The 57,671-nt window shown below is 47.5% G+C and carries 52 protein-coding genes and 1 pseudogene (2 of these 53 running past the window's edge); 31 read left to right on the top strand and 22 right to left on the bottom strand.

Annotated features, from left to right (window positions below; genetic code table 11):
- The 28 genes from DWY63_RS02860 to rsmH form a co-directional block, all read left to right on the top strand.
- A protein-coding gene (locus DWY63_RS02860) for a tyrosine-type recombinase/integrase (RefSeq protein WP_117801165.1) crosses the window boundary here: on the top strand, positions 1-348 show its 3' end. Its footprint begins 960 nt before the window's first position; 348 of the gene's 1,308 nt are visible here — the last part of the coding sequence; its start codon lies beyond the left edge, outside the window; its stop codon occupies positions 346-348.
- A gap of 134 nt (positions 349-482) precedes the next feature.
- Entirely contained in the window at positions 483-3,119 is a 2,637-nt protein-coding gene (gene mutS, locus DWY63_RS02855) for a DNA mismatch repair protein MutS (RefSeq protein WP_117801163.1), read from the top strand.
- Positions 3,120-3,174: 55 nt separating this feature from the next.
- Complete coding sequence (gene mutL, locus DWY63_RS02850) at positions 3,175-5,205, top strand: DNA mismatch repair endonuclease MutL (RefSeq protein ID WP_117801161.1); 2,031 nt, start codon at positions 3,175-3,177, stop codon at positions 5,203-5,205.
- 9 nt (positions 5,206-5,214) lie between these two features.
- Complete coding sequence (miaA, locus tag DWY63_RS02845; protein WP_117801240.1) at positions 5,215-6,192, top strand: tRNA (adenosine(37)-N6)-dimethylallyltransferase MiaA; 978 nt, start codon at positions 5,215-5,217, stop codon at positions 6,190-6,192.
- Positions 6,186-7,472 carry a methionine gamma-lyase family protein gene (locus DWY63_RS02840; protein ID WP_055228136.1) on the top strand — a complete coding sequence of 429 codons (1,287 nt, stop codon included), beginning with the start codon at positions 6,186-6,188 and terminating at the stop codon, positions 7,470-7,472. Before miaA ends, DWY63_RS02840 begins: the two co-directional genes overlap by 7 nt.
- A complete protein-coding gene (locus DWY63_RS02835; RefSeq protein WP_199607166.1) occupies positions 7,472-8,659 on the top strand; it encodes an NAD(P)/FAD-dependent oxidoreductase in 1,188 nt (395 codons plus the stop codon). The genes DWY63_RS02840 and DWY63_RS02835 overlap by 1 nt, the downstream gene beginning before the upstream one ends.
- A complete protein-coding gene (locus DWY63_RS02830) occupies positions 8,656-10,269 on the top strand; it encodes an NAD(P)/FAD-dependent oxidoreductase (protein ID WP_055228138.1) in 1,614 nt (537 codons plus the stop codon). Before DWY63_RS02835 ends, DWY63_RS02830 begins: the two co-directional genes overlap by 4 nt.
- 94 nt (positions 10,270-10,363) lie before the next feature.
- The gene (gene radC / locus DWY63_RS02825; protein ID WP_022462847.1) at positions 10,364-11,053 is read left to right on the top strand and encodes a RadC family protein; all 690 of its coding nucleotides are present in this window, start codon (positions 10,364-10,366) and stop codon (positions 11,051-11,053) included.
- Positions 11,054-11,109: 56 nt separating this feature from the next.
- Positions 11,110-12,123, top strand: coding sequence for a rod shape-determining protein (locus DWY63_RS02820; RefSeq protein ID WP_117801159.1), 1,014 nt, complete (start codon positions 11,110-11,112; stop codon positions 12,121-12,123).
- Positions 12,124-12,144: 21 nt separating this feature from the next.
- Positions 12,145-12,996, top strand: a complete 852-nt coding sequence (gene mreC, locus DWY63_RS02815) for a rod shape-determining protein MreC (RefSeq protein WP_117801156.1) — start codon at positions 12,145-12,147, stop codon at positions 12,994-12,996.
- Positions 12,997-13,524: a rod shape-determining protein MreD gene (gene mreD, locus DWY63_RS02810; RefSeq protein ID WP_022462850.1), complete on the top strand. Its 528-nt coding sequence runs from the start codon at positions 12,997-12,999 to the stop codon at positions 13,522-13,524.
- The gene (locus DWY63_RS02805; RefSeq protein WP_117801154.1) at positions 13,509-16,493 is read left to right on the top strand and encodes a penicillin-binding transpeptidase domain-containing protein; all 2,985 of its coding nucleotides are present in this window, start codon (positions 13,509-13,511) and stop codon (positions 16,491-16,493) included. Before mreD ends, DWY63_RS02805 begins: the two co-directional genes overlap by 16 nt.
- Positions 16,494-16,622: 129 nt before the next feature.
- The gene (gene minD, locus DWY63_RS02800; RefSeq protein ID WP_022462852.1) at positions 16,623-17,402 is read left to right on the top strand and encodes a septum site-determining protein MinD; all 780 of its coding nucleotides are present in this window, start codon (positions 16,623-16,625) and stop codon (positions 17,400-17,402) included.
- A 12-nt stretch (positions 17,403-17,414) separates the two neighbouring features.
- Complete coding sequence (locus DWY63_RS02795; RefSeq protein WP_022462853.1) at positions 17,415-17,675, top strand: cell division topological specificity factor MinE; 261 nt, start codon at positions 17,415-17,417, stop codon at positions 17,673-17,675.
- Positions 17,659-18,855: an FtsW/RodA/SpoVE family cell cycle protein gene (locus tag DWY63_RS02790; protein WP_022462854.1), complete on the top strand. Its 1,197-nt coding sequence runs from the start codon at positions 17,659-17,661 to the stop codon at positions 18,853-18,855. The genes DWY63_RS02795 and DWY63_RS02790 overlap by 17 nt, the downstream gene beginning before the upstream one ends.
- A complete protein-coding gene (gene mgsA, locus DWY63_RS02785; protein WP_022462855.1) occupies positions 18,830-19,234 on the top strand; it encodes a methylglyoxal synthase in 405 nt (134 codons plus the stop codon). Before DWY63_RS02790 ends, mgsA begins: the two co-directional genes overlap by 26 nt.
- Positions 19,209-20,294 carry a D-alanyl-D-alanine carboxypeptidase family protein gene (locus DWY63_RS02780; RefSeq protein WP_226906396.1) on the top strand — a complete coding sequence of 362 codons (1,086 nt, stop codon included), beginning with the start codon at positions 19,209-19,211 and terminating at the stop codon, positions 20,292-20,294. Before mgsA ends, DWY63_RS02780 begins: the two co-directional genes overlap by 26 nt.
- Before the next feature lie 221 nt (positions 20,295-20,515).
- Complete coding sequence (locus DWY63_RS02775; protein ID WP_022462857.1) at positions 20,516-20,935, top strand: hypothetical protein; 420 nt, start codon at positions 20,516-20,518, stop codon at positions 20,933-20,935.
- A 205-nt stretch (positions 20,936-21,140) separates the two neighbouring features.
- Positions 21,141-22,424: an HlyD family efflux transporter periplasmic adaptor subunit gene (locus tag DWY63_RS02770; RefSeq protein WP_147343051.1), complete on the top strand. Its 1,284-nt coding sequence runs from the start codon at positions 21,141-21,143 to the stop codon at positions 22,422-22,424.
- 20 nt (positions 22,425-22,444) lie between these two features.
- On the top strand, positions 22,445-23,140 hold the full coding sequence (locus tag DWY63_RS02765; protein ID WP_022462859.1) for a YggS family pyridoxal phosphate-dependent enzyme: 696 nt from the start codon (positions 22,445-22,447) through the stop codon (positions 23,138-23,140).
- A gap of 89 nt (positions 23,141-23,229) precedes the next feature.
- Positions 23,230-23,841, top strand: coding sequence for a cell division protein SepF (locus tag DWY63_RS02760; RefSeq protein WP_055217838.1), 612 nt, complete (start codon positions 23,230-23,232; stop codon positions 23,839-23,841).
- A gap of 133 nt (positions 23,842-23,974) precedes the next feature.
- Positions 23,975-25,087 (top strand): 3-dehydroquinate synthase, encoded by a 1,113-nt coding sequence (gene aroB / locus DWY63_RS02755; RefSeq protein WP_055217839.1) that lies wholly within the window; start codon positions 23,975-23,977, stop codon positions 25,085-25,087.
- Positions 25,077-25,613, top strand: a complete 537-nt coding sequence (gene lspA / locus DWY63_RS02750; RefSeq protein ID WP_022462862.1) for a signal peptidase II — start codon at positions 25,077-25,079, stop codon at positions 25,611-25,613. Before aroB ends, lspA begins: the two co-directional genes overlap by 11 nt.
- Positions 25,606-26,535 carry an RluA family pseudouridine synthase gene (locus tag DWY63_RS02745; protein WP_117801150.1) on the top strand — a complete coding sequence of 310 codons (930 nt, stop codon included), beginning with the start codon at positions 25,606-25,608 and terminating at the stop codon, positions 26,533-26,535. The genes lspA and DWY63_RS02745 overlap by 8 nt, the downstream gene beginning before the upstream one ends.
- Positions 26,536-26,708: 173 nt before the next feature.
- Positions 26,709-27,347, top strand: a complete 639-nt coding sequence (locus DWY63_RS02740) for a cytidylate kinase-like family protein (RefSeq protein ID WP_117508930.1) — start codon at positions 26,709-26,711, stop codon at positions 27,345-27,347.
- 75 nt (positions 27,348-27,422) lie between these two features.
- A complete protein-coding gene (gene dtd / locus DWY63_RS02735) occupies positions 27,423-27,863 on the top strand; it encodes a D-aminoacyl-tRNA deacylase (RefSeq protein ID WP_022462865.1) in 441 nt (146 codons plus the stop codon).
- Between the two features lie 108 nt (positions 27,864-27,971).
- Positions 27,972-28,919 carry an RluA family pseudouridine synthase gene (locus tag DWY63_RS02730; RefSeq protein ID WP_055217841.1) on the top strand — a complete coding sequence of 316 codons (948 nt, stop codon included), beginning with the start codon at positions 27,972-27,974 and terminating at the stop codon, positions 28,917-28,919.
- Positions 28,920-28,948: 29 nt separating this feature from the next.
- Positions 28,949-29,998 (top strand): 16S rRNA (cytosine(1402)-N(4))-methyltransferase RsmH, encoded by a 1,050-nt coding sequence (gene rsmH / locus DWY63_RS02725; protein WP_055266069.1) that lies wholly within the window; start codon positions 28,949-28,951, stop codon positions 29,996-29,998.
- A gap of 98 nt (positions 29,999-30,096) precedes the next feature.
- On the opposite strand, the gene DWY63_RS02720 is transcribed toward rsmH, so the two are convergent.
- Both DWY63_RS02720 and lexA read right to left on the bottom strand, forming a co-directional pair.
- Positions 30,097-31,173 carry a tyrosine-type recombinase/integrase gene (locus tag DWY63_RS02720; protein WP_022462868.1) on the bottom strand — a complete coding sequence of 359 codons (1,077 nt, stop codon included), beginning with the start codon at positions 31,171-31,173 and terminating at the stop codon, positions 30,097-30,099.
- A gap of 205 nt (positions 31,174-31,378) precedes the next feature.
- Entirely contained in the window at positions 31,379-32,047 is a 669-nt protein-coding gene (gene lexA / locus DWY63_RS02715; RefSeq protein WP_055217843.1) for a transcriptional repressor LexA, read from the bottom strand.
- A 253-nt stretch (positions 32,048-32,300) separates the two neighbouring features.
- On the opposite strand from lexA, the gene DWY63_RS02710 reads away from it, so the two are divergent.
- Complete coding sequence (locus DWY63_RS02710) at positions 32,301-32,675, top strand: LysM peptidoglycan-binding domain-containing protein (RefSeq protein ID WP_022462870.1); 375 nt, start codon at positions 32,301-32,303, stop codon at positions 32,673-32,675.
- Between the two features lie 194 nt (positions 32,676-32,869).
- On the opposite strand, the gene DWY63_RS02705 is transcribed toward DWY63_RS02710, so the two are convergent.
- The 4 genes from DWY63_RS02705 to DWY63_RS02685 form a co-directional block, all read right to left on the bottom strand.
- Complete coding sequence (locus DWY63_RS02705) at positions 32,870-33,244, bottom strand: ArsR/SmtB family transcription factor (RefSeq protein ID WP_022462871.1); 375 nt, start codon at positions 33,242-33,244, stop codon at positions 32,870-32,872.
- 17 nt (positions 33,245-33,261) lie between these two features.
- Positions 33,262-35,130 (bottom strand): heavy metal translocating P-type ATPase, encoded by a 1,869-nt coding sequence (locus tag DWY63_RS02700; RefSeq protein WP_117801148.1) that lies wholly within the window; start codon positions 35,128-35,130, stop codon positions 33,262-33,264.
- Positions 35,131-35,316: 186 nt separating this feature from the next.
- Entirely contained in the window at positions 35,317-35,535 is a 219-nt protein-coding gene (locus tag DWY63_RS02690) for a cation transporter (protein ID WP_055266075.1), read from the bottom strand.
- 195 nt (positions 35,536-35,730) lie between these two features.
- A complete protein-coding gene (locus DWY63_RS02685) occupies positions 35,731-37,464 on the bottom strand; it encodes a glycoside hydrolase family 5 protein (protein WP_117801146.1) in 1,734 nt (577 codons plus the stop codon).
- 607 nt (positions 37,465-38,071) lie between these two features.
- Here DWY63_RS02685 and DWY63_RS02680 point away from each other — a divergent pair.
- Positions 38,072-39,769, top strand: a complete 1,698-nt coding sequence (locus tag DWY63_RS02680; protein ID WP_117801144.1) for a carbon starvation CstA family protein — start codon at positions 38,072-38,074, stop codon at positions 39,767-39,769.
- Positions 39,770-39,937: 168 nt separating this feature from the next.
- Here the strand turns inward: DWY63_RS02680 and DWY63_RS02675 are convergent.
- The 8 genes and pseudogenes from DWY63_RS02675 to DWY63_RS02645 form a co-directional block, all read right to left on the bottom strand.
- Positions 39,938-40,081, bottom strand: a pseudogene (locus DWY63_RS02675) (aldo/keto reductase); the annotation flags it as partial.
- Entirely contained in the window at positions 40,082-40,246 is a 165-nt protein-coding gene (locus DWY63_RS17925) for a hypothetical protein (RefSeq protein ID WP_022462877.1), read from the bottom strand. It abuts the pseudogene before it with no gap.
- A 46-nt stretch (positions 40,247-40,292) separates the two neighbouring features.
- Positions 40,293-40,787: an HD domain-containing protein gene (locus tag DWY63_RS02670; protein ID WP_022462878.1), complete on the bottom strand. Its 495-nt coding sequence runs from the start codon at positions 40,785-40,787 to the stop codon at positions 40,293-40,295.
- Positions 40,788-40,940: 153 nt separating this feature from the next.
- Complete coding sequence (locus DWY63_RS02665) at positions 40,941-41,816, bottom strand: phosphoribosylaminoimidazolesuccinocarboxamide synthase (RefSeq protein ID WP_055217859.1); 876 nt, start codon at positions 41,814-41,816, stop codon at positions 40,941-40,943.
- A gap of 159 nt (positions 41,817-41,975) precedes the next feature.
- Positions 41,976-42,569, bottom strand: coding sequence for a family 1 glycosylhydrolase (locus DWY63_RS02660; protein WP_330415403.1), 594 nt, complete (start codon positions 42,567-42,569; stop codon positions 41,976-41,978).
- Positions 42,570-42,596: 27 nt separating this feature from the next.
- Positions 42,597-43,643, bottom strand: a complete 1,047-nt coding sequence (locus DWY63_RS02655; protein WP_117801143.1) for an electron transporter RnfD — start codon at positions 43,641-43,643, stop codon at positions 42,597-42,599.
- Between the two features lie 174 nt (positions 43,644-43,817).
- On the bottom strand, positions 43,818-44,231 hold the full coding sequence (locus tag DWY63_RS02650) for an SGNH/GDSL hydrolase family protein (RefSeq protein ID WP_117801141.1): 414 nt from the start codon (positions 44,229-44,231) through the stop codon (positions 43,818-43,820).
- 57 nt (positions 44,232-44,288) lie between these two features.
- Positions 44,289-47,396: a glycoside hydrolase family 2 TIM barrel-domain containing protein gene (locus DWY63_RS02645; RefSeq protein ID WP_158568306.1), complete on the bottom strand. Its 3,108-nt coding sequence runs from the start codon at positions 47,394-47,396 to the stop codon at positions 44,289-44,291.
- A 226-nt stretch (positions 47,397-47,622) separates the two neighbouring features.
- Here DWY63_RS02645 and DWY63_RS02640 point away from each other — a divergent pair, with 226 nt between their 5' ends.
- Positions 47,623-48,492, top strand: coding sequence for a helix-turn-helix domain-containing protein (locus DWY63_RS02640; RefSeq protein WP_055266091.1), 870 nt, complete (start codon positions 47,623-47,625; stop codon positions 48,490-48,492).
- Here the strand turns inward: DWY63_RS02640 and DWY63_RS02635 are convergent.
- From DWY63_RS02635 to DWY63_RS02595, 8 genes are all read right to left on the bottom strand, one after another.
- Positions 48,478-49,014 (bottom strand): nitroreductase family protein, encoded by a 537-nt coding sequence (locus DWY63_RS02635; protein WP_117761498.1) that lies wholly within the window; start codon positions 49,012-49,014, stop codon positions 48,478-48,480. The genes DWY63_RS02640 and DWY63_RS02635 overlap by 15 nt on opposite strands.
- 20 nt (positions 49,015-49,034) lie before the next feature.
- Positions 49,035-49,571, bottom strand: coding sequence for a DUF3877 family protein (locus DWY63_RS02630; protein ID WP_117801135.1), 537 nt, complete (start codon positions 49,569-49,571; stop codon positions 49,035-49,037).
- Between the two features lie 221 nt (positions 49,572-49,792).
- Positions 49,793-54,616 carry a penicillin-binding Tp47 domain C-containing protein gene (locus tag DWY63_RS02620; RefSeq protein ID WP_158568305.1) on the bottom strand — a complete coding sequence of 1,608 codons (4,824 nt, stop codon included), beginning with the start codon at positions 54,614-54,616 and terminating at the stop codon, positions 49,793-49,795.
- Between the two features lie 282 nt (positions 54,617-54,898).
- Positions 54,899-55,423: a Gx transporter family protein gene (locus tag DWY63_RS02615; protein ID WP_055266099.1), complete on the bottom strand. Its 525-nt coding sequence runs from the start codon at positions 55,421-55,423 to the stop codon at positions 54,899-54,901.
- A 30-nt stretch (positions 55,424-55,453) separates the two neighbouring features.
- Positions 55,454-55,837 carry a NusG domain II-containing protein gene (locus DWY63_RS02610; RefSeq protein WP_055266101.1) on the bottom strand — a complete coding sequence of 128 codons (384 nt, stop codon included), beginning with the start codon at positions 55,835-55,837 and terminating at the stop codon, positions 55,454-55,456.
- A gap of 20 nt (positions 55,838-55,857) precedes the next feature.
- Complete coding sequence (locus DWY63_RS02605) at positions 55,858-56,730, bottom strand: 4Fe-4S binding protein (protein ID WP_117761496.1); 873 nt, start codon at positions 56,728-56,730, stop codon at positions 55,858-55,860.
- Between the two features lies 1 nt (position 56,731).
- On the bottom strand, positions 56,732-57,220 hold the full coding sequence (locus DWY63_RS02600; protein WP_055228158.1) for an FMN-binding protein: 489 nt from the start codon (positions 57,218-57,220) through the stop codon (positions 56,732-56,734).
- A gap of 12 nt (positions 57,221-57,232) precedes the next feature.
- Positions 57,233-57,671: the end of an FMN-binding protein gene (locus tag DWY63_RS02595; RefSeq protein ID WP_117801133.1), read on the bottom strand. The gene runs 1,601 nt beyond the window's last position; 439 of the gene's 2,040 nt are visible here — the last part of the coding sequence; its start codon lies beyond the right edge, outside the window; its stop codon occupies positions 57,233-57,235.

The raw sequence follows: 57,671 nt of genomic DNA, 5'->3' as shown, positions 1-57,671 counted from the left end.
TGTACTACTGGACCGGGCAATCCACTTAATCGCAGTTGGCTTGATCGAATATGCAATGACTTTCAAACGGCAATAAATGAACCGGAAATATTGCTTGCCCAAAAAGAAGGACGTTCTCCAAACCTGGTCAAAGTAACACCACATATGTTCCGTCATACATATGTAACCACCCTGATAAAGGCCAAAGTTCCGGAATCTGTTGTCCGTGAGTATGTTGGTCACAGTTCAGATAAAATGGTCGAATATTACACTCATCTTGATAATAGCTATATCGAACCAGAGCTTCGAAAGGGTATGAAGAGTTTTTATACGAATTTTGATCTAAAGGATAAAAAGGTGAAAAAATGAATTTTTCTAATAACAAAACACCTCAAAACCAAAGTCAGACAGAAAAGGTGGTCAAAAGCTGGTCAAATCCAGAAATCATAAGCAAAAAATCCCCTACTTGCAAGGATGTTTTAAAAACTGCGAATTTATCGCCTATGATGGTACATTATTGCCAGACGAAGACGGGCTTGACTGACCCGGCTAATACCATTTTGTTTTACCGCTTAGGTGATTTCTACGAAATGTTCTTCGAGGATGCCACCCTGGTATCCAAAGAACTTGAGCTTACGCTGACCGGAAAGGACTGCGGCATGGAGGAGCGCGCTCCGATGTGCGGTATCCCGTATCACGCTGCAGAAGGGTATATCAACCGTCTTGTAGAGAACGGCCATAAGGTTGCGATCTGCGAGCAGATGGAGGACCCGAAACAGGCAAAGGGCATGGTAAAGCGCGAAGTCATCCGCGTTGTCACACCGGGTACGACGCTGATCCCGCAGGGACTTGATGAGACGAAGAACAACTACATCATGTCGATCGTCTGCATGGAGGGATGCTTCGGTATCTCTACAGCAGATATCTCGACCGGCCAGTGCCTCGTCACGGAAATGGACAAGCCGCGCCGCCTGGTGGATGAGATCACGAAGTTTATGCCGGCGGAAATCATCTGCAATCAGTCGTTCCTGCTCTGCGGGATTGATGTGGAGGATCTCCGGACCCGCCTTCATATCTGCGTGAATGCATTGGAAGACTGGTATTTCGATGATGACATCTGCCGCCGTACGCTGCAGGAACAGTTCCATGCTGCTACGATGGAAGGCCTTGGCATCGCCGATTACAACTGCGGAACAATTGCAGCCGGTGCGCTGTTCCAGTATCTGCACGAGACACAGAAATCGGATCTGTCTCACATGAATTCGATTACACCGTATGTGACAGACAAATATATGCTGATCGACAGCTCCAGCCGCCGGAATCTTGAACTTGTGGAAACGCTGCGTGAGAAGCAGAAACGCGGCTCCCTGCTCTGGGTTCTCGATAAAACCCGCACGGCGATGGGCGCACGTCTTCTGCGAAGCTACGTAGAGCAGCCATTGATCGACGAGGATGAAATCAATGCAAGACTCGATGCTGTAGAGGCTCTAACGGGGCAGGCGATGCTCCGCGAGGAAATCCGTGAATACCTCCGTCCGGTTTATGACCTTGAGCGTCTCGTCGGAAGAATCAGCTACCAGTCCGCGAATCCGCGTGACCTGATCGCCTTTAAATCGTCGCTGCAGATGCTGCCTTACATCAAGCAGCTCTTAAACTCGTTTGACGGCGGCGCTTTGGCGCAGATTCAGGAGGATCTCGACCCGCTGGAAGACCTCTATCAGCTTGTCGATGCGGCAATCGTGGATGATCCACCGTATCTGATGCGCGACGGCGGTATGATCAAGGACGGCTACAACGAGATGGTCGATAATTACCGTCACGCCAAGACCGAGGGCAAACAGTGGCTGAGTGAGCTTGAGGCAAGTGAGCGCGAGAAAACCGGCATCAAAAATATGAAGGTCAAATACAACAAGGTATTCGGCTATTATCTGGAGGTCACGAACTCGTTTAAAGATCTTGTCCCGGATTACTATACGAGAAAACAGACGTTGACGAATGCGGAGCGCTACATTACCCCGCGTCTGAAGGAACTCGAGGATACGATTCTCGGTGCGGAGGATAAACTGTATGCGTTGGAATACGATCTTTTCTGTACGGTGCGCGATACGGTTGCCGGTGAGGCGGAGCGGATTCAGCGCACGGCGCAGGCTCTGGCACGGCTCGATGTGTATGCATCGCTTTCCTACGTTGCCGAGCACAACCACTATGTGCGTCCGAAGCTGAACAGCCGCGGAAAGATTGATATCAAGGACGGCCGTCACCCAGTGGTCGAGAAGATGATTCCAAACGATATGTTTATCGCAAACGATACCATGCTTGACAACGGTGACCACCGCGTTTCCGTCATCACCGGACCGAACATGGCCGGTAAATCGACGTATATGCGCCAGACGGCCCTCATTGTGCTGATGGCACAGATCGGTTCGTTTGTTCCGGCTTCGAAGGCAAACATCGGTATTGTGGACCGGATCTTTACCCGTGTCGGCGCATCCGATGACCTGGCAAGCGGCCAGAGTACGTTTATGGTTGAGATGACGGAGGTGGCGAATATTCTTCGGAATGCAACCTCGAACAGTCTGCTGATTCTCGATGAGATCGGAAGAGGAACGAGTACGTTCGACGGTCTTTCGATCGCCTGGGCGGTGATTGAGCATGTGGCGAATCCGAAGCTGCTCGGCGCAAAGACACTGTTCGCTACGCATTACCATGAGCTGACTGAGCTTGAAGGAAAGCTTCCGGGCGTGCACAACTACTGTATTGCCGTTAAGGAAAAGGGCGACGATATCGTATTCCTGCGTAAAATTGTACAGGGCGGCGCAGATAAGAGCTACGGTATCCAGGTAGCGCGTCTTGCGGGAGTGCCGGAGTCAGTGCTCTCCCGGGCGCAGGAGCTGGTGGAGCAGTTGAGCGATGCCGATATCACTGCTGCGGTCAAGGATCTGACCATGCAGAAGAAACCGAAGGCAAAGCCTGTTCACTACGACGAGGTCGATATGGCACAGATGTCGCTGTTCGATACGGTGCAGGACGATGATATCATCAAAGAGCTCTCGGAGCTTGATATCTCGAATATGACACCGATGGATGCTTTAAATACCCTGTACCGTTTCCAGGGAAAGGTGAAAAACCGCTGGAAATAGGGGAATGCTGGATCAGAACATAAGTTAGAATCAATCCGAAACAGAAAGGAACAACATGGCTACCATAGCAGTACTGGATCAGAATACGATCGATAAAATTGCGGCCGGTGAGGTCGTGGAACGGCCGGCTTCCGTGGTAAAGGAGCTGGTGGAAAATGCAATGGACGCCGGTGCGACGGCGATCACCGTGGAAATCCGCGACGGCGGTATCTCGCTGGTGCGGATCACGGACAATGGAAGCGGCATTCCGGCCGAACAGGTGCCGCTCGCTTTTCTGCGCCACGCGACGAGCAAGATCCGTTCCGTGGAAGAACTCGTGCAGATTGCATCTCTTGGCTTCCGCGGCGAGGCGCTCTCGAGTATCTCGGCGGTTGCGCAGATCGAGATGATTACGAAAATGCCGGATGCGCTGACGGGAACGCGGTATGTGATTGAGGGCGGCGCGGAGAAGGCCAATGAGGAGGTCGGTGCCCCGACCGGAACAACCTTTCTGGTCCGGAATCTTTTTTACAACACGCCGGCTCGTCAGAAATTCTTAAAAACGCCGGTTACGGAGGCAAATGCGGTGACTTCTGTGGTGGAGCAGCTCGCTCTGTCGCATCCGGGGATTTCGTTTAAATATATGGTGAATTCACAGGTGAAGCTCCATACGAGCGGCAACCGGAATTTAAAAGAACTGGTCTATAATATTTACGGCCGCGACATCGCGCGGGAGCTGATCGAGATTCACTCGGAAAGCCCGCTGATGACGATTGATGGTTTTATTGGAAAACCGGTGATCTCGAGGGGAAACCGGAATTTTGAAAATTATTACGTGAATGGACGGTATGTGCGGAGCAAGCTGCTCGCCCGTGCGATTGAGGACGGATATCAGACATCGATGATGCAGCATAAATATCCGTTTACGCTGTTCTATGTACAGATGGATGGAGAGGCGGTGGATGTCAATGTGCATCCGACGAAGATGGAACTTCGTTTTTCTCATCAGGAGGAGATTTACCGCCAGATGCGCGATATGATCTCAGGTGCGCTGAATCACAGGGAGCAGATTGTGAAGGTTTCGCTTTCTTCCGACAGGGAACGGAAAGCAGAGGAAAAAGCGGCACGGAAAGAACAGATTGTTGTTCCGGAACCGTTCGAGCAGAAACGGCAGGTAAAAGAAGGCTTTGCACGGCAGTCCCTTCCGGTGGAGCCGGTTTCCAGCCAGAGCAGAAGAATGCCAATTTTCCCGGAGGTGGAACGAAATGGATACCGCGCAGCGAAAACGTATGTGCCGGTTCAGCAGATGACGGGAATGACGCGGGAAGAGGAAGAACTGTTTGAGCCGGGTGCAGGAAACGTACCAAAGACGGCAGACCTCTCAAACGCGGACACAATACAGCATCAGCAGGAGCCAGATGCAGCTCCAACGGTATCTTCCATGCTGGAAGAATCCTCATCTGCATCTGCTTCGCCTGAGCCAGAAGGCCAGATGCAGCTCTTTGATGAGCAGTTTCTTACCCCGGAGGCAGAGAAATCGCACCGCATCATCGGCCAGGTTTTCGATACGTACTGGCTGATTCAGTACGGCGAGAATCTCTACATCATCGATCAGCATGCCGCGCACGAAAAGGTACTGTTCGAGCGGATGATGAAAAATTACCGGGAAAAGAACGTCACCTCCCAGATGGTGAGTCCTCCGCTGATCGTCTCCTTAACGCCGCAGGAAGCAGATCTTGTGACCCGTTACATGGACGTTTTCCAGTCCTTCGGCTACGAAATTTCCCCGTTCGGCGGAAAAGACTATGCGATCAACGCCGTGCCGCACAACCTGTACGGTATTGCGACGGAGGAGCTGTTTATCGAGATTCTCGACAATCTTGAGGAGGTCCGCGAAAAGCCGCTGGAGATTTTAAAAGACCGTCTGGCGACGATGTCGTGCAAGGCCGCCGTAAAGGGCAACAATCATCTTTCCTATGCAGAGGCGGAGCAGCTCATTGCCGAGCTTTTGACGCTCGAAGATCCGTATCACTGCCCGCACGGCCGGCCGACGATCATTTCCCTCTCGAAACGGGAACTGGAAAAGAAATTTAAGAGAATTGTGTAGGTGATTTTTTTGAAAAAACCTTTGATTATCCTGACCGGTCCGACCGCTGTCGGCAAGACGAAGCTGTCGATTTCGCTTGCCAAAGCGGTGAATGGGGCCATTATCTCCGCGGATTCCATGCAGGTCTACCGCCATATGGATATCGGATCTGCCAAAATCCGCCCGGAGGAGATGTGCGGCGTTCCGCATTATCTGATCGATGTGCTCGATCCTTCCGAAGAGTTTCACGTCGTGAAGTTTGTGGAACTGGCGCATGAAGCGATGGAAAAAATATACGCCGCCGGACAGATTCCGATCGTGACGGGCGGCACCGGCTTTTATATCCAGGCGCTTTTAAAAGAAGTTGATTTTACGGAATCGCACGGTGAACTGCCGATCCGGAAACAGCTGGAAGAAAAAGCAGCAACGGAGGAAGGCGCGGCAGAACTGTACCGGGAACTTTCCGAGGTTGATCCTGCTTCCGCGGAGACGATTCACCCGAATAATGTAAAACGTGTAATCCGGGCGCTGGAATATTATCACGAGACAGGACAGAAGATTTCGGAGCACAACGAGGAGCAGAAGCAGAAGGAATCTCCGTACTGTTCTGCTTATTTTGTGCTGAACGACGAACGTTCGATTCTGTATGACCGCATTGACAAGCGCGTCGATCAGATGATCCGCGACGGACTGGTTGATGAAGTTTTCCGTTTGAAAAAAATGGGATACACAAGAGATCTTGTCTCCATGCAGGGACTGGGCTACAAAGAACTGTTCCCGTATCTTGCGGGCGAATGCACGCTGGAGGAGGCCGTCTATATCATCAAGCGGGACACCCGTCATTTTGCCAAACGGCAGCTGACCTGGTTCCGACGGGAAAAGGATGTGATCTGGCTGAACAAGCCGGATTTTGACTACGACGAAGAAAAAATATTATCATATATGCTGGATCGCTGGAACGAAATCGTTTCGGCCGATGCAAAGGAAGAAGGAGAACAATCATGTTGACAGAAAAAGCTGCTATGTACAGCACACTTGGCATTTCCAAAGAGGTTTTCGCATTTGGAACGAAAATTGAGGAAGAATTAAAAGAGCGTTTTGCAAAAATTGATGAAATCGCAGAATACAACCAGTTAAAGGTCATCCACGCCATGCAGGCAAGCAAGGTCAGCGAGGCATGCTTATATGGAACCACAGGATACGGATACAATGACCTGGGACGTGATACGCTGGAGCAGGTCTATGCAACGTGCTTCGGCACTGAGGATGCACTGGTACGCCCGCAGATCGCCTGCGGAACCCATGCGCTTGCAACGGCGCTTTCCGGAAATCTCCGCCCGGGCGACGAACTGCTTTCTCCTGTTGGAAAACCGTACGACACCCTTGAGGAAGTGATCGGCATCCGCCCGTCCGTCGGATCTCTTGCGGAATATGGCGTAACTTACCGCCAGGTAGATTTAAAAGAGGACGGCTCTTTCGATTACGAAGGAATCAAAAATGCCATCAACAAAAAGACAAAGATGGTGACGATTCAGAGGTCGAAAGGATATCAGACCAGACCGACGCTTTCTGTTACCCGCATCGGTGAACTGATTGCATTTATTAAAAATATCAAACCAGATGTCATCTGTATGGTCGATAACTGCTACGGCGAGTTCGTGGAGACGATCGAACCGACCAATGTCGGTGCAGATCTGATGGTCGGATCCCTGATCAAAAACCCGGGCGGCGGACTGGCTCCGGCCGGCGGTTACATTGTTGGAAAGAAAAAGTACGTGGAAAATGCAGCATACCGTCTGCTCTCCCCGGGACTTGGAAAAGAGGTTGGCGCAACACTCGGTGTGAACGGTTCCTTCTACCAGGGATTCTTCCTGGCACCGACCGTTACCGCAGCGGCATTAAAAGGTGCTGTCTTTGCTGCAAATGTTTATGAGAAACTGGGATTTGCCGTTGTTCCAAACGGAACCGAGAGCCGTCACGACATCATTCAGGCGGTAACCTTTGGAAAACCGGAAGGCGTCATCGCATTCTGCCAGGGTATCCAGGCAGCTGCCCCGGTCGACAGCTTCGTTTCCCCGGAACCTTGGGATATGCCAGGTTACGACAGCCCAGTTATCATGGCAGCTGGCGCTTTCGTGCAGGGCTCTTCCATTGAACTTTCTGCCGATGGCCCGATCAAACCGCCGTACGCTGTCTATTTTCAGGGTGGGCTTACGTGGCAGCACGCAAAATTCGGTATTCTGATGAGTCTTCAGAAACTCGTCGATGCCGGTATGGTGACATTATAATGGCAAAAAATGTGGTAATTATCGGCGGCGGCGCGAGCGGACTGATGGCGGCAATTTGGGCCTCACGTCTCGGTGCCGCGGTCACCGTTCTGGAAAAGAACGATAAACCGGGCAGAAAGCTTCTTGCGACCGGAAACGGACGGTGTAATTTTACCAATCGTTATCAGGATGCATCGTGCTACCGCACGGGAAATCAGGAGCGTGCATCACGGGTTCTCGAACAGTTTACCGAACAGGACACCGAACAGTTTTTTGAACAGCTCGGCATCCGCATCCGGAGCCGTGAAGGCTGGCTTTATCCGGCCAGCGAGCAGGCACAGTCCGTTCTTGAGCTGCTGATTTTGGAAGCCAGATTCCGAAAGGTAAAAATCAAGACACGGGAAACGGCTGTTGCAGTGGAAAAAGCCGAAAATGGTTATCTGGTGCGCACCGAAGGATGGCAGTACCCGGCTGACAGCGTCATCATCTGCTGCGGAAGCTGTGCTTCCCAGATCGCCGGTTCCGACGGAGATACACTTCGATTTGCCGATCAGCTTCAGCTCGCTTCGATTCCGTTTTTCCCGGCCCTCTGCCCGCTCCGCTGCAAAGGAAACCAGTTTTCCTCCTGGGCGGGTGTTCGGGTGCGCGCGAAGATTACGCTTCTGGTTGAAAATCAGGAGATTCTGACGGAACAGGGAGAGCTGCAGCTTACCGACTACGGTGTCTCCGGCATCCCGGTATTCCAGATTTCCCGGTTCGCTGTGCGCGCCTGCATGCAGAAAAAACGCGCTGAACTTCTCGTAGACTTCTTTCCGGAACTGACGGAATCGGAGCTTACTGCAGAATTTGTCAGACGGCAGGAAATCTGCCCGTATAAAGCGCCAAAAGAGCTTCTGATCGGCCTTCTTCCGGAAAAACTCATTCCGGTTCTGATCGGAAAGAAAAAGATTCCGGAAGAAATGGCAGGCGCCATCAAATCATATCGTTTACAGATCACCGGCCAGACCGACTTTGGAAAAGCCCAGGTGTGTGCGGGCGGCATCACGCTCGACCAGCTTACGGATTCTCTGGAATCGGTACAGCACCCTGGTATTTTCTTTGCGGGAGAAGCCCTGGACGTCGACGGCGTCTGCGGCGGCTACAATCTCCAGTGGGCCTGGTCCAGCGGAAGTGCAGCCGGAAGAGCTGCAGCAGGAGAACATGCATGATTCGGATACAGCAATTAAAGCTTCCAGTCACCCACACACAGGAGGAACTGGAACAGAAAATAAGAAAAACACTGAAAATCGGAAAACACGATCTGCAGGAAATTGAGCTCTTACGCCGCTCAATTGATGCCAGAAAGAAATCCGAATTAAAATACGTTTATCAGCTTGATGTAAAAGTAAAAGATGAGAATGCCGTACTGCGGAAGGCGAAAAATAACCAGATAGTAAAAGCGGAGAAAAAGCCATATGTGTTCCCAAAATCTGGAGAACAGACTCTTGTTCACCGGCCGGTTATTATCGGAAGCGGTCCGGCAGGACTTTTTTGTGCCTATGTTCTCGCAAAGCATGGCTACCGTCCGCTCGTTCTGGAGCGCGGCGAATCTGCAGAACAGAGAAAGAAAAGTGTCGATGCGTTCTGGAAAACCGGCGTTCTGAACCCGGAATCGAACGTACAGTTCGGAGAGGGCGGCGCCGGTACGTTTTCGGATGGAAAATTAAACACTTCGGTGAAGGATCCATCCGGCAGAAACCGTGAGGTACTCCGGATCTTCACGGAATGCGGGGCACCGGAAGAAATTCTGTACGATCAGAAACCGCACCTTGGCACCGATCAGCTCATCGGAATTGTGACAACAATGCGGAAAAAGATCGAGGCATGGGGCGGAGAAGTCCGTTTCGGAGCAAAAGTGACGGACTTTGGGATTGAAAACGGCAGACTCACTTCTGTAACCGTCAATGAAACCGAGAAGATTGCCGCGGAGACTGCAGTCCTTGCGATCGGCCACTCTGCACGCGATACCTTCTTTAAACTCTGCGAAAATAAGATCTCCATGGAAGCAAAATCCTTCGCTGTCGGCGTCCGCATTGAGCATCCGCAGAAGATGATCACGGAGGATCAGTACGGACCGGAGGCACCGGATTTCCTTGGGGCAGCACCGTATAAGCTCACCAATCAGTGTGAAAACGGAAGAGGTGTGTACTCATTCTGCATGTGTCCCGGCGGCTATGTTGTCAACGCATCCTCGGAAGCGGAACGCACCTGCGTCAACGGTATGAGTTATTCTGACCGGGAAGGTAAAAATGCGAACAGCGCTATGATTGTCACCGTAACACCGGAAGACTACCGCCCGTACCATGTAGAGGGAACGCCGGACGTACTCGATGGTGTGGCATTCCAGAGAGCGCTTGAACACGCTGCGTGGGAAGCCGGAAAAGGCAAAGTTCCGGTGCAGCTTTTTGGTGATTTCTGTGAAAACAGAGTTTCTACAGCACTTGGAGAGGTAACCCCTTCCATCTGCGGAGAATGGACTTTCGCCAATCTGCGGGAAGTTCTTCCGACGTTTATCGGAGACTCCCTTGTGGAAGGCATTCGTGCATCTGAGCGGAAAATCCACGGCTTTTCCCGTCCGGACGCCGTTCTTTCCGGCGTGGAAGCGCGTACCTCGTCACCGGTCCGCATTGTAAGAAATGAAACGCTCGAAAGTCCGTCGCTTACCGGTCTTTACCCGTGCGGAGAGGGCGCAGGCTATGCGGGAGGCATCACTTCCGCAGCCATGGACGGATTAAAAACGGCAGAGGAAATTGCAAAAAAATATATGAATTTTTCATAATTCCTATACATCTGCGGAAAGTTGTGCTAGAATGATGGGTGATTCAAACCAATGTATTCCATGAAAATTCCCGGAAGAGTGGTGGGAGGAATACATGAGAAAAAATGGATTACGAAACCTGCCGACGATGGAACAGCCATATGAAAAATGCCTGGAAAACGGCCCGGAAAGCCTTTCCGACGCGGAGCTTCTGGCTGTCATTTTACGATGTGGGGCAAGGGGAAAAACATCCCTGGAGCTCGCAAGAGAAATTCTTTCCCTTCCCGGAAAAGAGGAGGGCCTGTTAGGACTCTATCACTGTACAAGACAGGAACTTCTGCAGATCCGCGGAGTCGGGGAAGTAAAAGCGATCCAGCTCCAGTGCATCGGTGAGCTTTCCAAACGAATGGCCGCGGCCGGAGCAAGAAAAGGTCTCTGCTTTCATGATCCGGCTTCCATTGCGGATTATTACATGGAACGTCTCCGCCACGAGGATCAGGAGGTTCTTCTCTGCATGATGCTGGACACAAAAAATCAGCTTCTCGGAGAAAAGGAAATCACAAGAGGAACGGTCAATGCGACGATGATTTCGCCGCGGGAGCTTTTTCTTGCGGCACTGCAGTTCCGTGCGGTTCATATTCTGCTGGTTCACAACCATCCAAGCGGAATCCCGGAACCAAGCGGTGACGATATTACCGTGACACGGCAGATCCGGCGGGCGGGCGAAATGCTCGGCATTACCCTGCTGGATCACATTATTATCGGGGATCACTGTTATACCAGTATGCTGGAACAGGGAATCTGATCCCGAAAATCCGAGGCAGAAATGCCCAAAGGAAGGGAACAAGTTAAAGGAGCACGATGCAGATTCGAAATGTATACGGCATAGACCTTGGCACCAGTACCGTCAAAATCTATGACCTGAAGAAAGACACAATCACAAAAGAAAAAAATATGATTGCCATACGCAACCGCGAACAGGTGATTGCCGTTGGAAATTACGCATATGAAATGCACGAGAGAACGCCTTCCAATATCGAGGTAATTACCCCCATGAGCAACGGACGCATTGCGAATGTATTGATGGTAGAAGCCGTTTTGCACACGCTTCTCCACCGCTGTACGCGCCACATGGGATACCGCCCGGAGCTGTATTTTTCAGTTCCCTGCGATATGACAGAGATTGAACGGCGTTCTTATTATACGATTGCACATAAGGGAGCCTTAAAAAACTGCCACATGTATCTTGTGGATAAACCAATCGCGGATGCGCTGGCACTTGGCATTCCGATCAACCGCACGAAGGGTTCCATGATTGTCAACATCGGAGCGCAGAGCACAGAGATTTCTGTTATCGCCAACGCGAGAGTTATTTTTTCCAGAATCATCCCGGTAGGCGGAAAACAGTTCAACGAATCGATATGCAATCTGAACCGCCGCAAAAACAATTTCCAGATTGGCTCCAAAACAGCCAAACGTGTCAAGATTGCGCTGGCGGATCTTGGAACAGACAAAAAAGAGGCGCGGAAGGTGCGCGGCGTAGATGGTGCATCCGGTCTTCCAATGGAAGGGATCATTACTTCTTCCCTCGTAAACGAAGCACTCCTTTCCGGTGTTAATGAGATCGGCGAGGAAATCAAGCATGCGCTGGAGCGTACACCGCCGCAGATCCACGATCATATCCAGAAAGAGGGTATTTATATCACCGGCGGAAGCACAAGGATTCCGAACATTGACCGCTATCTTTCGAGACAGCTCGGCTGTCCGGTGCAGCTTTCCCAGTATTATGACCTCTGTACCATCTGTGGGCTCAAGGAACTGATCACGCACGATGCGCTGCATCGCTGGGCTTACACGGTAAATAAAAAGAAGTAAATCTATCAAAAAGGACCCGCTATGAATAAGAAGAAAAAATTTCAGCTAAAAAGCAAACATTTACTTTTCATCATGACGTTCCTGTGTCTCTCCGGCATTTTAGGCAGTGCAGCAGACAAAATGCCGGTCACGCCGATCCGGGAAGCCGCAGGCTTTGTGATCATCCCGTTTCAGAACGGAATTAACCAGATCGGTGCGTATTTGACAGACTGTCTGACCGGTTTCCAGAACGTCAAAAAACTGTCTGCCGAGAAAGAGGAGCTTGAACAGAAGGTCACGGATCTGACTGAGGAAAACAATCAGCTTGTACAGGAGCAGCAGGAGCTGCAGCGTCTTCAGGAGCTGTATCAGCTGGACCAGTCCTACTCGGAATATGAAAAAGTAGCAGCACAGGTCATCTCAAAGGATCCGGGCAACTGGTATGATACCTTTGTCATCAACAAAGGATCAAATGACGGGATTCAGAAAGATATGAACGTTATTGCAGACGGCGGCCTTGTTGGACTTGTTGAGGAGGTAAGTTCCAATTCCGCTACTGTCCGCTCTATCATTGATGACTCCAGTTCCGTGAGCGCCATGACAGCATCTACCTCGGATACGTGTATTGTATCGGGTGATCTGCGCCTGATCAGCAACGGAAAGCTTGCCTTTTCCCAGCTGAATACAACCGACACGGTAGCTGAGGGCGAAAAGATTGTGACATCGAACATCAGTGATAAATACCTCCGCGGTATTCTGATCGGCTATGTCAGTGAAATCACCGAGGACTCCAATCACCTGACGAAAAAGGGATACATCATTCCTGTTGTGGATTTTCAACATATTCAGGAAGTTCTCGTGATCAAAGAATTAAAACAGCAGGGAGGAGAGTAAATGCGCAGAAAAATCACGCTTGCCTTTCTGATTCTGGCAGCTTTCCTGTTACAGACAACTGTATTTCAGTATTTTCAGATCGCGTCCGTAACGCCGAACCTTCTTCTGATTCTGACGTCCGCCTTTGGGCTGATGCGCGGAAAAAAAGAGGGACTGATGGTCGGATTTTTCAGCGGTCTGATGATTGATCTGTTCTACGGCAGCCTGTTTGGATTTTACGCACTGCTCTACATGTATATCGGTTATCTGAATGGCTTTTTCTGCAAAGTCTTCTATGACGATGATATTAAGGTACACATTGTACTGGTCGCTGCCAGCGATCTTGTCTACAGTCTGCTGATGTATGTGCTGCAGTTCCTGCTGCGCGTGCGCCTGCACTTTTTCGATTATCTGGCGCATATTATTCTGCCGGAAATGGTATACACGGTAGTGCTCTCCATTCTGCTTTACCGGCTTTTATTTATCATCAACCGTAAACTGACCGAAAATGAAATGGAAGGACAACAGTCGCCATGGCTAAGAAGATAAGAAAACTTTTCCGCAGACTCGGTGAAAACCGCACCCTATTGCTTGGTGTGGTTTTCCTTGCTATGTTTGCCGTCCTGATCGGAAGACTTTTTATCCTGCAGGTGGTGCATGGAGAAGAGTATGCGGATAATTTTGAACTGCAAATCACAAAAACCAGAACCCTTGATAGTACAAGAGGAAATATTTATGACCGGAACGGAAAACTGATCGCTGGAAATAAGGTTTCCTACTCCGTAACCATCGAGGATAACGGAACGTACAACACGACAAAAGAACGTATTCTCTCTCTGAACGCAGAACTCTATCGTCTCTGTAAGCTGATTCGTGCAAACGGAGACTCGATTGACACCAGCACCTTCCCGATTGAAGTGGATGAGAACGGTGCGTTTGTTTTTACAGGTGAAGAGGGAACGACCCGCGACCGTTTCCGTGCAGACATTTATGGACAGAAGAAAATCGACGATATGACGGCAGAACAGAAGAGTTCCAGTGCCGAAACGCTGATGACATTTCTTGCCGGACCGGACGGCTTTGGCCTGGATGCCTATTCTGACGATGAAAAATACGCATATTCTGCCAAAGATTTTGAAGAGTATGGTCTTCCATACCAGACAGACGAATCCGGAAATGCGGTCCTTTCTCTTTCCAATCAGGAGCGTCTGGAAATTCTGGTGATCCGCTATAAGATGAAACAGACGAATTATCAGAAGTATGTCCGCGTGACAGTTGCTTCCGGCGTCAGCAGCAATACAACTGCATCGATTGCAGAGAATGAAGATGTTCTGCAGGGTGTCAGCATTTCGGAAGATTCCGAGCGTGTATATTATGACGGAAAGTATTTTTCCTCTCTGATCGGTTATACGGGCCAGGCGTCCTCAGACGAGCTGACAGAACTGAATGAAGAGCTGAAGAGCCAGGGAAAAGAAGAAACGTATTCCACGGAATCCATCGTCGGAAAATCTGGTCTGGAACAGTATATGGAGACAATCCTTCAGGGAACCGACGGATCAGAAGAGATTATCGTTAATAACGTCGGAAAAGAGCTGGAAACGGTAGAAGGATCCCTGGTTGAGCCAAAACAGGGAAATAACGTCTATCTTTCGATTGATTATGACCTGCAGATTGCGGTATATAAAATTCTGGAACAGAGAATTGCCGGCATTCTGAAACAGTATCTGAGTGATGTAAAATCCGTTGATACCTCAACACTTGCCAATACGGATGCCGTTCCGATTCCAATTTACGATGTATACAATGCACTGATCGAAAACAGCACGATTGATATTTCCCATTTCTCGGCGGCGGATGCCACGGAGCGTGAGCAGCGGATCTATGCACTGTTCCAGCAGAAGCTCCAGCAGGTGCTTGCCGAGATTACGCAGGAACTGACCGTTGAAACAGCAACCGTTTACAACGACCTCAGCGATGAAATGCAGGAATATGAGACCTTCATCGTGGATAAGCTGCTTTCCAGTACGATGGGTATTCTTTCTTCAACAGCAATTGATGAGAAAGACGCCACCTATCAGGCATGGAATGACGGAACGATTTCTCTTCGTGATTATCTGACGTATGCGGCAAGCCAGAACTGGATTGATGTCTCAGCACTGACGCAGGATGATGCCTACCTGGATTCTCAGGAGGTTTATCAGAAGCTGACGGAGGTTATTCTGGACCGTCTGGCAAACAATACAACATTTGCAAAAAAGATGTATCACTATATGCTGCTGCAGGATATGCTCGATGGCTATGATATCTGCAATCTGATGTATGATCAGAACCTTCTGACGAAAGAGGATGACGATTATGCCGCTTATGTTGCAGGAAATATGACACCGTTCCAGCTTCTGTCCGATAAAATCGCCAAACTGGAAATCACCCCGGCACAGCTTGCACTCGATCCGTGTTCCGGTTCTGCTGTCATTACGGACCCGAATACCGGTGCTATTTTAGCCTGTGTTTCCTATCCTGGCTACGACAACAACCGCCTGGCAAACCAGATGGATACCGCATACTGGGCAAAATTGAATACCGATGAATCCAGCCCGCTGTACAACAAAGCAACCCAGCAGAAGACGGCTCCTGGTTCCACCTTTAAACCGCTGATGGCGGTTGCCGGATTAAGCGAAGGCATAATTACTCCGACCAGTACCATCAACTGCAACGGTCTGTTCGGGGAAGGACTTGTCAACGAATCTGACTATGTCCACTGCCATCAGTTGAGCGGCCACGGAGATCTGAACATTGTCGGTGCCATCCAGAACTCCTGCAACGTGTTCTTCTGTACGCTTGGATATCGTCTGGGACTCGATGAGAACGGCACCTTTAAACAGAAGCGCTCTCTGGAAATGATCCAGAAATATGCCGATATGTTTAAGCTGGATGAAAAGACTGGAATCGAAATTTCGGAAACCGATCCGAATGTAACCGATTCCCTCCCGATCCCTTCCTCGATTGGTCAGGGTACCAACAACTATACGACGACACAGCTTGCACGCTATGTCACAACGATTGCAAATTCCGGTACGGTTTATAATCTTTCCCTTCTGCAGAAAGCAACGGATTCGGATGGCAATGACATCGATATGGGTGCAGATTTCGGCCCGACGGTAAATTCAGAAATGGATGTTGATTCCAACATCTGGGATCTGGTACACGAAGGCATGCGAAAAGTAATCAGCGTATCCAATGCGGCCATTTTCCCGGAATCCTGGCCGGTAGAGCTTTCCGGAAAAACCGGTACCGCGCAGGAAGACCGTACACGTGCAAACCATGGACTGTTTATCGGCTTCTCTCACTATGAGAGCAGAGACGATATTGCTCTTGCCGTCCGCATTCCGTTTGGATATTCTTCTATGAACGCAGAGTTGGTAGCTAAGGATATCTTAGATTATTACTATGGCCTCTCAGACGATATTCTGTCCGGTCAGGCAAACTCCAACGGTGTTGCAAGCGTGAGAGCAGACTAAGGAATTTTTCCGGCAGAAACGAAGCCTGGGAAGAAAGCTGCAAAAGAGAAAGGATGCGTTTTTAAACAAAGGTTTGGACGCATCCTGCGGCATGAAAATGCAGAACAGTTTTCAACAAGGAGGTTCCAGATGAGTGAAGTCATTGTAATTACATCAGGAAAAGGCGGCGTCGGAAAGACGACAACCGCAGCAAATATCGGAATCGGGCTGGCACAGCTTGGAAAGAAAGTTGTGATGGTAGATACCGACATCGGTCTTCGAAACCTGGATGTCGTGCTCGGCCTTGAAAACCGGATTGTCTACAATCTTGTGGATGTTGTGGAGGGCAACTGCCGGATGAAGCAGGCGCTAATCCGCGACAAACGGTACGAGCAGCTCTACCTTCTCCCGTCTGCCCAGACGAGGGACAAGACAAGCGTAACGCCCGAGCAGATGAAAAAACTCTGCGATGAATTAAAACAGAGCTTTGATTTTGTTCTTCTTGACTGTCCGGCAGGCATTGAGCAGGGATTTGCAAATGCAGTTGCCGGTGCCAATAAGGCAATTGTTGTGACTACGCCGGAGGTTTCGGCCATCCGGGACGCGGACCGCATCATCGGCCTTCTGGAGGCGCAGGATCTGAGGGATATCTCTCTTGTCATCAATCGTATCCGGCCGGATATGGTAAAACGCGGTGAAATGATGTCGGTGGATGATGTACAGGAAATTCTTGCTGTTCCGCTGCTCGGCATTCTGCCCGATGATGAGCAGGTAGTAATCGCCACCAACCAGGGCGAAGCGATCGCTGGAAGCGGTTCCAAGGCAGGAGAAGCCTTTACGAATATCAGCCACAGGATCCTCGGGGAGAGTGTTCCCTACTTGGATCTTGACAGCAAAAAGGGATTTTTCCGCCGCGTATTCGGGCGATAGGAGGGAACTGGTATGGGTTTATTTTCAGGCAGAAAGCCGCACTCCGGCCTCGTTGCAAAAGAACGTCTGTCCAATCTTTTAATGGCAGAACGTCTGAACTGTTCTCCGGCATCGCTTCAGATGCTGAAAAATGATCTTTCTGCTGCTGCAGGAAAATACCTTACCGTTGAGGCGGATGAAATTTCCGTCACCATTACACAAACAACCCCTGTCATACTGACAGCGAAAATACCATTGAAAAGAAACGAGGAGTATCATGTTAAGACGATATAAGCTGAAAAATTATAATTTCCGGCTGGTCATTCTTCTGATTGCCATCAGCATTATTGGTGTGCTTCTGATCGGAAGTGCAGACAGTGCAGACCAGAAAAAACAGGCCATCGGAGTCGTATTGGGCGTAGTCATCATGATTATTGTCTCTTTGCTTGACTATAGCTGGCTTCTGAATTTTTACTGGGTTCTTTACATCGGAAATCTGATGATGCTTGGCGTTCTTTATCTCGGCGGTTCTACCGCAAAAAACACGTTTGGTGCGACCCGTTGGATTCAGATCGGAAGCTTTCAGTTTCAGCCGACCGAGCTGTCAAAAATCTTTCTGATCATGTTTTTTGCGATGTTTCTGATGAAGCATGAAGAAGATCTGAATACGGCGAAAACCATTTTTACCGCGATCGGGCTTCTGATTCCGCCGCTCGTTATGATTTACCGTCAGCCGGATTTGAAAAATACGATTACGGTCATGGTTCTGTTCTGCTTTATGATGTATGTGGCGGGCTTAAGCTACAAAGTTATCGCCGTTGTTCTGGTTTCCGGTTCAGCACTGGTACTTGCGCTTCTGCTTGTCATTACGCAGGTGAATTTCCAGCTTCCGGCGGCTCTTGACAAGACGATTGGTTATCAGCTTGGGCGAATTCAGGACTGGTTAAGCGATGATGCCGACAACGCCGACGGCCGTCTCCAGCAGCAGAATTCCATTACAGCCATCGGTTCCGGAAAGCTGACCGGAAAAGGACTCAACAACAATAAAGTTTCTTCCGCAAATAAGGGAAATTTCGTTTCCCAGAACCATAATGACTTTATTTTTGCAGTGGCAGGAGAGGAACTTGGTTTCTTTGGATGCTGCGGAATCATCCTGCTCCTGTTCCTGATTCTCGTCGAATGCATCCGGACTTCCCGGAAAGCAAAAGATCTGTCAGGAACGTTGATCTGCTGCGGTATGGCAGGACTAATTGCCTTTCAGAGCTTTCTGAATATCAGTGTTGCAACCGGAATCCTGCCGAACACCGGTACACCGCTTCCGTTCGTCAGCTATGGACTGACCTCCCTTGTAACACTTTACATCGGAATGGGGCTTGTCCTGAATGTCGGACTGCAGAACCGGGATTTTGTAACCAGAAACTATGAATTACTAAGGAGGAAAACCATCAATGAACATCGGATTGATCGCGCATGATGCAAAAAAAACGCTGCTTCAGAACTTGTGTATCGCCTACCGCTCGGTACTTGCCAAGCATACTCTTTACGCAACCGGAACTTCCGGCCGTCTGGTAGAAGAGGCAACCGGACTTAACGTCCGCAAATATCTGGCTGGACACGTTGGAGGCGTTCAGCAGATGGGTTCTCAGATTGAACAGAATGATCTGGATCTTGTGATTTTCCTGCGGGATCCGGAACAGCCGAAACAGCATGAGCCGGATGTCCATCGGATTATCCGTCTCTGCGACGTACACAGCATTCCGCTTGCCACCAATCTTGCAACGGCAGAAATGCTGATCAAATCATTAGACAGAGGAGAAATGGACTGGCGTGAAATCTACCGGAGAAACGACTAATACTACAGAAAAAGAACAGAAACTGCCTGTAACGGAGAAAAACGGGACTGCTCCGGAAAAAACCGAACATATTTTAAACCGCCTGATCATCGGCGCGGGTGTCTGTGTTGCTGTTATTGCGGTTCTGATCGGTGTGAAACTGTACCGTCAGGACCGCCAGATGGACATTACAGAGCCGTTTGCGCGAAGTATGGTGCTCGCCTCCGATCCGCTTTCGGCAGAAAAACGGTTTCAGGCTGAAACGCTCTCTGCCGATCTCTGTGTCGGTGAGACGAGCGTACCGCTGAATGATATCTCGTTTTCTTCACAGGTAAAGGCCGGACTGTTTGATCTGGATCACAAAAAAGTATTGTTCGCGCAGAATATGTATGATCAGATCTACCCAGCCAGCATCACGAAGATCATGACGGCTCTCCTTGCCATGGAATACAACCAGCCGGATACGCAGGTAACGATCACAGAAGAGGATCTTGCGCTGGAAGATGGATCCCAGATGAGTGGACTGGCCGTGGGCGATACGGTAACGATGGATCAGCTTTTCCATGCATTGTTGATTTATTCTGCCAACGATGCTGCTATGGCGATTGCCCGCCAGGTAGGCGGAAGTGTAGAGAATTTCGTTCAGATGATGAACGATAAGGCAGCTTCCCTTGCCATGACCGGTACGCATTTTGCAAACCCGCACGGTCTTCACAATGAGAATCATTACACTACTGCATATGATGTTTATCTGATGCTGTATGCTGCCTATCAGCATACGGAATTCCAGAATACGATGTCAATGTCTTCCTACACGCTGAACATGACGCATGCGGACGGTACGGCGGGAACGATCTATTTAAGCTCCACGGACAAATATCTGACCGGAGAGAAAAACGCACCGGAAAATGTGACGGTGCTCGGCGGAAAAACCGGAACGACCGATGAGGCCGGTTCCTGCCTGGCACTGGTATCCCAGAATGCATACGGAGAACCGTTTATCTCTGTCATTCTTCATGCATCAACAAAAGTGGAACTGTACGAGGACATGAACACTCTTCTTTCCAATATCAACTCCTGACGTAATCTTTTTGCAATCCCCCGGACGGCGTTTTTTCTGCCTATCCGGGAGATTGTCGTATCCGTTTAGAAAAACAGAGCTCCTTTCCCTGCGAATTAGAAGATTTTTCAGAATTTTTTCATTTTACCATTGAAAACGTTGGTGAATTGTACTATAATTAAACCATGAACTTAAAGGTTTTTGGTGAAAATATCTTATTCTAATCTAAGGAGGAAACTGCTATGGTTCAATTAATTGTAGGCAAGAAGGGAAAAGGCAAAACAAAACAGCTGTTAGACAAAGTAAATGCAGAGGTAAAAACCGCAAACGGAAATATCGTGTATATTGACAAGAGCACAAAGCACATGTTTGAATTAAACAACAAAGTACGTCTGATTTCCGCAACCGACTATCCTCTGAAAAACAGTGATGAATTTATCGGATTTATCTGCGGTATCGTTTCTCAGGACCACGATCTCGCAAGCGTTTATCTCGACAGCTTCCTGAAAGTAGCAAAACTGGAAGGAGAGGACATCACAGATTGTGTTGAACAGCTGGAAGGCATTGGCAAGCAGTATAACATTACCTTCGTATTAAGTGTCTCCATGGATAAGGAAGAGCTTCCGGAAGGCATGCAGGATAAGATTATCGTTGCACTGTAACCGAAACTGTATTATAATAATTGCATAGCGACAAAACCAAAGGACGGCGCTTACGGCACCGTCCTTTTAGCGCATGGATTAAACAATAAAAGGAGCATACATTTTGTCTAAGCAGAAAAAGAACAGCCGCCGGCATTCGAGAATCCGTTTCCCTTTTCCGGCGTTGAATATTGGAAATATCATCTTTGGAGCCCTTTTTTTCTATATGGCAGTTTCACTTTTCTTTTACCTGACCGCCGATCATATCAAATCTTTTCAGGTTGTGCAGGGAACTTTATCCCGGAATGATACCTATACCGCATTCGCCATGCGGACAGAGAGCGTGCAGCTTTCCTCCGGCAGCGGATATGTTCAGTTCTATACCCCAAATGCATCGAAAATCAGCCGCGGAAGCGCTGTTTATGGGATTTCCGCAACAGAAAATGCCGATACCTCTGGTATTGCGGCAGATGCGGCAACGAGAACGTCGCTTCGTTCCTCGCTCGCACGTTTTTCTTCTGATTATGATTCCAGTTCCTTTTCCAGCATTTATCAGCTGAAAACAGAACTTTCCGCAAAGCTGCTTGCCGCTGCCGCTGAAAACGGAGATTCCTCATCACAGACGATATTTTATGCAGATCAGGACGGTGTTGTCGTCTACGGCAGTGATGGATATGAAAGCTATACGGAGGACAGCCTTACGCCGGAGCTTTTCTCTACGAAAGCCTCTGTGGTTTCCTTTGATTCCGGCGCGCAGACGGAGCCTGGAAATGCAGTATACCGTCTGGTGACAGATGAGCAGTGGGAAATTGCCGTTCCGGTGACGAATAAGCAGGTCGTTACACTTTCCAATTTCAGTACGATAAAAGTTAAATTTCTGAAAGACGGAAAAACACAGACGGGAACGCTGAATCTAAAGTCCATTAACGATCAGAACTATGCTGTCATTTCGTTTACAAGCGGGATGATCCGTTATGCGGAAGACCGTTTTCTTTCAATAGAGCTGGTCACAAACACTGGAAGCGGACTGAAAATTCCAAATACTGCCATCACGGAAAAAGATTTCTATAAAATCCCGGCGCAGATGCTCGTACAGGGCGGAGACAGCAATTCTTCCGGTTTCCTGCGGGAAAAGACCGATAAAAAAGGAAATGTCATGCTGGATGATAACGGACAGCCGGTGACAGAATTTGTAAACGCCACGATCTATGAGCAGGTCAATGATGAAAATGATAATCCGGTCGAATATTACGTCGACATGGCCGCTTTTAATGATGGAGATATACTTCGTGCACAGGATTCCGCCACAACGTATCAGATTGGAGAAACGGTTCCGCTGCAGGGTGTTTACTGCATCAACAAAGGATATGCTGTATTCCGCAAAATTCAGATCGTCGATCAGAATGCGGAGTATTCTATCATAAAAAAACAAACGCAATACGGCATTTCGCAGTATGATTATATTGTGGAAAATGCATCCACCGTCAGTGAAGAAGATATTGTGCATTAAATACTGGAGGTTAGAAAGATATGCTGAAAGAGAACTATGAAGAAGTCCAGAAGAAAATTACAGAAGCCTGCAAAAGAGCCGGACGGAACCGGGAGGAAGTTACCCTGATTGCGGTCAGCAAGACAAAACCGGTCGAAATGCTTTCCGAAATCTATGATCTTGGCGAACGCAATTTCGGTGAAAACAAAGTGCAGGAGCTGACAGAAAAAGAGGAAGTGCTGCCAAAGGATATCCACTGGCACATGATCGGTCATCTGCAGCGGAATAAAGTAAAATACATTGCAGGAAAAGTTGCCCTGATTCATTCTGTCGATTCTCTTCGTCTGGCAAAAACGATCAGTGAGGAAGCGGTAAAGCACAACTGCGAAATCCCGATCCTGATCGAGGTAAACGTTGCCGGCGAGGAAAGCAAGTTTGGTGTCTCCGTAGAGGAAACCCTTCCATTGATTGAAGAAATCGCAAAACTTCCGGCAATTCATGTGGAGGGACTTATGACCATTGCACCGTATGTGGAAGATCCAGAAGAAAATCGTCCGGTTTTTCGCAAATTAAAGGAATTAAGTGTTGACATTGCCGCCAAAAACATTAATAATGTACGTATGGCCATTTTGAGCATGGGCATGACCGGCGATTACGAAGTAGCAGTAGAAGAAGGCGCCACTTTAGTACGGGTTGGAACCGGAGTCTTTGGCGAACGGGATTACAGTAAAAGATAACAGGAAGCCTTTCCAAGAAGAGTGACCCCGCGCATTCTGCACGGCTGTCTGGCCAAATGCCACAGGACTAAAAATAGGAGAGTATAAGAATGAGTGTTTTAGACAAATTTCTGGATGCCATCCGGCTGAACGACGATTACGAGGAAGAGGATGCTGATTCGGATAGCTTCTTCGATGAAGAAGACGATGATATAGAAGAAAAACCAAAGAAACGTTTCTTCCGTAAACTGGAGAACGAGGATGAGGACGAAGAGGAAGAGCCGCAGGCGAAACCGGTTCACACTGCACCGCGTAAACAGCCGGCGCCAAAGACCACCGCTTCAAGCCAGGCTGCTGCTGCACGAGCTCCAAAGCCAGCTGCTCCGGTTTCCTCGAAAGTTACTCCAATGAGAAAGAAAGCAGGTGCATTAAATATGGAAGTATGCGTCATCAAACCGGCTTCCATGGAGGATACCCGTGAAATCGCGGATACGCTTCTGGCCGGATGTACCGTTGTCCTTAACTTAGAAGGCATTGATGTGGATATTGCCCAGAGAATCATTGATTTCTGCTGTGGTGCATGCTACTGCATGAGCGGAAGTCTGCAGAAAGTTTCCAGCTATATTTTCATCCTGACACCGTCCAGCGTAGAAATTTCCGGTGACATCCAGGATATCTTAAGCGGAGCTTTTGATCTTCCAAATATCCGTACCGATTATTAAAGAAAATTATCTTTGCAGTAAATTAAAATGGATCCACTGGATCAATTATTGATTTGCTTAGTAACAAAGGAAAAGCATCAGATGCAGGATTCTGATGCTTTTTTCATGAAAGAACATACAGGAGGCATAATTTATGAAAACACTTACCGTTAAAAGAGAAGGCACATCTACTGAATTTTCTTATGAAATTGTCTGGGACGGCAGCTACGAACGCCTCGCCGGCTGTGTGGAGAACTTAAAACTCCCTGCAAAAAAGGCCTGCATTGTCACAGACAGCACGGTTTCAGAACTGTATCTGGAAGAGGTAAAAAATGTACTGTCCCCGCTGTTTGAGACCGTAACCGCATTTGTTTTCCCGGCTGGTGAAGCAAGCAAAAATCTGGATACCGTCAAAGATCTGTACACGCATCTGATTGAAAACCACTTTGAGAGAAAAGACATTTTATTCGCACTCGGCGGCGGTGTCGTTGGGGATCTGACCGGCTATGCGGCGGCAACGTATCTGCGCGGCATTGATTTCATCCAGCTTCCGACGACACTGCTTGCACAGGTAGATTCCAGCGTTGGAGGAAAAACGGGCGTCGATTTCGACCAGTACAAAAATATGGTCGGTGCATTCCATCATCCACGTCTTGTCTATATGAATATGGCAACCTTAAAATCCCTGAACGGAGAACAGTTTGCCTGCGGTATGGGAGAAGTCCTGAAAACAGGTCTGATCCGCGATGAAAAATTCTACATCTGGACCATCAATCACATGTCTGAGATCGAAGAGCGGATTGAGCCGGTATTAACGAAAATGATCCAGAAATGCTGCGATATCAAACGCCAGGTTGTAGAAAATGACCCAACAGAACAGGGAGAGCGTGCCGTTTTAAATCTTGGCCATACGATCGGTCATGCCATTGAAAAGCTCAAAAACTTCGAACTGCTCCATGGCCAGTGCGTTGCACTTGGAACCGTTGCTGCTGCCTATATTTCCTACAAGAGAAGTTATCTCTCCGATGAAGAGTTTTACGAGATTCGTGATATGAACGTCGGTTTCTATCTGCCAATCACCGTGGACGGCCTGAAATCGGAAGATATTCTGGCTGCAACAAAATCGGACAAGAAAATGGAACAGGGTACGATCAAATTCATCCTTCTGGAGTCTGTCGGCCATGCTGTGGTGGACCGCACGGTTACAGATGAAGAAATGCTGGAAGCTATCAATTCTATTAATGGAGATCTGATCGATGAAGAGTAAAAAACTTTCTCCGCTGGCCGTTTATCTGGTTTGCGCGGCAGCGATTGTCCTTCTGCTTGCAGCAGATCAGTATACAAAATCACTGGCAGTGCAGTATCTGAAGGACCAGCCGTCGATCGAGCTCATTCCAGGGGTTTTGGAGCTGTTTTATCTGGAAAACCGCGGTATGGCATTCGGACTTCTGCAGGATCAGTACTGGCTGTTTGCTATGATGACGGTATTGTTTCTGATCGTCATGGTGATCGTCTTTTACAAGCTTCCAAAGACACGCCGCTTTTTACCGCTTTTTGCCGTGCTGACTGTTCTGACGGCTGGTGCGGTCGGAAATTTTTACGATCGTTTTCTGAATCACTATGTCGTTGATTTCATCTACGTTTCGCTGATCAACTTTCCGGTTTTTAACGTAGCTGATATTTATGTCACCGTATCGGTCGCTGTCTTTTTACTGCTGTATCTGTTGTACTACAAGGACGAAGACTTCGCATTTCTGCATAAAAACGCCAAAAAGGAGGAGTCCGATGGCTGAAGAAGAACGGATTTTGGAAGTTACACCGGATTTTGACGGAAAACGGATTGATCAGTGCCTGGCCGCATCTTTTTCGGACTGTTCCCGTTCTTTTCTGCAGAAGCTTTTAAAAGACGGAAAGGTTTCGATCAACGGAAAAACGCAGAAAGCAAGCAGTAAGGTTGCCGCCGGTGATGCCGTTCTGGTGCTTCTGCCGGAACCGGAAGAACTGAACGTGGAGCCAGAAAACATTCCGCTTGATATTCTGTACGAGGATGATGATCTTCTGGTCGTCAATAAGCCCAAGGGGATGGTCGTACATCCGGCGGCAGGCCACAGCAGCGGAACACTGGTCAATGCGGTTCTGTATCACTGCCGCGGAAATCTCTCCGGCATCAACGGCGTTCTGCGCCCCGGAATCGTCCACAGAATCGATATGGACACAACGGGTGCCCTGGTTATCTGTAAGAGCGATTTCGCCCACCAGAGCCTCGCAGAACAGCTCTCTGTACATTCCATTACCCGAAAGTACCGGGCAATTGTCCATGGGAATCTGAAAGAGGACGAGGGAACCGTGCGCGGTGCAATCGGCCGCCATCCGACAGACCGGAAAAAGATGGCGATTAATGAACGGAACGGAAAACCGGCGGTCACACATTACCGTGTGCTGGAACGCTTTGGAAATTATACGTATATTGAATGCCAGCTGGAAACCGGCCGGACGCATCAGATCCGTGTCCATATGGCAAGTATCGGGCATCCGCTGCTTGGCGATGCGGTTTATGGCCCGAAGAAATGCCCGGTGAAAAACCTGCAGGGACAGACGCTGCATGCGATGGTACTTGGATTTATCCATCCACGGACCGGTGCCTATATGGAGTTTGAGGCGCCGATTCCGGAATATTTTTCCAATCTGTTGCTGCAGTTTCGAAAAAATGTCTGAAACCGCTTAAAAAGAATGATATTTTAAAAAGTATATAGTTAATTTGTATAAGTTTTATCAAAATGTTCTGTACTTTCTGTGAATTCTGTAGTATACTGGATGTAACGAAAAAACGCGAGTTACTACATCTGTGAAAGCAGATTATTGTGACGGAATGGAAAGGAGCGGATTATATGAAAACTATCATAACGATTGGACGTCAGTACGGAAGCGCCGGACATTCCATTGGTAAGATTTTAGCGGATGACCTGGGAATTAAGTACTATGACAAAGAGCTGCTGGAGAGAGCAGCAAAGGACAGCGGATTATGCCAGGAATTGTTCGAAAACCACGATGAAAAACCAACCAACAGCTTTTTATACTCTCTGGTTATGGACAGTTACTCCTTCGGCTATGGATCTACCATGATGGATATGCCGCTGAACCAGAAGGTATTTCTGGCACAGTTTGATGCCATCAAGAAGATTTCGCAGGACGGTCCGTGTGTCATCGTAGGCCGCTGTGCAGATTATGCACTGGAGGAAAATCCGAACGTGCTGAGCATCTTTATTAAAGCAGATATGCAGGATCGCATCCGCCGTATCGCAAAGCTGTATGATCTTTCCGATGCAAAAGCAAAAGACAAGATCACAAAGATCGACAAACAGCGTGCAAGCTACTACAATTACTACACCAGCAAACGCTGGGGCGAGGTAGACAGCTACGACCTGTGCCTGAACAGCAGTGTATTCGGTATCGATGGAACCGTAGATATGATCAAACAGGCAATTGAAGTTAAAGAAGCGGGAATCCGCAAGATTTTCAGCACCTGATCAAAACAGAACATAGGAGAAACGACCCTCCTCTTAAAAATAAGAGGAGGGTCATTTTATGAAAGGATTTTAAAGATGAGAATTGTTATACAGCGTGTAAAAAGAGCAAGTGTTTCGGTGGAAGAGAAGGTTGTCGGATCGATTCAGAAAGGTTTTCTGGTTCTGATCGGTGTCGGCCAGGGGGACGATGAAGCAACAGCAGACAAGTATATGAAAAAACTGCTGGGACTGCGTATTTTTGAAGATGAAAATGGAAAGACGAACAAGTCCCTGGCAGATGTGGATGGACAGCTTCTGATGGTTTCACAGTTTACCCTGTATGCCAACTGTAAAAAGGGAAACCGTCCAAGCTTCACGGAAGCAGGCGAGCCGCACAGAGCAGAAGAACTGTATGAATATATGGTCGCGAAAGCACGGGAACAGGTTCCTGTTGTCGAAACGGGAGTGTTCGGGGCTGAGATGGAAGTATCACTGGTGAATGATGGGCCGTTTACGGTGATCTTAGAGGATCTGTGAAACCTGTTTTTGTCTAGAGATAGTGTACCATCATCGTGCTGAATTGTTTGTATTTATACAGTTTACATAAAATGATTATGTGAACTTGTGAAGAGGAGAAAATCTTTTATGCCGCAATTTGACTATCAGCAGCTGTGTCACTTTGTCCTTCCGGAACAGGGGGGACTGTCGGTGGAAACAATTCTAAAACGTTTTCTGCACCTGACACCACGTGAAATCCGCCATGCCAAATATATTCCGGATGGAATTCAGAAAAACGGTGTTTCCTGCCGCACAAATGCAGTCGTCCAGACTGGAGATACGATCACTTTTCGATATGAGCAGAAGTGTCCCCACCTTTCCGAAGATCAGGTTCTGCCGGTATCAGGTGATTCTGCCGGCGTACGGATTCTCTATGAGGACAGTGATCTCTGTGTCGCAGACAAGCCATCCGGTATGGTCTGCCACGCTTCCCACGGCCATTATTCCGATTCCCTGACACATGCTGCCGCATCCCTGTTAAAAACACCGACAGCGCCTTCTGAACTCCGCTGCATCGGCCGTCTTGACAAAGATACATCGGGTCTGGTACTATTTGCAAAGAATCAGCTGGCTGCTGCCAGACTGTCCCGGCAGCGGGAGAGCGGCGCGCTGAAAAAAGAATACCTGGCTCTGGTACACCATCCCTTTTCCGAAGAAACGCAAAAAGAAACCATTCGTCTTTCCATGGAGCAAATTCCAGGAGATGACCCTGATTCTTTCGATCCGTCTGGGAAACGTATCACTAAAATGCGTATCTGTAAAGAAGGGAACGGCCTGTGGGCTACTACACACTACGAGGCTGTCCTTCAGGATCCTTTCTGGGCCGTCGTGTGCTGCCGTCTGGAAACCGGCCGCACGCATCAGATCCGCCTTCACATGGCATCTATTGGACATCCACTTTTCGGAGATCCGCTCTACGGAGTCCGCGACGGCGGTACCCGTGCCGCGCTCCATGCCTGGAAACTGCACTTTCTGCAGCCGATGACAGGAGAACCAATTGATCTGGAAAATATTCGAACGCACATGTTCGATTAAATATATTTGAAGTATAAGGAGAACATTTTATGGAAGAACAGAAAGAACACAAACGCCGCGTCCGCTACAAAGGCACACATCCGCGGAATTACAATGAGAAATACAAAGAACTGAATCCGGAGAAATATCAGGGGACCATTGAGCATGTGATCCAAAAGGGAAGCACACCGGCCGGCATGCATATCCCGATTCTCGTAGATGAAATCCTCGATTTTCTCAAGATCGAGCCGGGACAGAACGGACTTGATGCAACACTCGGATACGGCGGCCACAGTTCCCGTATGCTTGCATGCCTGCAGGGAAAAGGGCATCTCTGTGCGCTGGATGTCGATCCGATCGAGATGGCAAAAACAAAAGAACGACTGGCCGCGCAGGGGTACGGCCCTGAGATTTTAACGATTCTTCATCAGAATTTTGCCAATATTGATCAGGTTGCTGCCGAATACGGCCCCTTTGACTTCATTCTGGCGGATCTTGGTGTTTCCTCCATGCAGATTGATAATCCGGAGCGCGGCTTTTCCTACAAATATGATGGACCGCTGGATCTTCGCCTGAATCCGGAGGCAGGAATTTCCGCGGCCGAGCGTCTGCGCACGGTTGCACGCGATGAACTGGAAGGCATGCTCATTGAAAACGCCGATGAACCGTATGCAAAAGAAATTTCCCAGGCTGTTACGCGGGCACTTCGGAAAGGAAAGAAAATTGACACTACGTTTGCACTGCGTGATCTGATCGCTGAAGCACTGGATTTTCTTCCGAAAGACGAGAAAAAAGAAGCCATCAAAAAATCCTGCGCCCGCACCTTCCAGGCACTGCGGATCGATGTAAACAACGAATATGAGGTTCTGGAAGCATTCATGGAAAAACTTCCGGATGCTCTTGCTCCGGGCGGCAGAGCGGCAATTCTGACGTTCCATTCCGGCGAAGACCGGCTTGTGAAAAAGTCCATGAAGGGACTGTATCAGATCGGTATTTATTCCGAATATTCAAAAGAAGTCATTCGTCCTTCCAAAGAAGAATGCATCCGCAACAGCCGTGCAAGTTCAACGAAAATGCGCTGGGCAATTAAGGCGGAGTAACTTAAAAAAAGCAGGAGAGAAGTCGTCTCCATAAAAAAGAGGAATCAACGAATGGGATATAATCCCTGTTGATTCCTCTTTGGGTTTCTGATATATTTTTATTCCTCATGCTCCGGCATGGACTCCCGCAGCCGTACCGCTGTGGCAGCCTGACGGCGCCTTGCATCGTCCATGGCAGCATAATGTTTCTTCGTCGTATTGACATCCTTATGGCCGAGGACATCCGCAACAAGATAAATATCGCCTGTTTCCTGATACAGCGTCGTACCGTACGTACTACGCAGTTTATGCGGCGTAATTTTCTTCGTTGTCGTCACCTGGGACGCATATTTCTTCACCAGATTTTCCACCGTCTTGACGTTGATCCGTTTTCTCTGCGCTGAATAGAAGAGTGCGTGTTCGTGTCCTGCCACAGGCGTAATACCTGCGCGGACTTCGATATACTTTTTCAGTGCCTCGGCAACTTCATCTCCAAAGTAGACAAACATTTCATTTCCACCTTTTCGAAGCACTTTGATGCCATTGTTTTTAAAATCGACATCCTCAATATCTAACCCGACACATTCCGACACACGGATTCCCGTGCCAAGCAGAAGAGTAATGATTGCAAAATCACGTTCCTTTGTTTTTTCATAGTAGGCCCGCTGATGATTGCTCAGCCCGTCGCCGCAGGATTCAATAAAATCGAGAAGCTCCGCAACCTCATTTGGCTCCAGACGGATAATTTCTTTTTCATGGAGCTTCGGCATATCGATAAGCAGCGTAGGATTTGTCTCAATCAGTTCCTTTTTGAAATAATAGGAATAGAACGTCCGAAGTGCCGACAATTTTCGTTTCAGGCCTTTTTCCCCGTTGGTGGTATAAGATTCCTGGGAACCGATATAAGCCTTTAAATATTCTGTGTATTCCTCAAGATCAAGTGCAGTGACCTGGTCAAGCACATCAACGGACATCTGATCCATGGGAATTTTGGCAAGTTCCGGATTTTCTTTCTGCAGATACTGAAAAAAGATCCGAAGGTCATATGCATATTTGATCCGTGTGCTGGTCGATGTCGTTGTGCTGATGCCGCGGAAAAATTCGGAAGTAAAAGAGGGAAGCGTCTTCAGAACCTCGCGGAGCTTCAGTGTATTTTCCATATCGGTTTGTTCGTGATACGTAATTTTTGATTTCATAACTGCAAATGAGCCTTTCTAAACAGAAAACCGGGAAAATGAAAGAAGTATTTCTTCTATATAACTATTCGGGAAACGCAGGTTTTTCGAATAGTTGAAGAGTTACTTTCAGAAATCACCGGTTTTTCCTCTGAAACCGCCGAATTTTACAGGCCGATTTCTTGTTCGTTTTTTCACAACATTTTTTATTTTCTTCTTTTATTTTTCAGGATAAAAATCTTAATACTCCGATTACCTTTCCTACGATCTGCAGATCATTCACAAGGATCGGATCCATCTCATCGTTTTCCGGCTGCAGGCGGAAATAACCGTCTTCCTTGTAGAATGTTTTTACTGTAGCGGAATCATTGACCAGAGCGACAATTTTTTCTCCATTTTCCGCAGTTGCCTGTTGTTCCACAAGAACAAGGTCACCGTCTAAAATACCTGCATTTACCATGCTTTCGCCCTGTACCTTTAAAAGGAACGTTTCTGCGTTTGGCAGACGGTCTACCGGCATCGGGAAATATCCTTCAATATTCTCTACCGCAAGAATCGGTTCTCCGGCAGCTACTTTGCCGATCAGCGGAATCTGTGCAACCTCACTCTGGGATGCGGTGTCTTCCGATGCAATTCCCTGGATTGCACCAAGGCGGCCGGTATGGAATCCTTCATCGCAGATTTCAATGGCTCTCGGTTTTGTTGCATCTCGTTTGATATAGCCTTTCCGCTCCAGTGTTTCCAGATGTGCATGTACCGAGGATGTAGAACGAAGGGAAACCGCTTCGCAGATCTCACGCACAGACGGCGGGAATCCTCTCTGCAAAATTTCCTGTTTTAAATATTCGAGAATCTGTCTCTGTTTCTCTGTCAGTTTATTTTTGTCTCCAGCCATCGTATGTTCCTCCTGTCGTTTCGTTTTTTATATGAATTAGGGTAGTCCCCTCTTTCTATACGATATTTGCTTAAAATATACCAAATAAATTTTACCATAAATCCCACCGGAACGCAAATAAAAGTTTCGAAAATTTGTTCGTATTTCGTATTGACAAACATACGTTCTTTTATTATAATGAACATATATTCGAAAGAACAAATGTTCACGTAGCACAACTACTCTTCTATCACAAATCAAGGGGGAATTTTACATGAGTACCAATGCAAAGAAAAGAAAATCACTGAGAGAAAGACGAAAAATCCAGAGAAGAAAACTGCAGATCCGCGCAGCCGCCGCTCTCCTGTCTCTGGTTGCCGTCACATTTCTTTTAATCTTCCACTTCACGCCGCAGAATACGCAGGCAGACAGTGAGCCGAAAGCTCCAACCTACAAATACTACACCAGTATCCGCGTTTCTTCCGGCGATACACTGTGGGACATCGCCAAAGAATACCGTACAGAAGAATACTCCGATATTTCCAGTTACATTGCCGAGGTCCGTGAGATCAATCACCTGAGTTCCAACCAGATCACGGACGGTATGTATCTCTGCATTCCGTATTACTCCGAGGAGTATAAATCATGAAATTCAAGAAATACTTTACATAATTCGGTTATGTAAACAAAGTAAAAAAAACAGCTTCCAAAATGCACGGAACCTTCTAAAACAGCATGTTCGGGAAGCATGGTTTACCAAATAAAGAATGAATGTGAAAAGCAGAAACGTCCCGCAAATGAAATTTCTCATCTGCGGGACGTTTCTGCTATCTTATACTTTTTTTAATCCTCTTCAATATGCTCCTGTCCCTGTGCGATGATTGTCCGTACATGACCATCTGCAAGAGAGTAGAACACCGATTTTCCTTCTCGTCTGCTCTTTACCAGCTTATTCTGCTTCAGAATGCGAAGCTGGTGGGAAATTGCGGACTGTGTCATGTGCAGTGCTTCTGCCAGGTCGCAGACGCATACCTCTGCCTCAAACAGGACAAACAGGATCTGGATCCGCGTGGAATCACCAAATACCTTGAAAAGCTCTGCCAGATCGTAAAGCTCTGTTTCATCCGGCATGGTCTCATTGACAATCTTTACCAGATTTTCATGAACCTCACAGGAGTCACAGCACAGATCAGCTTCATCCGGATTGATTTTTGCCATTTTGTGTCCTCGCCTTTCTATAGATTTTTCACAAACAGAGCACGAATTGCATTCAGAACCGCCAGAATCATAACTCCGACATCTGCGAAAATTGCCATCCACATGTTAGCGATACCGATGGCTCCCAGAAGCAGGAACAATACTTTGATACCAATTGCAAAATAAATATTCTCATAAACAATGTGAATACATTTTCTGGAAATGTGAATTGCTTTGGAAATCTTGAGCGGATCGTCGTCCATCAGAACGATATCAGCTGCTTCAATTGCTGCGTCGGAACCAAGTGCTCCCATCGCAATACCGATATCGGCACGGGACAGTACCGGTGCATCGTTGATGCCGTCACCTACGAAAGCAAGTTTTTCTTTTTCTGTCTTTGCGGCAAGCAGCTCTTCCACTTTACTTACTTTGTCACCAGGAAGCAGTTCGCTGTAAACTTCATCAATTCCAAGATCTGCAGCTACCTGATCGGCTATCCGCCTGGAGTCTCCGGTCAGCATAATCGTCTTTTTAATACCGGATTTCCGCAGCGCCTGAATCGCTTCTTTCGCATGCGGTTTGATCATATCACAGATCAGGATATGTCCGGCATACTTGCCGTCTACAGCAACATGGACGATGGTGCCGACGCTGTGGCAGTCGATATAATCAACGCCAAGGCGCTCCATCAGTTTTGCATTTCCGGCAGCGACATTTTTACCGTCTACCTTTGCTGTTACACCGTTTCCGCTGATCTCTTCGATGTCCGTGACACGGCTTCGGTCGATCAGTTTTCCATATGCTCTCTGCAGACTCTTGCTGATCGGATGGCTCGAAGCACACTCAGCAAGTGCTGCGTATTCCAGAACATCTTCCTGACTGATCGTATTGTGGTGAATACCGGCTACTTCAAAGACACCCTGTGTCATGGTACCGGTTTTATCGAATACAACGTATTTGGTCTGGGAAAGTGTTTCCAGATAGTTGGAACCTTTCACCAGGACACCTTCATGGCTTGCGCCGCCGATACCGGCGAAGAAGCTGAGCGGAATACTGATGACCAGTGCACAAGGGCAGCTGATAACCAGGAAGGTCAGCGCACGGTAAATCCATACGCTCCACTCAGGAGCGGCACTTAAAAACAGCATCCGTACCAGCGGCGGCAGGATTGCCAGCGCCAGCGCACCGTAGCAGACGGCCGGTGTATAGTATTTCGCAAATTTGGAAATAAAGTTCTCGGATCTTGATTTCTTGGAGCTGGAGTTTTCCACAAGGTCCAGAATTTTGGATACGGTGGACTCTCCAAACTCTTTCGTTGTTTTTACTTTAATCAGACCGGACATATTGATACATCCGCTGATGACTTCGTCTCCCTCCCGGGCGTCACGCGGAACACTCTCTCCGGTCAGGGCACTGGTATTCAGTGTGGTGTTTCCTTCTTCGATCACACCATCGATCGGAATCTTTTCACCAGGCTGTACAACGATGATTGTGCCAACCTCAACTTCATCCGGATCAACCTGCTCGAGTTTTCCGTCTACCTCGATATTTGCATAATCCGGGCGGATATCCATCAGTTCGCTGATGTTCCGGCGGCTCTTTCCGACAGCATAGCTCTGGAACAGTTCGCCGATCTGGTAAAACAGCATAACGGCTACGCCCTCCGGATACTCGCCAAGCAGAATGGCACCGACCGTTGCAACAGCCATCAGAAAGTTTTCATCAAATACCTGTTTGTTCAGGATTCCCTTCCAGGCCTTTTTCAGGATATCGTATCCGATGACCAGATAAGGAACCATAAAGGTTGCAAATCGCACATAGCCGGTTGTCGGCAGTACCGCGCAGAGAATCAGAAGAACCGATGCAACGATGACGCGGATGAGAACCTTTTTCTGTTTCTTATTCATACATATGCCTCCTTTGTTCTTACCGCCGGATGAAAAAATCCAGCATTTCATCCCAGAGATTTACAGATCCAAATCCGCTGCTCCAGAGAGAAAATACTGGATTTTTCTCGAGCTGAACCGCAGACAGGTTTTAGAATCTATTCTGCTCCAGCTTTTTCTTCCATCCGCCGATGAAAGTTTTTTATTTTAGAGGAAGATCTCGCAGTCATCCTCAACTTTTTTGCAGTTTTTCAGAACATCCTGCATAACGCTCTTTGGATCCTGTCCGTCTTCGAACTCAACGATCATTTTGAGCATCATAAAGTTTACGGTAGCATCCTTTACACCTGCTGTGTTTTTTGCAGCCTCTTCCATTTTGTTTGCACAGTTTGCGCAGTCAACATCGATCTTATACGTTTTCTTCATCGCTTTTGATCTCCTTTTTCATTTTCACTGTTCATATGAACATTTATTCATATGTTTGTTTTTATTATAGCACCAGTGATGCAATTGTCAATGGAAAACTGAAAAAAATCAAAAAAATCTGCCCGTCGGATTTTTTTGATTCCTGCGGGCAGATAGATCTGTTATTTATTCCTCATAAAGAAACGTTATGTTCTGCTATTTTTCACTTTTCCGAATCACAATCTGTCCGAACCGTGCACATCCGTCCAGAACCTCTATTTTCAGAATGCCTTCTCCTGTAACGGTACCGAGTGTGAACCGTTCGAGTGTGTTCGGTGCTGTTTCATATGCAAAATATGGATGAACATCCGAAGTTACTTTCTCACCGGCAGGAGGCATTCCCCCTTCAAAAAGAGTCTCTCCCTGAATAGCTGCCTGTACCTTCACCTCTTTGTCTGCACAGTAAGTTACAGAAACCGTATAGGTTTCTTTTTCACGGATTGTATAGGAAGCATACTCTCCTGCTCCCAGCTGAAGCTGTACATGATCTCTCGGATGTTTGATCGGACCCGGTGCGGCAAACCCGGCCGGTTCAGGATGATATCCTTTTTCATAAACCAATTCAAACCGGTCATACAGACGATATCCTGCAGCATTCGGAAGATCACTAAGACCACGGTGTGAATCCATCGGCAGCGCGTTGTAGCCGATCGCCGGGATCTCAAAATTGCCCTCTCGAAGCAGATAAGGATGATACTGCGTATTTTCTTTGCATTTATCGACCGCCAGGCATTCCAGGTAGCTGTCCCAGATGGCCTGCGCATGCTCGTAGGACGGTTTTGCAGCTCCATTAATTGCATAATCGGTAATCAGATGCCATTCATCCGGAACATTAAAGTTCAGAATCGAAGCACATCCTGCTCCCTCTACTGTTTTCCAGCACCACAGATTATAACCGGCGTGGTACTCGGCAAGAATCTCATACATCGTTGTCTGCCATGCGTGCTCATTTCTTCCTCCTGTCTCGCCCATCCACAGGCAGATCTTCTGTTCCCGGCAGATACGGAGAACGCTGGCAAGAGAAGCTACCTCCGGAACAACCATCTCATACGCATGAAGACTGATGCCCCAGTTGTGGTATTCCGGGTCAAACTCATGATCAAAGAAATATGTAAGAGAGGAAAACTGTGTACCATTCAGCAAAAATAAGTGTTTCTGGTCGATCTTTCTGCAGCGGCGGATCATTTCCTCGTAAAAATAGACCAGCTTCGGTGTCAGCTCCTCGCGGCGCGGCGTCATGGAGATCGGCTCGTTGATACAGTCATATGCGCCGATGATCCAGCGGTCTTTGTATCTTCTCATAAACTCTTCCATCAGAAGAAACATCCGCTCCATCGATTCTTCATCGTCATACAGATGCTGTCCATTGTCCACGCCGTCATCACACGGAATTCCGGACTGGCCTGCCGTTGCCGCATGGAAATCTACGACAGCATAAACCTGATACGTCTCACACCAGTCGAGAACATCATTCAGCATGGCAAAGGAATCTTCATTATACGTAATCCCCGGCTCCTCATACAGAAAGCTTCCTGCGCGGATCGGCAGACGCACGGAATTGTAACCGCGTCTGGAGAGAAGTGCAATATCCTCCTCCGTCAGATACAGCCGTCTCCAGCGTTTCCAGAACTCCTCCGCATATTTCGTTCCGCAGGTCTCCCGTAGAATCTGGTCCATACTTCTTCCACGGTCCATGCGTCCCATCGGCGCATATTTTCCAGGCTCGAACAGTCCAAAGCCGCTCTGGGTGCCGAGCATAAATCCTTCCGGATTATCCCAGTTTCCCATGCCCCAGCCGCGGAGAATCACCTCTTCTCCGAAATCATTCACAATAATACCGTCCTGATTGTGCAAAAATCCCCTTACACGTTCTTTGTCATAATACCCCATACAAAAATACCACCTTTCCGCAGAAGCCTTCTGGTTCTGCGCTTTTTCTTCTATTATAAAAATTTTGGTTTTCTGTGTCAAGAAATAGATTTTTACTATTTTCAGGGAAAAAACAGGATATTTTTTTTAAAATTGCTTGACAAACCGAAAAATGAGACTATAATGCAAAGTGTTCAAAAGAAAAAAGGGATCAGAAAAAAGCAATGAGCAGGACAACATTTTTCGGGTGAGCCTTTGCAGAGAACCATCGGCTGGTGCGAGATGGCAGGTATCCCAAAGAACAATCCCCTGTGAGCTGTACAGACGAAACCAGAAATGGAAAGTAGTCCGGACCGGCCTCTCACCGTTAGCAGAGAAGAGATTCACCGGAAAGTGTATCAAATGGTTTCGGGGATCTTGTCTGAGTGATCGACCAAAAGAAACAGCCGATAATTAGAAGTGGTAACGCGGAGCGTTTTTTGAAAGCTTCGTCTTCTTGCATAAGTCAGGGAGACGAAGCTTTTTTTGTTTCCAAGCATACCAACACAATTGCCTTTTCCCTTTTCTTTTTCCATTTGAAATCCATGTAAACTGGAAATATCATTTTTGAACGAGGAGGAATTTTATTATGAACACGTTGGTTATTGTACTGATCGCCGCCGTATGTCTGATAGCAGGTTATACCTTCTACGGAAGCTGGCTGGCAAAGAAATGGGGCATCGATCCCAAAGCAAAAACACCTGCCGTTGCAAAAAATGACGGTCAGGATTACGTCCCTACCGATGGATGGACCGTATTCGCCCATCAGTTTTCTTCAATCGCAGGTGCAGGCCCTGTCACCGGTGCCATTCAGGCCGCTGTCTTTGGATGGGTTCCCGTCCTTTTATGGATCCTGATCGGCGGTATCTTCTTTGGTGCTGTTACCGATTTCGGTGCGCTGTATGCGAGTGTCAAAAACGAAGGAAAATCCATGGGACTTCTCATTGAGAAATACATCGGCAAAACAGGAAAAAAACTGTTTCTTCTCTTCTGCTGGCTCTTTACACTGATCGTTATCGCCGCCTTTGCCGATATGGTTGCCGGAACATTTAATGCTTACGAAACGGTTGACGGCGTCACAAAGCTTTCTGCCCAGGCAACTGTAAACGGCGCTGCCGGAAGCATCTCCCTGCTGTTTATCGCTTTTGCTGTTGTCTTCGGACTGCTCCAGAAAAAACTGCAGTGGAAAGGCTGGAAAGAAATGGTACTCGGCCTTGCATGCACCGTTGCAGCTTTTGCAATCGGCATGAATGTACCGCTTGTAACAAGCAAAGCAACCTGGACTTATCTGGTATTTGCCTACATCTTTCTTGCCGCTGTCCTTCCGATGTGGCTTCTGATGCAGCCGCGTGACTTTATGACAACCTTTATGTTCGCCGGTATGATCCTCGGCGCTGTTGTCGGACTTGTTGTTGCGCACCCGAAGATGAACCTTCCAATGTATACCGGATTCCATAATGCGGCATCCGGAGATCTGTTCCCGATCCTGTTTGTCACCGTTGCCTGTGGTGCTGTTTCCGGATTCCACAGCCTGGTATCGTCTGGAACCTCTTCGAAAACCATTGCGAATGAAAAAGATATGCAGAAAGTCGGATACGGAGCTATGGTTCTGGAGAGCCTGCTTGCCGTCCTCGCCCTCTGCGTTGCCGGTGCTGCTGCTTCTGCAGACGGTACGGCTGCTGTCGGAACGCCATTTGCGATCTTTTCTTCCGGTGTTGCCGGATTTCTGGAAATGTTCGGCATCCCGGTATACGGAGCACGGTGCTTCATGACGATGTGTGTATCGGCGCTGGCACTTACCAGTCTTGACTCCGTTGCACGAATCGGCCGTATGTCCTTCCAGGAACTGTTCACTGTCGATGATATGGAACATGCTGCCGGATGGAGAAAGCTGCTCTGCAATAAATATTTCTCTACCATTGTTACTCTGCTCTGCGGCTACATCCTGACCCAGATCGGATATGCCAATATCTGGCCGCTGTTCGGAAGTGCAAACCAGATGCTGAGTGCACTCGTTCTGATCACGCTCTGTGTCTTCCTGAAAGTCACCGGCCGTGAAAACAGAACCCTGTTCCCGCCGCTTATCATCATGCTCTGCGTCACCTTTACCGCACTGGTAGAGCGTGTCATTGCACTTGTAAAAGCGTATGGAGCAGGAACCGCTGTCTTCCTCGTTGAGGGACTGCAGCTCATCATCGCCATTCTGCTGATGGTTCTTGGTGTCATCATTGTCATCAGCTGTGGAAAAGAACTGTTCCGGAAGAAAGCGGGACAGGAAACGAAATAATATAGATGTTTCTTCAAAGAGCTTCCTAACGCAAAACGCCGTCAGACTACAACAAGTCTGACGGCGTTTTACATGCCATAGTTTTTTACGAAACAATTGCCGCCTTGGTCGCACCGATAATCGGGGAGCTGACTCCCTTCGCCCATTGCCATGCCAGTGCGGTCATACATTCAGGGCTTCCATTGTTTCCTCAATCGGAGTTTCGTAGTCAAAACGGTGAATGATATACAGATCCAGATACTCTGTTCCCAGCCGTTTCAGTGTACCGTCAATCTCTCTGTGAATGGCTTCTGCCGACAGATTGCCAAAATTTTACTCCGTATAATACTGTGCCTGCGCATTCCAAAGCTCATAGTATTTGCCGTTTGTATCCACAAATCCCCTGTTCCATAAGGTAGCATCCAGATACTTCGGGATCTCCCGGTTGACCGCCATAAAGGTTAAATGACCCCGGCTGTCCTGCTGTAAAAGTGACATCCTCCACCACCTGTAGAGGTGGGGGAGGATGTCACACTTCATGACCTTATTCCTTCTCCAGAAACATACTCTTCAACAGATGCGTTCCCGCTTCCGTCCGAAATACTTTTCTGCAGAAATTTTCAATCGCCTGTTTTGAATATTCGCTCTCGCCGGCATTGACCAGAAAATCGGCTTCCAGCAGGATCTGGTAATCCATTCCCTCTACATTTGTATAGGTATGATGATGCGTAACCAGCCATGTGATGCGTTCGACATCCAGTTCTCCTGCCGGTACATCTTTGAAAAATTCTGCAACGAGCGGCGCACTTTCCTCTTCCTGATGCTTTCCGCTGGTATTTCCGTATTTTTCCCGACACAGCGGGCAGGCAATATCATGGACAACAGCTGCCATCTCCAGCGTTTCCTGTGTTTTTGGATCCAGTCCTTCCGCCTCGCCGATGTTCTTTGCAAAGGCCCATACCTTCAGAAAATGATAAATATCATGAATATTTCCCTTATAAAAATCTGTCATTTTTTCAATTGCAGCAGCAATTTTCATATCGTGTTTCCTCCTTCGCATCCTGTCTTTCTTCCCATTATATCACATGTTTCACGCATTTGAGTATCAGATTATCATCTGATCTTATCACAAAATATGCAAAAACAGGAGGCAGAACCTGCCTCCTGTAGCTTTTTAACACTATGATATTCTTTATGCCAGCGGTTTTCCTGTCAGCATCTCATATGCCTGAAGATATTTCTCGATCGTCTTGTCTACGATTTCCTGCGGCAGAGTCCAGTCGTGGTTTCCATCGTTGGCTTTGAGCCAGTCGCGCGCGAACTGTTTGTCAAAAGATGGCTGACCATGGCCTGGTTCATAACCATCTGCAGGCCAGAAGCGGGAGCTGTCCGGAGTCAGCATCTCGTCGCCGATTACGATATTTCCGTTTTCATCGAGACCAAACTCAAATTTTGTGTCTGCAATGATAATGCCTTTGCTTAAAGCATAATCGGCACATTTTTTATACAGAGCGATGGTGTAGTCGCGAAGCTTCTCTGCATACTCGGCTCCTTTTCCCGGGAAGTATTTTTCCAGATGGGCGATGCTCTGCTCATAAGAGATATTTTCGTCATGATCTCCGATTTCAGCCTTTGTGGACGGAGTGTAGATTGGCTCAGGAAGCTTGTCAGATTCTTTTAATCCTTCCGGAAGCTCGATGCCACATACTTTTCCTGTTTTCTGATAGCTTGCCCAGCCGCTTCCGGTAATGTAGCCGCGGACAATGCACTCGATAGGAAGCATTTCCAGCTTACGGCACATCATGCTGTTTCCGTCAAATTTCTCCTGCTGAAAAAATTCCGGCATGTCTTTTACGTCTACAGAGATCATATGATTCGGAAGGATGTCTTCTGTCAGATCGAACCAGAATTTGGACATCTGGGTCAGAACGGTACCTTTTTTTGTTACCACATTGTTCAGAATGACATCAAAACAGCTAATACGGTCGGTTGCTACCATGATCAGGCTGTCGCCGTTATCATAAATCTCGCGTACCTTACCCTCTTTGATTGGCTTTAATTCTTTCATCATGAATACCTCTTCTTTTCGTATAGGATAGTGAACGGAATTACACCCAATCCGGTGAAATTCCTTTGACACCTTTACCCTACACCACTCCTTATAAATTGTCAAGTATTTATTATTAACGCTACTAAATAAACCCCAAAAGGGATCTTTTATTTCCATTTATAATTCTGCTCCGTTTGTTTCTATCACGTGTTTATACCAGAATGCGGAATCTTTCATAATTCTCTCCTGATTTCTGTAGTCCACATATACGAGTCCAAATCGATATGAGTAACCTTTGGCCCATTCAAAATTATCCATCAAAGACCACTGGAAATATCCTCTGATATCCGCTTCCTCTGCTGCTTTTCTCAGTTCTCGCAAATATCTTGCAAGAAAATCAATTCTGTTTGGATCATGCACTTTTCCATCTAATGAGATCACATCATGGCAGGATAATCCGTTCTCTGTGATGTAAATTGGCTTATGATATCTTTCATATAAAAACTTCGGTCCCCACTGCAGACATTCCGGTGTTACCGGCCATTGGATCGCAGTTTTAGGAAATCCTTCATATCGGCAAACCTCCTGTGGCTTTCCGTCTTCTCCCATACGGACGCATCTTCCATTATAAATATTCTGTCCATAGATATCGATCGGTTCTGAGATCAGACGCATATCTTCTTCTGTGATTTTCGGAAGATATTTTTCATAACGCACCAATCCCTCATCCGGATAATGTCCTAATAAAACCGGATCAGACCACCAGGATATCTTCCTCTTATTACTCTACTATTCTAATTATTTCCATTCCTCGATTCCCAGATTCTCTATATAATCAGCAAGTTCTCTCGCCATCTCATAGGTTTCTGGAATTCTGAGATGTCCTGGAGTCGCTGCTCCGTTTCTTTTAAAGATACAATGGGAAATCTTACGGTCTCCCATAGAAACCACTACATCGTCAATTGCTTTGTCCCAAGAACTGTCATGCTCAAGCAATGTCGTACAGCAGATGACCGATGCCTTCGGATATACCTGACGCAGTTTTTTTAAAAATTCTGTATAGTGTTCTCTCCAAAGAATTGCTTTCTCACACATATAGTCTTCTGACATGTAATCAAACGGATGATTATCATTCTGGCCAATTGCCACGACAACAACCTGCGGTGTATACTGATTAAAATCCCATTCTATCAGTTCACCAAATGTTTTATTGAAGCGGATTTTATTCCAGGCACTTTCCATTCCAATCTGATCCGGCTCATGGAACCAGCCTTGTCCATCCAGCAATGCAATTCCGCCCTGTGCGATATCATGGATCTGTGCATTCAGCATACGTGCTGTCATCCATGCATAGGAATACCAGCTGTTAGAATAACCTCCCTGATGTTCAGGGTCCGTCTTTCCTGTATAATCCACTGCTTCTGTCACTTCTCCTGCTGATACAGAATCTCCGTAAACTTCAATTTTTCTTGTCTGTGCATCCGGAAGTTCCAATAATTTTGCTCCGTCTTCAATTTCAAATCCAAGGATGTGCATCTCATGGCAGGAATCCTGACGTTTAAAGAAAAGAACATGATGTTCTCCGTTTTCATTCTCAGGAACACGAATCTCTATTTCATTCTCTTTCTCGTTATCCAGATAATAACACGACTGCACTCCATCTAAAATACATCCAAGATAATTCTGCCAGTATTCATTTTTGTTTCTCAGGAAAATTTTCAAATATTTTCCTGTAAATTTAAATTCCACAGATGTACATGGATAAACCCAGATTGGTTCTTTTGGATTCGCCCAGTCAATCCTTCCGCTATAACGTATTTTTTTATTATCAGGATTAATTCTCATCTTATCTCCTCCATATTTTACAGTAAACTTGCTGCACCGATCATTCCAGCTTCATTTCCAAGTGCTGCTGTCTCAATCTCCTGAAGTCTCTCCTTCAAAAATCTTATGCAATAATTAATGACATCAGATAAAATGGAGTTGTATCCGTTACCTCTTCCGGAAGAATTGTTATATCTACCGTATGAATTTTCTTTTCTCCACTGCACTGCAGGAAGCAGTCACCTCAAAATGAATAGAATCCCCGGCTTTTTTTCCGATCCATCCATTTTTAAAATGATCAAGATGTCCTGCTTTCTCTTCCGTATCTGCATGAAATCCGCAAAGTTTTGGTGAAATTTCACGGATTGTCAGGCGTTTTGCATTCTCGTATGCATTCTCCGTCATTGCCTTCGGAAAAACAGGTTCTTTTTCCTCAACTTCTAATTCTGCTTTCACGCTTTCAAGGAATTTTTCAATTTCTTCTGCAACAAGTTTGTGTCCTTTATCATTTGGATGAAGTCCATCTGGTGTAAGTTCTTCCCTTATATATTCACCAGCCTTCATTCGCTGATAAATCGTATCTCTTGCTTCAACCTTTGCAGCATTCACGAGAAATCTGCAATTTGTTCCGTAAGAATCCAATAGGCAGTTGGCCGATTTTTTCTTTTATGCGAAATGGAAACGGAACGTATAGCTGTATCTTCCCTTGCATACACGATATTCCGGGTGAATATTTTTCGTCCAGCCGGTATCTCCGCCAAGGCCTGCGTGTGCTGCATCCAGGATCAGCCAGGTTCCTGTCGTCTGCTCCGGAAGTTCTTCCTCATATGCGGCTTTTCGATATTCTGCCATAGAATATGGAAGCGCACTGAAATGAAAATCATCACTGCCTACAATCTGAACGGTATGTGTTCCATCTGAAAGAACGGCAAACCGCGTATCCTCATGGCCGCCGCATTCACATGGTACTACAAACGGAACGTGCTGTTCTGCTACAGAAGATGTGTAAAATCCGGTAAAAGCTGCATCCTTTCGGTCTGCATACGTCTCCCAGGGTCCTTTTCCATACCAGCTGAGCGTATCAAACGCTGCAGGAAGGCAGAATGACTGTCCGACTCTTGCGATGGTCTCAAGGCCGCTGTTGTTTGTTACTTCGTTTTTCAGCTCCATTCCCTCACTGCCGATGCGATACAGAGTATGAGCGGTAAAGAGTACTGCGTTGTCCGGCTCCGCGGTATAGGAAGCCTGCACTTCAAGAAGCACCTGATTTCCGGCACTGACAGCCGATACTGACTGTACTTCCTTTTTCAGACGATCCAGACCTTCCGCGCGCCAGATATCATCGTAATCACTTTCATGGGTTCCCTCATCAATACCGGTTGGGGCACGATAAAATTCATCTTTTCCGCCGGTCATAAAAGAAACGCTCTTTGCCTGATATCTGGTAAATTCACCTGTCTTTTTATCAAAGATAATTTCGGTCTCTTCGCCGGTGATGCGAACATGATTTTCATCCTCCGATACGGTCAGTGGTTTCCCGACAATCGTTTTCTCGTCTGCCAGATAAACACCTGAAGTAACCGGAATCTGACGGCGGTATAGTTCTGTTCCCGCCGGTGCATAGAAGGTATCTTGGGCAAGCTCAACGTAATAATTTACATACGCCTCGCCATGCAGTTTCGCCGGAAGCTCCGGAAGCGGAAGCGTCTCTGTTGTTCCGGCTGCCGTGTAAAATGTCGGATAGCTGCCTTTGGCAAGCGTTTCGCCGTTCTGCACAATTTCATAACGCACCTGCAGATGAGAAAGATCGAGGGTATGGTAGCGGTTTGCCAGCACCCATATAGTTTCGCCGGTATATGGATTTTTCACCTGCTCAATCGTAACCGGGGACTGGCCGTTTCTCACCTCATAGGCGCCCGGTTTATAGGAAAGATCGGCAAAGACAACACCATTCAGACACATATCCGGAACCGGATCGGTCACATCCTCTCCGAACGCTCCGCCGTAGCCGTATTTGATATTTCCGTCCTCCTCGTGGATCGCAATCGCCTTGTCCGCGAAATCCCAGATAAAGCCGCCCTGGAAACGCGGGTATTTATTGACATAGTCCCAGAACTCCCTGAAGTTTCCGTTGCTGTTGCTCTTTGCATACGCATATTCGCACATGATGAACGGGCGGAGATCGGAATCGTCTGCCATCACATCCTCAAGCCAGCTCATCGTCGGATACATTGGGCAGATAACGTCGGAAATATTACTCTTTGGGTTGCCGGACTCATACTGAACGTATCTTGTCTTGTCGTATTCGCGGATCCAGCCGTGCATCGCGGCATGATTCGCCCCGGCACCGGATTCATTTCCAAGGGACCACAAGACGATGGAAGGATGGTTTTTATCACGCAGTACCATACGGGTTGCACGCTCCAGATAAGCGGCTGTCCACTCAGCGGATGCACTGAGCTGTCCGCCGTAACCGTGCGTCTCAAGATTTGTCTCATCGACAAGGTAAATGCCAAGCTCGTCACACAGATCATACCATTTCACGGAATTCGGATAATGGCTGGTACGAACAGCGTTGAAATTCAGGCGTTTCATCACAGCAATTTCTTTTCGCATCTGCTCCTCAGAAACGGTACGTCCCGTCTCGGCGCAAAAATCGTGGCGGTCAACACCTCGGATCACAAGGCGTTTGCCATTCAGGGTCAGAACACCGCGGCTGTTGATTTCCACCTGACGGAAGCCGACCTTGCAGCTCTCGATATCAACCGTCTCATTCTCTTTGTTCTGTAGCTCGACAACGAGGGTGTAAAGTGTCGGAGTCTCTGCAGTCCAGAGTGCCGGGTTCTCTACCGGAGCAGTAACGGTTGCGATGAATTTCGGCATCAGATAGAAGCCGCACTCAGCAAACGGTCTCGAATCCATCTCGGTTACTTTGTTCTGTTCTGCATCATACAGCGTCACTTTGGCATGATACTCGCCGTACAGCGGTTTGGAGTTGTCCGGCCAGATCGTGACAGAGAGGGTAGCTTTCGTGTAATCCGGGTGTGTGAACAGTGTCTCTGCCTTATAGTCCAGGATGTGCTGCACCGGTTTCGATACGAGGCGGACATCGCGGTAGATACCGGACAGATGCCAGTAATCCTGATCTTCCAGGTAAGTACCGTCACAGTAGCGCATTACCTGTACGGCGAGGGTGTTCGTTCCCTCCTGCACATATTCGGTGATGTCAAATTCCGCGTTCACTTTGCTGTCCTGGGAATACCCCACCTGTTTTCCGTTGATCCAGAGATAGAAGCAGGACTCCACACCGCCGAAATCGATGAGAAGCTGTCGGCCGATATAGTCTGTTGGAACCTCAAAGGTTCTGAAATAGCAGCCAGTCAGATTTTTCTCCGGTACGTACGGCGCATTCAGCTCGTAGGTGCCTTCGGTAATCTCGATCTCAAATGCTTCGCCGTTTGCCTCCCGTTTGAACGGATACAGCATATTGGTGTAAACCGGCTTTCCATATCCCTGCAGTTCCCAGTTGGACGGCACCGGAATCGCATCCCATGCTGCGTGATCGAAATTCTCTTCATAAAATGCTTCCACCGCTTCCGGTGACGGATACATTTTGAATTTCCAGTCTCCGTTCAGATCCATTACAAAGCGGGACGCGTTCCGATTTCCGGCGAGCGCCTGCTCTACCGTCTCATACGCACCGTATGGCGTATGCATCGGATAACGATTTTTCTGCGTTATATACTGATTTTCCCAGTCTCTTGTCTGTCTCATGTTCTTGAAACCCTCCTTGCCTTTGCTTTCGCATTTTCCGACTGTCTCTCTTCTTTTTATCCAGATTGGTGTTCCTTTTTTGCTTTCCTGTGATATAATACATCTGTGGATTTTCAGAAGATTCATGCAGTTATCTTATGATTCAGTATAAAACACTGCACGTGGATGAGAAATAGTTGATCTGGTGTTTCTTTTATCCAAAATGGGAAAGCAAAGGAGAAGTCGTATGATACCGGAATATCTGCTTGCAAAAATAGAAAAGAGCGATGTTATCTATCGCTGTATTGGAAATGAAATGAAGAACGGGATTCTGGCGTGCGGTTTTATGCGGAAAGAGACGGCGGACCGCTCGCAGTATCATTTTTCGAACGAGTATTACAGCTGTTTCGTGCTGCTGCGCGGGAGCGGGGAATATATTGCCGAGGACGGCACCTCCTATCCGCTGCAGGCGGGAAGCCTGGTCCAGCGTCTGCCGGGTGTGCCGCATTCCACACGCGTAGACCCCGATGGGAAATGGCTGGAATTTTTTATCTCGATTGGGAAACCGTTTTTTGATTCTTTCTGCTCGCTTTCGGTTCTGAACCGGGAGCCGGTGCTAAAGGCAGAGCTGCTTCCCGGCGATCTCGAGCGGTATCAGAAGCTTCTGCAGTCGTTAAAGGCCACACCGGACAGTCTGCTGCCTTTGCGGATTCCGGAGATGGAAAAAGAGATTCTGCGAATGTACGGCTACCATGCGCACCGGGTGAATCTGCAACGGGATCCGATCGAGGCCGCCTGCGATATGCTCTCGCAGAATCTTGATGAAGAAATTTCTCTCGAAGAGCTTGCCCGGTCACTCCAGATCGGTTATGAGACGTTTCGAAAAGTATTTAAAAAACAGACCGGCGTCTCTCCTGCACGGTACCGCACTAGGAAGAAAATGGAGCAGGCCCGTATTCTTCTCGAGGGCGGCGTACCGATGAAGGAAATTGCCGGTCTTGTCGGATATGGCGATGTCTATGCGTTCAGCAAGCAGTTTTCCCGGTTCTTTGGATTCCCACCTGGAAAGTACCGCGCACGTCTTCACACGGATGCGCCGGATTTAGAACAGTTTTAAGATATCGTCCACGGTTTTACGTTTCGGCTTGTCCGGGTTGATGGCACGGTAGCCGACAGCAATGACAGCACCAAGGAGCTCATTCTCCGGAATGGAGAGGGCTTCACGGATAGCTTTCTCATCACGGATTCCCATAATCAGAGTATCAAGGCCGAGTTCTCTTGCGCGCAGGATCAGGTTTTCGTCATGCAGGCCAAGATCGTAATAGCCCCAGCCGTTTCCGACTTCATTGTCCGGTGTTCCGTCCTGCGTGAAGCCGGAGCGGTCTTTTACGAATGCTGTTACGACAAGTGCGGCTCCCTTTGAACTCTTCTGATTGAATTCTGGAAGGCATTTTGCGGAAAATTCTTCGACTTTCTCCGGTGTTACAAGGGCATAGTACCGTGTTGTCTGTGAGTTTTTCCAGGATGGTGCCTGAATCGCTGCCTGTACGATCTCCTGGATCTGCTCTGCGGTTACGTGTTTCTCCGGAGCAAACGCGCGGATGCTTCTTCTTTCTTCCAGCAGTTTTGTAAATTCCATGGTGTATATCCTCCTTTTATTTATAAAGCCTCGTAATCTTCCCGTGAAAAACGGTGATACGTCAGGCCGAATTCATTTTCTTCGACACAGTAACAGTATTCATCTACAGACGGGTCTGAAAAAGAAAATACATGGCCCATCTCATGCTCCTCGGATGCGTTTTCTTCCACGGTAGTATGCATTTTCTCTGCATAGGAAGAAAAGCAGTTTCGAACCTGTTCCATTGTGTTTCCAGGCGTTGTGATCACCTGCAGAAGGTTCTGCAGGAGCTCCGGAACAGGAATTTTCCGCTCGATATAAGAACATCCCTCCTCCGGGATTTCCATGCAGTAGCGGTCCTTGACCGCTGAAATCGCAAGTGTTCCAAGACGCGGCTGTACTTCCTTACAGAACGCGGCAAGTGCCGCATCCAGGTCTTCTGTTTCGTCTAAAGAGAGGGAACGGCGCAGGGACTCCACCGGGTAGTAGAGCTTCATCGTACCGCCCTCATAGCCGATCTTCACCTGCCATTCCCGAATCGTATCGGTAATATGTTTTTCCAACAGTTTTGCTGTCATATTTTTTCAGTCACCTCCATTATGCTGCATGTGCAAAAAATACAGTATTATTATCGCATGAATTGGGCGTTGTGTGAACACTTAATTTTTTGTTTTTTACAAAAAGAAAAGAATCACTTTTTTTACTCCTCGAAACGTCAGAAACCTCCGCCAGAAAAGCTGGAACAGAGGTTTCTGTGATTTCTTATGTCAGAAGAATTTCTCAGTCATTTTGTTCTGAATTACTCTTCGTCGTCTTTTTTCTTTCTGCCGCGGAGTTTGAATCCAAGTCCGCCAGCGCCAAGAGATGCAACTGCCATGCTTACCCATCCCCAGATGTTGGTAGCATCACCGGTCTTTGCATTATCACTCTTCTTGGAAGTAGAGGTATTGGATACTTTATTACTTGCAAGCGGAGTAGATGTTGCTTTCGGGGTGCTTGTCGGGGTCTTCGTCGGCTGCGTCGTAGGTATTGTGGTAGGAGCAGTCGTCGGGGTTGTGGTTGGTGCTGTTGTAGGTGTAACCGTCGGAGTCTCAGTTGGGGTAACCGTCGGAGTCTCGGTCGGGGTTACGGTTGGGGTCTCTGTAGGAGTAGGAGTCGGCTCTTCTGCTGATTTCTTCCAGGTGAAGCTAAGATCCTGATATCCCAGTGAAGAAACTGTAATTTCAAAGGAATCGCCCTCTGCGAACGGTGCTGCATCTGTCTTTAAGGAACCATCCTCATTGAACAGTACAACAGCTCCTCTTCCGCTTGCTGCATATGCTTTTCCATTTACAGTAACAGAGGTAATGTTCTTCAGATAATCTGCAAACTCTTCATCTGTTGCATCCCCTTTCTTAAGCAGACCCGGTGTTGTCGTATCTTCGTTAAATGCTGCCGGCATCTCTTCCGTGTAAAGGATAAAGTCTGCGGAAAGATCTGCATATTTACCATTCTTATCGCTGACAGTCAATGTATAAGAACCTTTCTCTGCATTCTTGAAGTACAGAGTATCACCGGACACGGTTCCCGTCAGACCTTCTACTGTATAGACAGCATCGTAATCATCCGGCAGGCCTTCCAGTTTAACAGAAGCATTTCCAGATGTGACAGACGCATTCTCTACAGAAAATTCATATGCAAACTTAACCGGTACATATACATCTGCGTCGACTTCGTAAATTCCCTTGCTGGTGTAATAGGTAATTTTGTTGATGGTCTGTCCCATCATACTCTTGTAATGTTCAGAAGAAGTCGGACAATTATGAACGCTTGTGGTAAATCCAGTGCTCCATGCCAGCTTAGACACTCTCCAGATATTCTCCAGATGACGCATTCCGTAATCGTTGCCCTCTTTTGTGCTGACAACAACACCATATACGGTATCTTCGCCTGCTTTGATGGTATCAGTAAGACCATCCAGATCCAGCTGATAATCACCGTATTTGCTGTTAGTGGAGAGCTCTGCCGTTACATTTTCCAGCTTTGCTGTCTCGGTTCCCTGAACAGCACCAAAGGTTACATTGCCGTCTGCATCTACAGATGCTTCTTTGTAATAAGACGGAACCTCATGTAAAGTGTAATATGCATAGCTTGCATTCTCATACAGTGCATCTTTTCCGGTATACGTTGTGGTGGATGTCTGTCCACGGTTGGTAACGGTGATTTCTACAGAATCCTCATCTGTCACTTTCGTGTATTTGCTCAGATCCATACCCTCTGTTACTTTTACTGGGAAGGTGATACCTGTAATATCGCTTCCGTCTGCATTCACATGGTAAGATCCGCCAGAAAGGGAGGCTGTTCTTGTTTTGTTCTTGGTTGCGGAAGTAAATGCATCTACTGGAATATCGTTATGAACCTCTGCCTGATAGAACTCAGCATACGGAATGTTCATTAATACATACTGGGACTGAAGTGCTTCGATTGCTGCATTCAGATGCTCTGTTGCTTCGTCTACGGTTCCCTGGCTCTGTTTTTTCTCCAATGCTTCTTTTGCTTCTGCCAGTTCTGTCTGCATATTATTCCAGGAAGTTTCCGTGTAAAGATCTTTATTCAGTGCATCTGCCTTTGCAATTGCCTCTTCCAGTGCTGCTGTGCTCTCTACCGGATCAGCTCCTACAATATTCGCTTTGGTTGCTTCAAAAGTGTAGGAAGCATCTGCATAGCCAAGTGCATGAATCGTAATCTTCCAATAACCGGTTCCATCCGTTCCCTCCGGTAAAGTGCAGCGCAGGGAATCGGTAAGGCCAAGCTGGATTCCCATTACTTTATGCATCCAGTTATCTGCTGCGAATTTTGTTCCATACGTTGCTTTTGCATTCGTATAAGTGGAATCATCACCGTAATAAGTCCAGGTTACGGTCTGCAGATTAGCAGCCAGATCGCCGTAATCTCCCGTTAAATCTACGCGAAGGAATTCTCCATAAGAACCATTGGCTTCTTTCACGGTCAGTCCTACGGTCTCAGCATCCGGAGCTGTCTTCAGCGCCTGATCTTTGATTCCGGATTCACTTCCTGTTGTTCTTGCAGAGAAGGAGAAGCTTCCATCTGCATTTTTCACTGCTATCTTCAGACCGTTTGTGTTTTCTGTTACATCTGCAACCAGGCCTGTATAGCTCTGCAGTTTATTTTCAGAAAATCCACCGGAAAGTGTTCCGCCGTTTTCTACCACAACATACTTTTTGCAGAAATCTTCGTAATCATCTTCCGAAACTTTTACAGGCACATATTTCAGACCTTTTACTTCATAATGATCAATCTGGCTCTTATCGTAAGTTACGGTCTCGCCGTTCGTCAGAACTGCCGTGGTTGCTGCGGTATAATATGCTACATCATAGGTTGTGCCATCTTTCATGTAGATAGTCGCTGCGCACTGGAAGCTTCCTCTGTGCAGTCCATGGTTTGTAGTCGCACGGGTTACAACATCAAAAGCGCCTTTATCACTTTCTTCGCGACTGTCAGTTTCATCCGAACCAGCGTCGCTTCCTGCCGCCTGAACTCCTTCTGCTGCCCAATACTCAGCCCAGGTAAGACCTGCATATACATATTTATATGTTGTTTCTTTCTTCTCATAAGTAAAGGAAAGCGTCTTGTAACCTGTTGCAGTTACTTCGATTTCAAATTTATTTCCTTCTGCAAAAGCGGCAGCTGTCAGATCAAGCGTACCGTCTTCTTTGATCAGAATTGTTTTCCGTTTTCCAGTTGCTGCATATTCTTTTCCATTTACTTTTACCGAAGTGATGTTCTTGATATAATCAGCAAAGTCATCTTCTGATGCATTCTCTGCTTTTACAAGCGCCGGAGCACTTCCTTTTTCGTTGTAAGCAGCCGGCATTGCATCTGTATACAGAGTAAAGCTCTGTGTCAGATCTGCATAAACACCTTTTTTATCATGAATCGTCAGAGTATACATTCCTTTTTTCGCATTTGCGGAATAAGAAATGGTATTTCCGTCTACTGCAAATCCATCCAGACCATCTACGGAATATTCTGCATCATAATCAGCCGGAAGTCCGGTTACGGTCATCGTTGTCTTTCCAGCGGAAAGAGAAGCGTCTTCTACGGATACACTTGCCTCAAATTTTGTTGGAACAAAAATATCATTCACTGGAATCGTGTAGATTCCTTTGCTGGTATAATAAGTAACCTTATTGATATGCTGTCCCATCATGCTCTTGTAATGTGCAGAAGAAGTCAGGCATCCATGTACCTGTGTTGTAAATCCAGTTGACCATGCCAGCTCTGTTCCGCGCCAGATATTTTCCACATGACGCATACCATAGTCATTGCCTTCTTTCGTGCTGACAATAACACCATAGATCTGATCGGTTCCAACATCAATCGTGTTCTCCAGTCCGTCGAGATCCAGCTGATAATCTCCATATTTTGATTCAGTCATAAATTCCGGAGATACATTGGTCAGTTCAATTGCAGTTCCAACTGTTTTTCCAAAAGAAAGAGAGCCATCTGCATTTACCGTTGCTTCTTTGTAGTAAGAAGGTACTTCGCTTAATACATAATATGCATAGTCTGAGTTTTCAAATAAGGCGTCTTTTCCAGTGTATGTCTGTGTAGATGTCTGACCACGGTTTGTTACTGTAATACTTACAGAGTCAGAATCTGTTACTTTCTTAAATTTGGAAAGATCCACTCCTGTTACTTTAACCGGGAAGGTAATTCCATTGATTGCACTTCCATCTGCATTGGTATGATAAGAACCACCGGCAAGAGTGGCTGTTCTTGTTTTGCTCTTCGTTGCGGAAGAAAATACATCCACTGGAACAGAGTTGTTTACATCTGCAGCATAAAATTCATCATACGGAATGTTCATCAGAACGTAAGCCACCTGCTCAGTTGGAGTCTCGGTCGGGGTCGCCGTTGGGGTTGCGGTTGGCGTTGCTGTCGGGGTCGCCGTCGGAGTCGGTGCTTTAACAAGGCCTTTTACTGCAGTATTCAGCGCATCTTTCGCGGTATCAACAGCGCTCTGGGATTCTTTTGCAGAAAGAGCAGATTTTGCTGCGGTAAGAGCAGTCTGGACAGCTTTCCAGGAGTCTGCGGTGTAGTCAGCTTCCTTTAATGCTTCGGCATCTGCGATTGCTTTTTCAAGTGCTGTGGTGTCTACTGCTTCTGGAGTCGGGGTTGCTTTTTGGGTTGCTGCAAGAGCCGCGGTTTTTACTGCATTCGAAGTTCTGGTTGCACCCGATACAATATCCCATCCTTCAATGTTTTCAATCGTTGCATCTTTTCCAAGAAGTTTCGTTTTGAATCCTTTGCTGTTTGTAGCTGCTTTTTTAAAATATGTAGCATTTTCTGTATTGTATCCAGAACCAGGTGTTACTGCAATATCAGAAAACTTACCGTCTGCAACTGTGATTTTGACATTAACGTCATATTCATCCCATGCATTCTCATCCTCATCGTCTTCTGCAGTTCTGGTAACATGAGCCGTAGACTCATAAGTGCCATCTGCCAGCACGCCACTTGTAGCATCCGCCAGTGCGGTTCCCGGGAGCAGGCTCATGGTCATGGAAGCTGCCATTACGGCTGCTAATGATTTTTTCTGAAGTTCTTTTCTTTTGATCATAACTTCCTCCTTTTTCCTTTTCCACAGTTTTGCAGGAAAAACAGGGGCAAAACTGTCCTTCATTATTATATTAGTTTTCACTAATCAATAATTGTTTTAACTAACCGTAGATTATTCTACTAATTTTTGATCGTTTTGTCTAACTCTTAACTGATTATTTTTTCTCAAAAGAGGCACAGATTCTGCTTATTGAGTATTTTTACTATTTAATGATCCGATACTGTGAAGTTTGTGGGATGATTTTCGTTCCCACACAGAAAAAATTCCGTAGATATGGAGTTTTCACCGCGAAGAACTCTTTCGTCCATCGCGTTTTACCGCAGAAAGAATGCGGTCCGAAAGGATTCCGATCAGCATTCCGGTGATGACTCCGGCCACGAGAAGCGCCGGCAGATAATAGAACAGTTTGCGGTTCTGCACCACGAGAGCCGCCACGCAGATCTGCGCGACATTGTGCGTCACGCCTCCTGCAATACTTACGCCGGTGATACTAAAGCCCTTGATGTGTTTCAGCAGAAGCATCACAAGAAAGCTCAAAAGCCCGCCGGCAAGGCTGTAAAGGATGGACATTCCATTTCCGAACAGATACCCCATCAGAAGAATGCGGGCGACGGAAATCATCAGGACTTCCCCTGCCGGAAGGAAAAAGAGGCCGACGACTACAACCAGATTGGCAATGCCGAGTTTGATTCCAGGAACACCGAGGTTGATCGGGATCAGTACCTCCACATAACTGAAGATCATGGCAAGTGCCATCAGCATGGCGCATAAGGCAATTTTTCTGCTTGCAGTGCGGCTGTCTCTCATAAATTCCAATTCCTTTCTTCTAAGCTGGTATTATTTTACAATCACATCCGGCGCATCGTCGGCGTCGTCCGTTGTGGATCCGTCACTTTCTACCTCCGCAACCAGCTTATGCGGCAGGCACACGATCGTCTCATTTACCCGGGAAATCGTACCCTGTCTTTTGCAGTAGCCGTCCGGGCAGTCAGCTTCTTCCATATGGACACTTCCGTTTTCGATCACCAGGACATTCGTTCCGTGACCCGTCTGAATTTTCACGGTCTGATTTTCTGCGAGTGAATACGTTCCGTAGACTTCGCCGTCCACCGTGACTTTCATGGTATTTCCATTTTCCGTTTTCGGCAGCCGAAGCGCCAGGGCAAGGATTCCAGCCAGGAGCAGAACGGCGCCTGCCAGAATCAGATCTTTTTTCTTCATATAGTTTTCCTTATTCTGAATCAGATGCCAGCCCATAACAGCAGTGTCAGCAGGAATACAGCACGGAACAGCGTAAAGAGGATTTCATTTCCGTGAAATTCCTTTACCCCGCAGCGGATATTACCTTTCGGACACGTATCAATACATTTCTGGCACTGGAAACAGTCGCCGGAGATCTCCACGTATCCATCGGATGGCAGTTCCACCGCTGACGGGCACTGTCTCGTGCAGGCGCTGCAGCCGCGGATGCAGTTTTCGCGTTTCCGGTGCAGAGTAAAGAACGGCAGGATCGGAAGCAGAGAAAAGACAGCTCCCATTGGGCACAGGAAACGGCAGAAAAAGCGCTCCTCAAAGAACATGCCGACCAGGATCAGCACCAGAAGAACAATGCCTGGAATATAAGAGGAAAGTCGGAAATTTCCCGCATGCAGCATGGAAAAGACATCCCACGGGCTTGTTCCTCTTGCTTTCTGATAAACTCCTGCAAAGCAGCAAAGAGCAATCAGAAGCAGAATGCCGTATTTGACCAGCGCCAGTTTTTTTGCCAGTTCCGGTTTGATGCATCTGGGCTTCTTTTTACGTTTCTTACAGATTATACCATAAATTGCGTGCATTGCATCCCCCAGACTTCCAAAAGCGCATGCAAAACCGCAGAAAAATCTGCCGAAAACAATCGTAAATGCACAGACAAGGAGCAGAGCCGACACAAACGCGGTCATCTCAATTTTTTCACCCTGTCCAAGCTGCGTAAAAATGTATTTCACTCCGTTAAATGCAGCGGTAAATACTGACGGAAGAAACAGGAAATATAAAAGCTGGATTCCGGCACGCAGGCAGGAAACGATCTGTTTTCTCTTCTTTGCCGGTAATGTGGATAGATCTAAATTTTTCATGTTATTTCTCCGCCTTTTCTATTGCTTCCTGCGCCGCATTTCTGATACCGGTGGAGCTGAATGTTGCTCCGCTGATCGTATCAACATCGGCGGACTGTGCCTCAATAATCTTTGGAATGATCGCCTCCGCGTTTGACAGATACGCACTGTCCTCGCCGTCGGCGGATGTGATGGCAAGATCGGTAATCTGGCCGCCCTCTACGGTTACTTCAACTGCAATGGTGCCGCCGAAGCCGTCAGCTTCACCGTCATACGTACCGTCCACGTACTGCCCTTCTGCTTCTGCTGCTTCACTTGCGGCCGTATCCGCCGTGTTGGATGCAGCTGCTGCGGCCTGCAGATTTTCCTTCTGAAGCTGGGTCGTCTCAAGCTCTGCCGAGAGCCGCGCGATCTGATCCTCTTTGTCTCTTTTATCGAGTACGGTATTGTAGCCGATCAGAACAGCAGCAATGACAGCGACATTCAAAAAACGAACAATCAATTGTCTCATCTGTTTTCCCCTTTATTGCGTTACTTTCGCAGCATCCAGCGCATTCCGGCATGCCTCAAGAATGGCTTTTGAGGAGCAGGTTGCACGGGAAACGGTGTCGATGTTTTCAAGCGTTCCGGTTTCCAGAATCTGAGCGGAAACGCCTTTGATTTTGGAGGTTCCTTCGGATGCGCGGCGGATGTAGGAGGCATTCTGACTGTCTCCGTCACCGGTGATGTTGCTTAACGCTACGATTTTATCGTTTTCAATTGTTACCGTCACAGAAAGCTGATAAGCGGTAAAATCTTCATCTTCATCCGGCTCGCAGACGGCAATCGCTGTGTATTCGCCGTCCTGATAGATCTTTTGTTCCGGAGTTTCCGTCGGGGTTGGTGTTGGCGTCTCAGTTGGCTCCGGGATTTCGGTCGGGGTTGGTGTTTCCGTCGGTGTCGGGGTTGGATTTTTCTTTTCC

It is taken from the genome of Blautia sp. AF26-2, assembly GCF_003460955.1.
Taxonomy (GTDB): domain Bacteria; phylum Bacillota; class Clostridia; order Lachnospirales; family Lachnospiraceae; genus Fusicatenibacter; species Fusicatenibacter saccharivorans.
The sequence above is the reverse complement of the archived record's forward strand: the minus strand, read 5'-3'. Positions and strand labels throughout refer to the sequence as shown.

Excerpts from the sequence above, each read along its gene's own strand:
- mutS (WP_117801163.1), top strand. The coding sequence starts at position 483 with ATGATGGTACATTATTGCCAGACGAAGACGGGCTTGACTGACCCGGCT.
- mutL (WP_117801161.1), top strand. The coding sequence starts at position 3,175 with ATGGCTACCATAGCAGTACTGGATCAGAATACGATCGATAAAATTGCG.
- DWY63_RS02840 (WP_055228136.1), top strand. The coding sequence starts at position 6,186 with ATGTTGACAGAAAAAGCTGCTATGTACAGCACACTTGGCATTTCCAAA.
- DWY63_RS02835 (WP_199607166.1), top strand. The coding sequence starts at position 7,472 with ATGGCAAAAAATGTGGTAATTATCGGCGGCGGCGCGAGCGGACTGATG.
- DWY63_RS02830 (WP_055228138.1), top strand. The coding sequence starts at position 8,656 with ATGATTCGGATACAGCAATTAAAGCTTCCAGTCACCCACACACAGGAG.
- radC (WP_022462847.1), top strand. The coding sequence starts at position 10,364 with ATGAGAAAAAATGGATTACGAAACCTGCCGACGATGGAACAGCCATAT.
- DWY63_RS02820 (WP_117801159.1), top strand. The coding sequence starts at position 11,110 with ATGCAGATTCGAAATGTATACGGCATAGACCTTGGCACCAGTACCGTC.
- mreC (WP_117801156.1), top strand. The coding sequence starts at position 12,145 with ATGAATAAGAAGAAAAAATTTCAGCTAAAAAGCAAACATTTACTTTTC.
- mreD (WP_022462850.1), top strand. The coding sequence starts at position 12,997 with ATGCGCAGAAAAATCACGCTTGCCTTTCTGATTCTGGCAGCTTTCCTG.
- DWY63_RS02805 (WP_117801154.1), top strand. The coding sequence starts at position 13,509 with ATGGCTAAGAAGATAAGAAAACTTTTCCGCAGACTCGGTGAAAACCGC.
- minD (WP_022462852.1), top strand. The coding sequence starts at position 16,623 with ATGAGTGAAGTCATTGTAATTACATCAGGAAAAGGCGGCGTCGGAAAG.
- DWY63_RS02795 (WP_022462853.1), top strand. The coding sequence starts at position 17,415 with ATGGGTTTATTTTCAGGCAGAAAGCCGCACTCCGGCCTCGTTGCAAAA.
- DWY63_RS02790 (WP_022462854.1), top strand. The coding sequence starts at position 17,659 with ATGTTAAGACGATATAAGCTGAAAAATTATAATTTCCGGCTGGTCATT.
- mgsA (WP_022462855.1), top strand. The coding sequence starts at position 18,830 with ATGAACATCGGATTGATCGCGCATGATGCAAAAAAAACGCTGCTTCAG.
- DWY63_RS02775 (WP_022462857.1), top strand. The coding sequence starts at position 20,516 with ATGGTTCAATTAATTGTAGGCAAGAAGGGAAAAGGCAAAACAAAACAG.
- DWY63_RS02770 (WP_147343051.1), top strand. The coding sequence starts at position 21,141 with ATGGCAGTTTCACTTTTCTTTTACCTGACCGCCGATCATATCAAATCT.
- DWY63_RS02765 (WP_022462859.1), top strand. The coding sequence starts at position 22,445 with ATGCTGAAAGAGAACTATGAAGAAGTCCAGAAGAAAATTACAGAAGCC.
- DWY63_RS02760 (WP_055217838.1), top strand. The coding sequence starts at position 23,230 with ATGAGTGTTTTAGACAAATTTCTGGATGCCATCCGGCTGAACGACGAT.
- aroB (WP_055217839.1), top strand. The coding sequence starts at position 23,975 with ATGAAAACACTTACCGTTAAAAGAGAAGGCACATCTACTGAATTTTCT.
- lspA (WP_022462862.1), top strand. The coding sequence starts at position 25,077 with ATGAAGAGTAAAAAACTTTCTCCGCTGGCCGTTTATCTGGTTTGCGCG.
- DWY63_RS02745 (WP_117801150.1), top strand. The coding sequence starts at position 25,606 with ATGGCTGAAGAAGAACGGATTTTGGAAGTTACACCGGATTTTGACGGA.
- DWY63_RS02740 (WP_117508930.1), top strand. The coding sequence starts at position 26,709 with ATGAAAACTATCATAACGATTGGACGTCAGTACGGAAGCGCCGGACAT.
- dtd (WP_022462865.1), top strand. The coding sequence starts at position 27,423 with ATGAGAATTGTTATACAGCGTGTAAAAAGAGCAAGTGTTTCGGTGGAA.
- DWY63_RS02730 (WP_055217841.1), top strand. The coding sequence starts at position 27,972 with ATGCCGCAATTTGACTATCAGCAGCTGTGTCACTTTGTCCTTCCGGAA.
- rsmH (WP_055266069.1), top strand. The coding sequence starts at position 28,949 with ATGGAAGAACAGAAAGAACACAAACGCCGCGTCCGCTACAAAGGCACA.
- DWY63_RS02720 (WP_022462868.1), bottom strand. The coding sequence starts at position 31,173 with ATGAAATCAAAAATTACGTATCACGAACAAACCGATATGGAAAATACA.
- lexA (WP_055217843.1), bottom strand. The coding sequence starts at position 32,047 with ATGGCTGGAGACAAAAATAAACTGACAGAGAAACAGAGACAGATTCTC.
- DWY63_RS02710 (WP_022462870.1), top strand. The coding sequence starts at position 32,301 with ATGAGTACCAATGCAAAGAAAAGAAAATCACTGAGAGAAAGACGAAAA.
- DWY63_RS02705 (WP_022462871.1), bottom strand. The coding sequence starts at position 33,244 with ATGGCAAAAATCAATCCGGATGAAGCTGATCTGTGCTGTGACTCCTGT.
- DWY63_RS02700 (WP_117801148.1), bottom strand. The coding sequence starts at position 35,130 with ATGAATAAGAAACAGAAAAAGGTTCTCATCCGCGTCATCGTTGCATCG.
- DWY63_RS02690 (WP_055266075.1), bottom strand. The coding sequence starts at position 35,535 with ATGAAGAAAACGTATAAGATCGATGTTGACTGCGCAAACTGTGCAAAC.
- DWY63_RS02685 (WP_117801146.1), bottom strand. The coding sequence starts at position 37,464 with ATGGGGTATTATGACAAAGAACGTGTAAGGGGATTTTTGCACAATCAG.
- DWY63_RS02680 (WP_117801144.1), top strand. The coding sequence starts at position 38,072 with ATGAACACGTTGGTTATTGTACTGATCGCCGCCGTATGTCTGATAGCA.
- DWY63_RS17925 (WP_022462877.1), bottom strand. The coding sequence starts at position 40,246 with ATGTCACTTTTACAGCAGGACAGCCGGGGTCATTTAACCTTTATGGCG.
- DWY63_RS02670 (WP_022462878.1), bottom strand. The coding sequence starts at position 40,787 with ATGAAAATTGCTGCTGCAATTGAAAAAATGACAGATTTTTATAAGGGA.
- DWY63_RS02665 (WP_055217859.1), bottom strand. The coding sequence starts at position 41,816 with ATGAAAGAATTAAAGCCAATCAAAGAGGGTAAGGTACGCGAGATTTAT.
- DWY63_RS02655 (WP_117801143.1), bottom strand. The coding sequence starts at position 43,643 with ATGAGAATTAATCCTGATAATAAAAAAATACGTTATAGCGGAAGGATT.
- DWY63_RS02645 (WP_158568306.1), bottom strand. The coding sequence starts at position 47,396 with ATGAGACAGACAAGAGACTGGGAAAATCAGTATATAACGCAGAAAAAT.
- DWY63_RS02640 (WP_055266091.1), top strand. The coding sequence starts at position 47,623 with ATGATACCGGAATATCTGCTTGCAAAAATAGAAAAGAGCGATGTTATC.
- DWY63_RS02635 (WP_117761498.1), bottom strand. The coding sequence starts at position 49,014 with ATGGAATTTACAAAACTGCTGGAAGAAAGAAGAAGCATCCGCGCGTTT.
- DWY63_RS02630 (WP_117801135.1), bottom strand. The coding sequence starts at position 49,571 with ATGACAGCAAAACTGTTGGAAAAACATATTACCGATACGATTCGGGAA.
- DWY63_RS02620 (WP_158568305.1), bottom strand. The coding sequence starts at position 54,616 with ATGATCAAAAGAAAAGAACTTCAGAAAAAATCATTAGCAGCCGTAATG.
- DWY63_RS02615 (WP_055266099.1), bottom strand. The coding sequence starts at position 55,423 with ATGAGAGACAGCCGCACTGCAAGCAGAAAAATTGCCTTATGCGCCATG.
- DWY63_RS02610 (WP_055266101.1), bottom strand. The coding sequence starts at position 55,837 with ATGAAGAAAAAAGATCTGATTCTGGCAGGCGCCGTTCTGCTCCTGGCT.
- DWY63_RS02605 (WP_117761496.1), bottom strand. The coding sequence starts at position 56,730 with ATGAAAAATTTAGATCTATCCACATTACCGGCAAAGAAGAGAAAACAG.
- DWY63_RS02600 (WP_055228158.1), bottom strand. The coding sequence starts at position 57,220 with ATGAGACAATTGATTGTTCGTTTTTTGAATGTCGCTGTCATTGCTGCT.